The sequence below is a fragment of the Metabacillus malikii genome, assembly GCF_030813355.1.
Classification (GTDB): Bacteria; Bacillota; Bacilli; order Bacillales; family Bacillaceae; genus Metabacillus; species Metabacillus malikii.
This window is the reverse complement of record NZ_JAUSUD010000017.1, coordinates 1-57,671: the sequence shown is the minus strand read 5'-3', so window position 1 is coordinate 57,671 and position 57,671 is coordinate 1. Positions and strand designations below refer to the sequence as shown.

The following is a 57,671-nucleotide window of genomic DNA, read 5'->3' as shown; positions in this document are numbered from 1 at the left end:
TACTTACAACTGTTACGACATCTGCTACCATGAATGCAGCATAAAAACCTACACCGAACTGACCGATAATGTCATGGCCATCTTTAATTTCATTTTCATTTTTAAACGAAAGTGAACCACTTTTAGCGATCGTACCTAGATTTGTTTCAAGCTCTTCCTTTGTCATCCCAATTCCAGTGTCAGTGATCGTCAAAGTTCGATTGTCTTTGTTAGGTGTTACTTTTATGTAGTAACTATCTTGGTCAAATGTTAACGAATCGTCAGTCAATGCTTTGTAATAGATTTTATCAATCGCATCGCTTGCATTCGAAATTAACTCTCTTAAAAACACTTCTCTTTGTGAGTAGATTGAGTTAATCATCATTTCTAATAATCGTTTCGATTCAGCTTTAAATTGCTTTTTCGCCATGATAACCTCTCCTTTTATGTAGTTGATGATGATTTTACATAATCATTTTAGCACTCAATACACTCGAGTGCTAATCTATTACTTTTAATATCATAAATGATAGTAGTTGTCAATTTAAGGGGAAATAAAAAAAGAGCCTTATCGCTCTTTTTTAGTGTACTTTACATTTTCGTTCTTCTTTAATGCAAATCTGTACTTTTCCCCTTTTTCAATTTGGGTAATTTGCGAATCGTGAACGGTAATTTGTAATGTTCCATACTCCATATTTTCCAAAAGATGAATAATTTTATCGATTACCTCTTTATCAATCTTATTTTTTGAAGACATTTTAAACTCTCCCCTTATAAAGGTTCCCCCATTAGACTTCATTACCATTTATTATTCCAAGTAATTTTATATGATTAGTTGTTTTATATTTTATTATGGAACTTGCTTGAAATCAACTACTAGCTAAATATAATTATCTTTTATTTTTCTATCTCTTTGTTGTGACTTGAAGATTGTCGTTTTTTCTTAAGATTGATAACAGTATAGACAATCGCTACACCCCAAATAAGTAATGTTATCGCATATGCGTACGGCAGAATAGTCGCAGACTCAAACCAAGCATCTAAAAGAGTTCGCATATTGATTAAAATAATAAACCCTCCGACTAGTACACCCATTAATTGTTCATGAAGCTTTTGTACTAACCAAGCAGCAATTGGTGCAGCAACAATTCCACCTATCATGAGTGCGACAACCCATAACCAATTGACTTCTTCCCATCCTAAGGAAATAAGAAATCCTAATGAAGCTGAAACAGCAATTGCAAATTCACTTGTATCAACTGTACCAACTACTTTACGTGGACTCATCCCTTTTCTAGAAAGTAAGACTGGTGTCGCAATCGGTCCCCATCCACCACCGCCTGTCGCATCTGCAAAGCCTGCAACTAAGCCTAATGGGATCGCTTGTTTACGGCTGAGTGACATATCCTTCTTTGTTTTTAATGGCTGAAATTTAAAAAGGAATTTTGTGAAGACATATACACCTAACACAAGTAAGAATAATGAAATATACGGTTTTGCGAGGTCCCCTGGCAAATTGCTTAAAAATGTTGCTCCAACAAAAGCTCCAATTGAGCCTGGAATAATTAAACGATAGACTGTCTGCTTATCGACGTTACCAAACTTAATATGGGAAACACCTGAAGCAGCTGTTGTTACTACTTCAGCCAAATGGACAGATGCTGAGGCAACTGCAGGGACAATCCCAAACGCTAATAACAATGATGTTGATGTTACTCCATATGCCATCCCTAATGCACCATCAATCAATTGAGCTAGAAATCCAATGAATGCAAATACAATTAATTTTCTCATTATATCCTCCTAATTATCGGTTTTTAGAAATTAAGAAAGCCCACTTCTAAAAACTGTTGCTGTTTATATATATGGTTTTGACTGGTGCGAAAGTGCGAGACTTATTCAGAATGGACTCGCCGTGGATACACAAAAATTAACAGTGTACCCTTTTGATTGGAGAATCCATGATGACTTAAGCGAAGATTCGCACCCCGAAGTATTTACTCTGATAGAAACACTAACCAACTCCACCGCTACACACGAGTACTGAATCAGAAATCACCCCTAATCAAAGCCATAAAAAAAGACATAATCCTACTAAAATAGGATTATGCCTTCGGTTGACCGATCGGCTTCTATTTAATTTTCTAATGCTTTTCTCACTAAGACGTTGTCGTTTTTGATCTAATGATGAATAAGAACAATTTTGTTAACTTACTACATCGTATCATTAAGATGATTATAATTCCGACAATTCCTACCTGTCAACTATATTTTTGAATGTTCTTATCATTAACTATGAGGAATTTCTCAAGATTCCTCATGCACTAACGCAATAGGAGCAAGTGATATGTAGACGATAATACTTCATTTTCATTCATTCTGTCGGTTGTAGTCTTACTTTCTTCTCCAAAAAAGGTTTCATCCTACACAAAGGAGGGTATAAAGATACGGGTTTGAAATTTAAGGGGGATATGTAATATGGAATTCAACTTTCAGAATTCATATGAATTAAGAGATTTCATAGTAGTAAACAAGGAATTATTCAAAAAATCATTGTTAACAGAGGCTGTTAATGTAAAGGATAGTATCGATGAGATTTTGCGCATTGGTAATATTGACCTAATCAGTAATGCGCAAAAATTAGTCATTGATATCATTGAAGGGAATGAAAAAGAGCTTCAGTCATTTGCTAAGCATGAGGGGATAGCCTGGGCAACACATTCAATTGAGATAACCTTTAAATTGGAGTGGATCCAAGCGATTCGCAGAACGATATGGAAATTTATTGAGAAGTACAATGAGCTAGCAAATGATAGTTATAGCTTAGAAGAATTGTTCATTCTTGAAAAACAAATTAATAACTTTGTGGACCAATTTTTAAATACATTTTTCATAAGCTATTCTACATATAAAGACAAACTAATACTTGCACAAAAACAATTGGTCGAAAATCTTTCTGTACCAATTATTCCTATTAGTCCTTCAGTTTGTATTTTACCCCTAATTGGATCAATTGATTCTTTTCGGACGATGATTTTAGAAGAAAAGATTTTATCAGAGATTGGGCAGTTGAGAATTGAAACATTAATTTTGGACTTATCTGGAATCGGAGATATTGACGCAGATGTAATTAGTCGTCTATCACATATTATTGATGGGACCGCCTTGATGGGGTGTGAAACTGTTATAACCGGTTTGAGAGCTGAAGTTGTTCGTAAAATGATTAGCATCGGGGTGACATTTTTCAATAAAACGCGGACATTAGGGACTTTGCAGCATGCGTTAAATGAGTATTTTGTTCGTTAAGATTAAGAGCATACAAAGAGGGCAACATATATGGATTTAGACCATTATGTTACCCTCTTTGTATATTACTACAATTTAAAAGTACGGACTACTTCGTTTAAAGATTCAGCAAGTTTTGCTAACTCTTCTGAACTTCTTGCAACCTCGTCCATTGAACTGCTTGTTTGTTGTGTTGACGCAGCGGTTTGTTCAACACCTGCAGCGGCTTCTTCAGAAACAGAAGCTATTTCTTGAATCGAAGTAACCATGTCTCTGCTATCAGCTGACATCTCTGATAAATTTCCCGTTATTTTATTTACATGTTGTACCATCTCATTTATCGCTTGTTTAATTTCTGAGAACATCGTACCTGTTGATTTAATTTGGTTCGTACCTTTTTCAACCTCTTTGTACCCACCTTGAAGTGATTCAGCTACATCTGTTGATTCCGCTTGAATACTCGTTACGATATTCGTAATGTCGCCGATAGAAGCTGTGACTTGTTCTGCAAGCTTGCGAACTTCATCTGCAACGACTGCGAAGCCTCTACCATGTTCACCTGCACGTGCCGCTTCAATTGCTGCATTTAATGCTAAGAGATTTGTTTGTTCTGCAATGTCTTTAATAACTTGAACTAAGTTTGAGATTTCTTGTGACTTTTGGTCCAATCCTCTCACCTTTTGAACTGCATCTTGTACAATTTGATCGATTGCTCCCATCTGCTTAACAGACGTTTCCATTAGCTCTCCACCTTCATTCGTCATATCGACAACTCCAGTAGACGATTGGGCGATCATTTCCCCAAAGGAATTTGCTTCATCCATCTTAACAGAAAACGCATCCATTGTAGACGAAAGCTTTGTTGCTTGACTTGCTTGTGATTCTGAACCTGACGCTAATTCCTGCATTGTACTTGCTACTTGCTGTGTTCCCTCTTTTACTTCGTTTGATGATTGTGTTAATTCTTCGCTATGACTCGTTAATGTACCGGATATCCCTGACACTTGCTGAATAATAGTGCGAAGGTTTCCGCTCATCGTATTCACTGCTCCAACTAGTTGGCCAATTTCATCCTTGCCATTATAAGAAATTTTTTCTACTGCAAGATTACCATCTGCAACTTGATTAGCAACTTTCACAACTTTATTTAAGCCTTTTGAAACGTTCCGGCTAACCAAGAGCGTTAGGATAGCACCAATTATTATCGATAGTACCATTGAGATGAATAGAACTACTCCTACTAATACTTGGCTTTCCTTTGCTTCTGATACTGCTAAATCACGTTCTTCATTTACCGTTGCTCGTAATTCATCTAAATAGGCAACTGTTTCTAGCTGAATATCATTTAATTGGCTAATTATGTTTGCCACTTTAAGTTCATCTACATTATTCTTTGCAGCTACTAAATCTTTTGTAAATATTTCGCTCATTTCTTTATCATTATCAATAATCTTTTCATACAGGCTCTTTTGTGCGTCTGTATCCATTTTCCCAATAAGTTCAGCCTCAAGCTCATCATAGATGGCACGTTGCTCTTCAAATTGATTTAAAAAATCGAGCCCGGGTTTTTGATTATATTGTAAAATCCGTATATACTTTGCCCTTGTGACAGAACCCATTTCTGTTACGTTAACAGCACGTTCTGAGCGTCTTTCTAGTTCATCAATGTTACCGCCTACATCACTGACTAATTTTAAAACAAATGCTGTTGATGCACCAAATAAAATGAATAAAATAGCTAATATAATGCCATATTTCCAACCGATTTTTAGATTACGAAAATTAAATGCTTTCATCCAGTTCCACTCCTTCACTCGTTATATCGACAATATTTTTATATTTTTTAGGTCTTTTGTTGTATAAATTTCATTGTCGACTTCAGTTTCATACCCCATTATTAATTCTTTTTATCCATTCTTGTGCAAATATGTCATATGACTACGATTAGAATAATGGTTTAGGAATTAGGACTGTTAAAAACGGATAAAAACTAATCTTCTACATTGCTCAGTTATGACGCATCACCAGTACTAATACAGTACTTCTATTAATAGAATAAAGGGATTTCTATTCAGAAAGGATGAATCAAGCATGCAATATCAACATACACCGTATCGTAATCCACAACGCAAGCAGCCGCACACAAACGTAGTAACCGTAGGTGGCGAAGGAATTGTCATCGTTAACCCAGATGAAGCATTATTGAGAGTAGGTGTCACGACCGAACGGCCTAACTTGCAAGTTGCCCAACAAGAAAATGCTGACGTGTCTAATCGAATTGTTTTTGCCCTTCACCAGCTTGGCATTCCGCCTCAGAATATCCAAACTTCACAGTATGTCGTGCGTCCGCAATATAATTATGTTGATGGAATTCAAACATTGCGAGGGTATAGTGTCGAGCACTTTTTCCAGGTGCTTGTTAATGACCTAACGATTATTGGAGATTTGTACCGAGTGGCAATTGAAAGTGGAGCAAACTATACAGAGGATTTGCAATTCCGAATCTCAAACCCTGAACAGTTCGAAAAGCAAGCATTAAAGAAAGCCATTCTACATGCAAAGGGGAAAGCAATCGAAATTGCGCAAACAATCGGTGTGACGTTAAATCCAATTCCTATTATCGTAACTGAAGAATTGAAACAACAGATTCAGCCATTCCAAGGTTCATACCAAAGCTTTTCAGCAGCTGTCCCTCCGATCCAATCTGGTCAAATCATACTTCATTCGTTTGTAACAGCAACATTCGAATATTTTTAGTGGTTTATTGACTGGGGCATTTCATTTGTTTTCGGTGATAAATGTAAGTCAAGATTTGCATTTAATGATGCATAGAAAATCTCATCCACCTTCAACCCTTGTTTTTTGAGCCGCTCAAATAGCCAGGTTTCTTCAACTTTAAAATAGTGTAATGTGCTTTTATCAACCTTTCCTTCGATAATGACAGGATATGACACTTGATTTGCACCAGTCTGAAGCTTGAAATCCTGACGAGTTACCGAAGTATATTCATCCTTCTTAAAGATGGAGAGGTTTCCATTTGGTTCGATAATTCCTAACTGAACAGTTGATACATCAAATATTTCCTTCTCTCTAAGCATAGATAAAAGATTATCTAATGAATATTGGATTTTCTTTAAATTTTTATTAATAAATGTTCCGTTAACGATGACAATTGTCGGTTCAAATGTTAGTAGTCTACCTACTTTTCGATAACGTATGATCAGTTTTGATATCATCTTTTGGAAAGCAGCTAACACTATCACTGTGACAGCAGTCGGCAAATGCTCAATTTCCGGGTCGGCAATATCAGCACCGACTACAGCACCAAGTGTAATAATCACTAAAAAATCAAATACTGGCAGTTCTCCAATCGAGCGCTTTCCCATAAATAATGTTGCTACTAATAATAAAGGTAATATAGTAAAGATTCTCCCTATTACTAGTAATATATCCTTCATATCAACCATTTCACACAGCTCCTGAAGTTAATCGTTACTCTATTAACTTTGTATGAAATCGATTAAATTATACAGCGCTTCCACTTTTACCTATATACGTAATTTTTAGATAAATGTGGTAAAATAGGAGTGAGGTGGTTAATTTGAAAAAATATATTGTATTTCTTGCTAGCTTCATGTTGTTATATGTTGCTTATCAATACATATCTGGGTTTATCCTAACATTAATGTATACCCCCGATTTTTCAGCCTTTAATATGGATGAAATTGAAAACTTAACTCAAGAAGTAACTTTTGGACAGCAATTTCCATTTTCAAGTGACTTGATACCATTTATTATTTGTGGTTCACTTGCATTCATCTTGTCAGAAAAATTATGGTTAGGAAAGAACGAAAAATTTCCTATATGACTTTTTTGGCGGAATGATAAACGGTAATGAACTGGATCTAGGTCTTTGACAGGGGTTTATACCCTTTAAATTAATTTAAAGGGTATATTAAAAATGCGGATTATCTGTTAGAGGTGCGCCACTAATTCTTTTGCAGTGTTCCTGTTTTTATTGTGGGTGACTCAAAAAAATTCCATACATTTTAAGTCACCCTCGGGTAGTGCATTATTTTAATTCTTTAACAGAAATCGCTGGTGAAATAACGTCTTGAACACACCCTGCTAAATCATTCTCCTTTAACAAGCCTAATTCTAATGCGGATTTTATTTTCGCTTCATCAGGTCTTTTTTGGATGAGCTCATCCATATGTAGTGACTCTAACTTTGCAACCGTTGCCTCTTGTTCGAACTTTTCTGTTTTTCTAATTTGTCTTTGCAGCTTATAATCGCCTATCACGACTTCACCTTTCATTTGTTTTCCAACCATCTGATCGAAATAATCATGGAACTCTTTTTTAAGGTTATTCAATTCTGACTCAATTTCCTTTTTCTTACGATTTAGTTGAACATAATAGGCTAATTTTTCTCTAGTAACAATTGTATTTTCAAGCTTCACTGGTTTCCCCCGCTTTCTGCTAAGTTAGTTCATCATATTGAGGGAACCTTGCAATTATTCCAGAGAAAATAAGAAAAGCACATGCACCTTGAACAAACCCAAAAAGTATAAGACACTAAACGAAATTTTATAACTACTTAACCAACATTAAAAACACATGCCGCTCACAAAGCGGCATGTGTTCTAGTACTTATGAAACTTTAAATCTTCCAACAATTGCTTCCAAATCAGTTGCTAGTTCTGATAATGTACTCGTTGTTTTCGCAACTTCTTCAATAGATGCTAACTGTTCTTCCGTAGCAGCTGCTACATTTTCAGTGCTTGCTAATGTTTCCCTAGAACCCTTTGACATTTCCTCCATTGCTTTATCAGTCGCTTCAAAATCAGAGGTGATCTGCTGAGTCATCGCTGCAACTTCCTGAACTTGTGATGTGACCTGTTCAATCGCAGTCATTATCGCTTGGAATTCACGAACAGTCAACTCTGAAAATTCAAGACTCGATGAAACATTTTCTTTTACGAACCCTATTGTTTGTACTGTTTCTGATGAATCCTGCTGTATCGTCGCAACGAGGTTCTCAATTTTACTCGCAGATACATTCGTTTCATCTGCTAATTTGCGAATTTCCTCTGCAACAACCGCAAAGCCTTTCCCTTGTTCTCCTGCCCGGGAAGCTTCTATAGCGGCATTTAATGCTAATAGATTGGTTTGCGAAGAAATATCGGTAATTAATTTTGACATGTCCTTGATTTCCGCTGCACTTGTCACAAATGATTGCACACCTTGTATCGCTAATTCGACTGATTGATGGACCGTTTCGATATGGTCAACCAATTTCTTCACAAGATTTGTCCCATTTTCAGCCTTTTTATTCATCGTATTGGAGATGTCTGCTACATGATTTGAATTATTTGCTACATCCGCTAAGTTTTGAAGTGAAGCTTGAACAGCGTTACGACTGCTTTCCGTTAAACTATGATGCACTTCACTGCTAGCAGCAATTGCTTGCATTGTTGAAGAAACTTGTCTTGTACTCTCTTCTGATTGAATTGTACTTGCAGAAAGCTGTTCAGCTGAACTCGCTACATGTGTAGAAGAAACACCGATTTGAACAATCATTGCTCTCAATGAATCGACAAAACGATTAAACGAATTTGCTAGTTGTCCAAATTCATTTTTCCCTTTGAACTCAACGCGTTTCGTTAAATCTGCCTCCCCATTCGCGATATCATCCATTTGCTTATTCAACATGTGTAACGGTCCTAAAATAGACTTCAATAATAGGATACTTAACATTACGCCAACTACGGATGAAATGATTGTGGTCAGTAGTAATATAAGATTATTCGTTTTTGCATTCGCTTCATTTTCCGTAATCAAGTGCTGAACAGACTGGTCAATATCTGAAACAACCGCATTTACAGCAGGGTCTAATACTTCCTTCCTTAACGTTCTTTCTTCATTAAAATGTAGACTTTTTGCGGCATCTGGATCTGCTTCATACGTGCTAATTACGTTTTGATTCATCTCCCAAAACAACTCGAAATCTTGGGATAATGTTGCAACTGCTTCGATTAATTTAGGACTTTCTACAATTTTTTGAATGTCTTCTATTGTTTTCTCAATATCTTTTGCCTTTTCTTCCATCCCTGTTGTGTATTCATCATCACCCGTAATGATAAATGCACGTTCATCATTCGAAAGTCCAGCAATCCGATATTGGACATGTTTGACTAGCTTTTGAGTTTCCATTTGATTTTTCAACAGTTCATTTTGTTTATTTGTTGATTCTATAACCGCCCCTGAAAAAATACCTAATCCGATTATTGTGAGAATTAAGATGGTAACGATTATTAGTAGTTTTGTTTTTATTTTCAAGTAATAAATCTCCTTCCAAAAACATCATGACCCCTTAGAGGAAATAGTCCCCTTTCTTATATCGGTCGAATTTACTACTTGTTTACAGAAAAGTAAAATATATCGTTCTGACTGAAATATTATGGAGAGAGCGATCCACGCATTGTAGCATCACTTTCTGAGGGATAGATGGGGATAGAATAGGGCCCTTGTAATTTGTAAGGAGCCCCACTAAATAGAGTATTTTTTACTATTATTCTAATGTAAACGGTCAAAATCTTTACTTAAAGATGCTCGTTTTAATCGCTTTGTTCTTTTTAAATGTGCTAAATCGTCTTGATTATCGTACATTAGCTGGTAATAGTAATAATTGATATACTCAAGAATCGCAAAAAGGTAAATGAAGCCTACTAGAAGGAAACCATTAAAAGGTAACCTATCCGAAAAGCGGAGATAGTCAACAATGAATGTGAATGGTGTGATGATTATGAACAGAACATTCCATTTCATAAAGCCTTTCATTCTTTTTACAACTTCAATCGGTGTAATCGATGTATTCTCATGCTTAAGCCGTTTCCATTTCGTATACCAATAGAACGTACCTTGAATAAGCAGAAATTCTAAGAAAAAGAATGAAACACAAAAGCTGATTAAATGGTATAAGTGCAACGAAGGATAAGTAAAATGCACAAGAATACTTAAGAAAATGAAGGCGATTGTAGCTGTTAATTCCCCTGTATATAGATAGGACAGCCTTTTAGCTAGTTTTGTTTTCATTGGATTACCTCAAATCTGTAAACTTTTGCAAATAATTTGTCAACTTTTTTAAAAAATCACTCAACTTCTAGAAAAAATCTCCCAACTTTCACAAAAAATCTGTCATTCGACAAAATCCTCCTCTCACCTAAGCAATAATTGTTGTTGATTCCTCAATAAAATCTCACCAACTTGTTCCACAGTATTAGCGATATATGTAGGATTACAAGCTTGCAACTCTTCAATGTCGCCATAACCATATGTTACGCCCATTGCGTCAATGCCTACCTGATTCGCACCAATTAAATCATGCTTCCTGTCACCAATCATAATAAAATCGTTCAAATCATACTCGCCGTATTCGGCAATGATGTATTGAATGATTTCAGCCTTTGCGGATCGAGTTCCATCTAAATTACTTCCGACGATATGTTCAAAGTATTGTCCAATTTGAAAGTAGTCTACGATTGTTTTGGCAAATACAGTCGGTTTTGAAGTAGCAACTGCTAGTCGATAGCCTTGTTGCTGTAATTCAGCTAACAGCTTTTGAATACCATCATATGGCACATTTTCATACATGCCCTTCTCTTTAAATCTCTCGCGGTACAAAGCGGTCGCCTTACTAATCTCGGCTTCACTAAACCCATAATATTCTGCAAATGAGACATGTAATGGCGGTCCGATAAAACATTCAAGGTTATCTAAATTCGGCTCATCAATCCCCATCCGTTTCAGAGCATATTCAACAGATTTTGTTATTCCTTCTTTTGGGTCTGTTAGTGTTCCATCTAAGTCGAATAAAATTACTTTATAGTTTTTCATCTCGGTCTCCTCTTCTATTAAACTAGTCTTTTTCAATAGATTCGCTAAAGAGAGAGGGAACTCCTTTAATATAAAAAGCTAGTTATGTTTTCGGACATAACTAGCTTTCTTTATCCTAATACAGTGATTTTACATAACCAGCATTAATCTAATGCTGAGGTTGATACGGCACTATTAATCATGATGATCTATATCTTGAATCTTTGCTTATCGCACTTGTATCATGAGAGAAGAGATGGGTGTCCCCCACAATTAAAATTAAATCGCGAAATCAGACCCATTTTTTTCATATTTCCCTAATGACAAACCAGCGCAACGACCTGTCCCATCAATTCAGTAGCTGTCATAATTTTCTCACCGCCACCTTGTGCTAGTGCTTTGTTGCCTCCACCCTTACCATTAATGAGAGGAAGGAGTTGTTTGATTAATTGATTCATATCGTTCTCGATGTCGTCAGTTTTAGCTAATACCATTTGTAGCTTGTCTTCCTGTTCGTTAATAAAGAGCATAATTGTGTTATCCGCCATTGCTTGAATCGTTCGTGCCATTTGCTGTAGTTCTGAGATTGTACCATTCTTAATAATAGCTTTAATGACCTTTTTATTATTAAGTGCTTCAGCATTGAGCATATATTTTTCTGCTTTGTATTCGATAAGTTCTGTTCTTAAATCTTCAACAGTTTTTTCGAGACTTTTTGTATGCTGCAATACGCGGTTTGCTGCTTCTGCAAGTTGCTGTTGTGGAGCATTTAATTTCGTTGTTAAGCTTTGAATGACCTGATGCTTTTCATCAAGTTGCTTAAGGACTCGGTTACCACACACGAATTGTAGGCGGATATGTCCTTTTTGTTTTTCAAAGCCAAGAATTTTTATCATTGCTACTTGCCCGGTAGAGCTTGGATGTGTTCCGCCACAGCCATTGTAATCAACATTTTCGATGATGACGAGGCGAATGTTTTCAGATACAGATAATTTTTTTCGTAATCGATAGTTCGCAAGGTCCTCGTTAGATACCCACTTTGCCTCAATAGGGAGATTCTTTGCAATGATATCGTTTGCCAGTTGCTCAACTGTATGTATTTCATCTTCAGTGAGCTTATCTACATGTAAGTCTATCGTACATAGCTCTTTCCCTAAATGAAAACTAATTGTTTGATAGCCAAAGTTGTCCTCAAAAACCGCTGATAAAATATGCTGACCAGCGTGCTGCTGCATATGATCAAAGCGGCGGCTCCACTCAATTTCTCCATCGCATTCAGCCCCGACCTCAATTGGAGATTTTACAAAGTGCCGGATTTCTTTATCCACCTCTTCAACATCGTAAACGATTACCCCATTTAATGTGCCAATATCATGTGGTTGCCCGCCCCCGGTTGGGTAAAAGGCCGTTTCAGCTAACGTTACATAGTTCCTCCCTTGCTCATCCTTATCCTGCTTTAGAACCTCTGTCGTAAAAGCCCTAACATATTGGTCTTCATAAAATAGTTTTCTTGTTTCCAAATTCATCACAAACCTTTATCAATTTTGGTTATAGTATAACGTATTGATTGGTAACTTACACTTTGCATAGGTTATGATAATGAAAAGGAGTTGAATGAAATGAAAATAGCAGTCGTCCAAATGCATGTTGGAGAAGACAAGCTTAAAAATATTGCACATGCGAAATCCTTTATTGAAAGAGCAGCAGCAAAAGCCGTTGATTTAGTAGTCCTTCCTGAGATGTTTTGCTGTCCTTACGAAACAAAAAACTTCCCAATTTATGCCGAACGAGATGGTGGAGAAAGTTTCACACAGTTAGCTTCTATTGCAAAGGAGTATGCTATTTATCTTGTTGCTGGTTCTATGCCGGAAAAGGATGACGAGGAGAACGTGTACAATACTTCATACGTTTTTAACCGTCACGGTGAGAACATTGCGAAACACCGAAAAATGCATTTATTTGATATTGATGTTGATGGTGGGCAGACGTTTAAAGAATCTGAAACACTAACACCAGGAAATAATGTGACTGTATTCAATACAGAATTCGGAAAAATCGGTCTTTGCATTTGCTATGATTTACGATTCCCAGAATTAGCAAGACTAATGGTTGATGAAGGAGCAGAGATAATTGTCGTCCCGGCTGCCTTTAATATGACGACAGGACCGGCACATTGGGAGATTTTATTCAGAAACAGGGCTTTAGACAATCAAGTTTTCATGATTGGTGCAGCACCAGCAAGAGATAAACAGGCTAGTTATATATCATACGGACACTCACTCGTTGTCTCACCATGGGGAGACATCGTCGAGAAATTAGACGAAAAAGAGAACCTATTAATTGCCAACCTTGACAGGAGCTTGGTTAAAAAGGTAAGAAAAGAACTCCCCCTGTTGGCACATCGGCGAAATGATATTTATACCATATCTAAACAATAAAGCTGTCTAGTACCGGGCAGCTTTTTTACTATACTTTCCTACCGATAATAAAGTAACTTTGACAAAATCAGATATAGTAGAATAGGGAAATATCCACAATTTGTATAGAATGGTAGATTTATAGATTTAACATATATATAATAAAGATAAGTTAATTAAATTTATGAGGTGGAATAATGGCATTAAACTTGAAAGTTCCAAAAATATTATCAATTATCTCTAGTGTATTACTTTTGCTAGGTTTACTACTCGGACTAGTAGTATTTTCTCAAGCAGACAGCCCAGAGGTTAAAGATTTGATTTCCGAATTTTATAGTACAGATCCAACCATTCAAGCAAATTTAGAAGCGGAAGATTTGACCTTTGAGGAATTTCAAACAGGGTTTATATCAACTATGAAAGGGTTTATAAGTATAAGTCTTATCGCAACGGGTATTGCTCTTTTATTAAATGTCATCGGCGTTTTCATCATGAAAAAAGCCCCTCGTGCAGCAGCTGTCATGTTTATTATCATTGGTGTTCTATCAATTTTAACAGTTGTTATACCGGCATTATTAATTACAGCTGGAATCATGATATTCGTCAAACGTTCTAAGCATCTAAACAACGAAAACACGATACAAGCTTAATTTTGAATAGTAGACAATGAGTAACATCATACTGGTCAGACTCTTGTTAAAGGGTCTGGCCCTTTTGTATTTCGTTAGTTCAAAATTGGATTGGATAAGCGAGTACCGTACTTAGAATAAACCACCATGACAACTTAGCAGAGCAAACTCATTTATATGAAACTACTAGCCAAATGTCTAATCTCAAGTATCACTTTCATTTTTCCTCCTAAAAATCTTAACATAAAAAAACGAAGCTATTTTGCAACTGCAATTAGCCTCGCATCTCATAAACGCGGTCAGTTTTCTCTAATTCTTTCACAAATACAAGTTTGCCTTGTTTCACTAGATCTTCTAATATAATACAAACCTGTCCATACGCTTTTGGTTTATTTGTAGAAAATCTCTCTTTAGATAGATACCCTTCTTCTATTAATTGCTCACATATTTCAAGCGCACTATTTTCTCCAACTTTTAAAATGGAGCTAACTTTTGTATGCAATGGAGATTCATTTTTCGGTTTCTTCTCCTCAATTGTGTCTTCCATTAATAAATCATCAAAGGAAATTTGGTCCATGCGTTCACTTCCTGTGTATTTTGCTTTTCACAATTATAACAAACATATATTCGATAGGTAAGGGGGAAATTATTTCATTGTTTTATTCATGCTGGTGATTATGGGCTTATGTTTTCGGTTTTATTGAGGGATGAAGAAGGGTTTTGATGGGAGCGTTTGGATTTTCGTTTCACCATGACGGAAAGTCTAATTTTTATTGGACACGATTAATAGATGCTGTTTCATTATGAAGACTAATTCATCTTTTCTATTGACTCATTTTAGTCCTCATTAACTTCATGAAGACCATTTCTAATTTCTTACTACAGTATTTTGGGCTTCATCACCTTTATGAAGACCATTTCTAATTTCCTACCGCAGTATTTTGGGCTTCATCACCTCTATGAAGACCATTTCTAATTTCCTACCACAGCATTTTGGGCTTCATCACCTTTATGAAGACCATTTCTAATTTCCTACCGCAGTATTTTGGGCTTCATCACCTCTATGAAGAACATTTCTAATTCCCTACCGCAGTATTTTGGGCTTCATCACTTATATGAAGACCATTTCTACTGGTCTATCACCTGCATTTTGGTCCTCATCACCTTTATGAAGACCATTTCTACTGGTCTATCACCTGCATTTTGGTCCTCATCACCTTTATGAAGACCATTTCTAATTTCCTACCGCAGTATTTTGGGCTTCATCACCTCTATGAAGACCATTTCTAATTTCCTACCGCAGTATTTTGGGCTTCATCACCTCTATGAAGACCATTTCTACTGGTCTATCACCTGTATTTTGGTCCTCATCACCTTTATGAAGACCATTTCTACTTGTCTATCACCAGCAACTCGACCTTCATCACCCTCATAAAAACCATCTACTCTCCCACTCCACATCAATGAAACTCCAAAACCATATATACATAATCAAGCACTAAAAAACCACCCAAAGAAAAACCTCTCTTTGGATGGTACTATGCCTCTTAAACAACTAATTTACTTTTAACTCCTCATTTATAAGGTACTGACATATATCAAGTTCTAATTCTAGTATTCCATCGATAACAAGTTCTGCGATGATTTTTGCGCCGTGTTCACCGAAATGGGTGTTGTCGGGTGGTGTGTCGTTATGTTGTTGTTCATACCAGATAAAGAGTTGCTTTGTATTTTCTTCCCCTAAAATTTCATATAAGGTTCTTGATTTTTCGAATAAGTCGATGAGTGGGACGTGTAAGTTAGCTGCAAGTTCCCGCATTGCTTTAGGGTAATCGCCGAGTGAATTGATGAGTTTGCCATTTTCAAAGCTGCGACGATTTACAGGTGTGACGAGAATGGGTGTTGCACCTTTTTCACGTGCTGCTTCAATAAATAGAGTTAGGTACATTTGGTAGGTGCTCCATGGTTCCGTTCCTCTTGATGGGTCTTCTAGCTTTTGGTCGTTGTGTCCAAATTGGATGAATAAGTAATCATTTTTTTGGATCGATTCAATGATGTCGAGGAGGCGACCTTCATTGATAAAGCTTTTTGTGCTGCGTCCGCCCATTGCTTTGTTGATAATTTTGATGTCTTCTTTAAAAAATGTAGGAAGCTGCTGTCCCCAGCCTTGTTGTGTTGTCTGTCTATCCGTGCTAATATTTTCTACCGTTGAATCACCTGCTAAATAAATTGTAGGAATATCATTTTTTCTAATCGTAGGCCAATTTTCATGACCGAAAATGACATCAATCTCATAAGCTGTTGCTTCTTCATCTGTGAGCTGTTTCGCCCAATTGACACGATACCTACTATCTCCGCCTGGGCCCTTACTTTTAAATTCTCCATATAAGGTTGTTTGCTCTGCTCGTTGTTTATCCCAATTGTGCCAGCCTTCTTTTTTTATATGAGGTCCCATCCAGCAGTTGATAAAAATTGTTTTGGCATGATCACGCCAAGGTCTTCCTAAATAGACTGTTTCGGCAGGAGCATTACTAGTTAGACGGCAATCTCTAAATACAAAGCCATAGTTCTCGCCTGCTGGAGTTGAAGCTGCGGTAATATATCCATTTATTTCTTGATTACGGTTGAGGCTGAAAATTTCACAAGCTTCAAAAACAGCTTTTCCGGAACCAAAAATAAAATCGATGTCGCCTTCGATGTAACAACGATGGAAATAGCTTTCTCCAACGATTCGTTCCATGCCGTCACGTGGACCGCCGAATTTATTTCCTTCGATTGGTTTAGGTGGCAATGGTCCTATAAAAAGTGTATCCTGATGCCCGAGGAGTGCACAGTTATCAAATTGTACCTTGTCTGCATCAACGTAAACAGCAACTGCTTGACCAACAATATGACCACTGCCTGCAGCATTTTCAAAGGTGATGTTTTTCGCAGTGAAATGCTCACCTGTTATAAGTACTGTGAATGAGCCAAATGTTCCAAGCTTTTCACCTGATTGGTCTAGTTTTAATGCATAATCGTCATAGGTAACTTTCACCTTTTCTCTTGCAATGCCTTCTAAAGTTACAAATGGTTTATCGATGAGAAGCTTTTCCTTATAAACTCCTTCTTTCACTTGAATTGTGATTTGCTGTTGGTTATCGTTTGGTATTCGGTTTAATGCTTCTTGAATTGTTGTGAAATCGCCACTTCCGTCACTCGCTACAATCATGATTCATCACCCTAAATAGTTTTGTAAAAATGAGCAAACGTCTTTACGCATGCTTGTTGTTTCAATATGGCCACAACCGTAACGTACCATTTGCCAATGTTCTCGGTAACCAAGTTCCTCATAATATGATGTTAAAGCATGGTCGATTTTGTTTAAGCCTTCATAAGGTGTGAGTCGGTCATGATTACCGACAACACTTAAATGAGGGCGTGGAGCAATACATTGTTGAATTTCAGCTGTTTGAAAATATTTAACGAGCTTCGGTACATAGGAATAAAAGCCATGGTGGTCAAGTCCACGAGCACGAATCAATGTTTCTGCATCAACTTGGCCACAGATGTCAATGCAGACTTGAACTCGGTCATCGAGAGCTGCTAGCCACCAGGCCATTAAGCCTCCCATTGACATCCCGACTGTGGCTATTTTTGTCGGTTCAACATCTTCTCTTGTAAGGAGATAGTCGACTGCACGCATGCTGTCATAGACCATCATTCCCCACATAACCTGACCTTTCCAGAGCATTTCTTTAAACATTTCGCTTTCGGCTTTCCCTCGTCGTTCACCAAACCCCCATGCATCGATGCATAAAACGCCATAGCCCATATCGGTTAATTGCTTTGCATAGGATGGCTGCTGAAGGTAATGACTGCTTTTTAAAAGCTCTGTTTTGCCAACATCATATTGACCTCCGTGCGAATGGTTGAAAAGTACAACTGGTCTCTTTCCTTCCCCTTCAATTGGCCGTGCAAAGTAGGCAGGCACTTGCTCGAGACCGTTTAAGTCTAGTAGCAATGTTTCGAGTATAAAAGAATCAATTTGTTGTTCAGCCATTTTTGTAACTGAAATTGGTCTGTTGGCATCTGGTAAGTCACCGAGTAGCTCAAATAGTTTTTCACGACGTTTATTCATAGCGCTCATCTGTTACTCACCCTTTGATACCGTTACATTTTTTAGCTCAATCAGCATATCATCTGTTTTCGCCTGCTTTGCCTTACATTGATGAAATTCGATGTCACGGCCATTTTCGACATAGAAAGCTGGCCCTTGATGATTACTAACGGTAACTTGGCGAAATTCAATGTTTGCAACATTACCACAATAAAAGCCACGCTGCTGCATCGGTTCAAGCTCAGACATCATCGCAGGCATTCCTGGTTTTGCATCTTCTGCCATCGCAACTGAAACTTGACTAAATGTTACATCCTCGACATACTTTTCTGCTAATCCATACAGGAAGCCAGCTGCGGCATGGACTTCTCTTGCTGTTATATTAGAAAAATGGATCCGTCTAAACGATGGTGTTTCTTCTGTAATTGGATAAGGATTTTTATCCCAGACATATTTTTCTTTCCCACGTGGTCCACAAAAATAATATAAGTTTGCGATAAATGGGCAGATGACATTTTTCATGACGATATTATTGACGCGGATATCTTCGACAACACCACCGCGACCACGTCTCGATTTTAAGCGGATGCCCCGGTCTGTTCCTTCAAAGACACAGTTTGAAACCGTGACATTTCGAATATCTCCACTCATTTCACTTCCTAGCACAACACCACCATGGCCATGAATCATCGTACAATTCGTGATCGTAATATTTTCACAAGCGATACGTTCTGCTGTATCCTCTGTTCCAGCTTTTATCGCAATACAATCATCGCCGACATCGATATGACAATCTGAAATCCTTACATTGCGGCATGATTCAGGGTCGATGCCATCTGTATTTGGTGAATCACTTGGGTTGACGATCGTTATATTATGGACGGTTATATCTTCACAGCAAATGGGATTAACCGTCCAGCTTGGTGAGTCTACCATTTTCACACCTGAAATTGTAATATGCTTACACGTATCAAAGCTTACTAGTTTTGGTCTAGGATACTTGTTTTCTTTATTTCTAAATAACTCCCACCAAAACCTGCCTTGCCCATCCAATGTGCCGTAGCCAGTAACTGCGATATTTTCTGCATGCTCAGCATAAATACAAGAAGCATAGACTTCACGTTTGACACCTTCCCAGCGTGACCTGACAACTGGATATTCATTCACATCGTGACAGAAAGCGAGTGTCGCACCCGCTTCTAAATGTAAATGAACATTTGACTGAAGAATAATTGCACCTGTTACGAATCTTCCTGCCGGCACATAAACGGTGCCACCACCATTTGAAACACATGCTTCAATTGCCCGGGTAATTGCCTTTGTATTTATCGTTGCACCATCACCAATTGCGCCGTATTGTTTTATATCATAGTAATAAGAAGTTATTGTAGAAACCATTCTCAAATCCCCTTCCGACTGGCTAATATAGTTCCATCTCTGCTGCGGCTTTAATAAACGCGCCAACACCTTTTAAATCATTTGTAATAATCGGTTCGCTAATGTAATATTCAAACGTTCCATCACGATTATCCGGTCCGCCAAGACCCGCTACTTGGCAAACTTTATTCAAATTAACATAGCCTTCCTTCGTGACTGTAATAAATTCAGTAAGAATGCCTTCGTAAATTCGGTTTGCGACATCCTGCCAATCGTTCGTTAGAAAGCCGAGTCTGACTCCTTTTGCAATCGCATACAAAATCATGCAGGAGGAAGATGCTTCCAAATAATTTCCTTTCTTGTCACCTTTGTCTAATACTTGATACCAGACACCTGTTTCTTTATCTTGAACAGTCATTAACGCTTGCAACGTTTCAAGTAGGTAGGTTTGCAACGTTTGTCTGCCTTCGTGGTTTTCAGGTAAAAGTGGCAACGTATCTACTAATGCCATCGCAAACCAGCCCATTGACCGGCCCCAAAAATTCTCTGATAGTCCTGTGTTCGGATCACACCAAGGCTGAACCTTTTTCTCATCAAAGGCGTGGTATAATAAACCTGTTTGTGGGTCCTTTGTATTTTTTACACAGAGCTTGAATTGCTTAACAATGTCATCAAATTCTTGCTCATCTCCAAATTCCTTCACATATTCAGCATAAAAAGGAGAACCCATATACAATCCATCAAGCCAGATTTGGTAAGGGTATACTTTTTTATGCCAAAACGCCCCCTCACTTGTTCGTGGATGTCTACGCAGCTGTTCGCGTAAAAGGTCCACAGCCTTTTTATATTTTTGCTCACCTGTTTCTTTGTAAAGCGTAAGTAATACTTTCCCGTTATTAATATGGTCAATATTAAATGCTTCCATATGGTATTCGCGAATCAATCCATCTTCCCCTACGAAAGCATCCATATTTTTCTTTATGTAATCAAAGTACTTCTTTTCACCTGTTTGTCGCCAAACATATTCTGTTCCTTTTAATACAACTCCGTAATCGTACGACCATTTATCATTGTACACACCTGTTGATAGCAGCGGTCTCTTTTCAATAACTGAATCGATCATTCGTTGTGCCCAGTTTTGTACTTTTGTTTGCATGTCATGTCCACCTTCCATTTTTTTCACTCCTTTACTGCTTCGGAGAATACATAAAATAATCAAAATCAGCATGTCGCTTTGTCCCTTGTAAATCTTGGACACATATACCGACGAAGTTTCCGGTAAAGCCGTTTCCTTCATCCGATAAATGAGCGATACTAATAGGTTCTGGCAATGTGATAAAATTCCCTTCATCACTAGCATATGAAAAACTAACATTATCTTCGTGTATATCTACTTTTAATTTACAAATCTTTGTTTCAGATAACGATATTCCTAGATTGACATACTCAAACTCTCCCCAAACGCATTTCATCATACTGAGGCATTTCCCTTTTTCCTCATCAAATGTGAGATACATATATACATAGTTATCTGTGTTGTAATATAGAACTAAGCCTGCCATTTGCATAAATGAGTCTGGCTCAAATTCTATCTTCGTTTCAACCTCGCAATTGAAGTGTTGTTGTCGTCTTGCAAATAAATGTTGGTCTGTTAACGAATGAAGGGACTGTCCTCCACGGATTCTTAAGTATCCTGGACGTTCAGACAAGGAATACCACGACTTATTCGCAGGTATACGTAATGTATTCCACGATTTATGCAAGGTTGTTTCATTAAAGTCATCGTATTCATTTTCATCTTCTGGGAATGGTTGTACTGGGAGTTGTGGTGCCTTTACCGTTAACTGTGGTTCATTCCCAGAGACTTCTAAGCGAAGCCACCCATCATCTGTCCATTTTACTCGTTGGAGTGCTGTTTCACGACCTAAGATAGAATATTTTCCTTTAATTGGACGACTGCACAAATGGGCAATAAACCATTCATTTGTCTGTGTACAAACTAGGCTTGCATGACCAGCCTTTTGGAGTATAAGATTTTCATTATGTGCTGATGTTAGCATTGGGTTTTGCGGGTCTACTTCGTATGGCCCTGTAATTGATTTGGAGCGTGCCACAGTCACTGCATGTGTTTTCCCCGTACCTCCCTCTGCTGTGATGAGGTAGTAATAACCATTTTGTTTATAAATATGAGGTGCTTCTGTTTTTCTTAATTCAGTACCATCAAAGATTTTATAGATGGGACCTATTAATCGATTTTCCTGAACTGAATATTCCTGCATGATAATTCCATTTGATTTATTTCTTCCTTCGATACGATAGTCCCAACAAACAGATAATAGCCATTTCCTCCCATCATCATCATGAAAGAGTGAAGGGTCAAAGCTTCCACTGTTTAAGAAGATTGGTTCTGACCATGGACCGGTAATTTGTTTCGCTGTGATGACATATTGGTTTGCATCTTTAAATGGATATTTGCCTCTTTTCATATCTGTGTAGACGAGATAAAACATTCCGTCGTAATAACTGAGGGCTGGTGCCCAGACACTGCATGAATCCGGGTTGCCTGCAAAATTTGTATTGTCTATTAAAATATGCGTGAGAAGTCGCCAATGTTGTAAATCCTTAGAGTGATAGACCGGAACGCCTGGATACCATTCGAAGGTTGATGTGACAATATAATAATCATCCTCAACACGGATGATGCAAGGATCTGGATTAAAGCCCGTTAGGATCGGATTTTGGATCATGTTTTTCATAGACACACTCCTTCACTTTTATAATGTTGTTTGGTAACGTTTACACTTATCTTGATTTTTGACAAACGTTTACAAAACATTTGCGTTGTGCAGATGGTGAGCAAACATGCTAGATATATATTGCTCACCATGAACACACTAAATAAATTTGTTCATTGTCCCTGAACATAATGACTTTCATCAATAAAGATACATTACCTAATACGATTTCATCTACAATCATTATGTTAGGTTCCTTCATTACTTTGTGTCGGTACTGTATTTTCAAAAAAACCGATGAAATGATTATTCCGTTTATCTACTTCAATTCACTATAAGTGATATATTTGAGAAGGTTGCTGTATTATAATGGCTAAGCTTACTTGAATTTTTTGCACCATCTACTGCAAAACCAACATAAATATCTCCTTTCATCTTCAACTCAATCTGCCCCACCTCAGTCCATGTCATCCCATCTACTGATGCATATCCTGAAACGATATCACCTTGTCTAGCGATTTTTAACCAATAAGGAAGGGTAGTTCCTTTAATAGATGGAACCCCGATATCTTCTGGTCGGTCATTTTCACCTGGTGCAACAATTGGTTCTCCACTATGCTTTCGAGTTGAAAAATGTACCGAGTAAGGTGTATCTTGTTTATCTGCCTTAACGACAGAAGTACTAACCATAGCCGTAGGAGCATTTTGTTTCAAGCTTTCTCTGATCATTAAACCTGAAATAGCATTGTTATCCACCTTTGTTATTGAGTCAATTCGTGCGATAAGTTCAACATCACCATCAAATTTTTGATACGCAAAGTGAAAAGAGTCTGCGTTTTTATCAATTCTTCCAGAGCCTTTCACAGCTAGGCCTTCAGTTGTCTTAGAAGTATTTCCTTTTATCGGAGTATTCCCAATATCCTTTGTTTTCCAATCGCCCAATTTGTTTTTCGTATTAACATGTATCGGCATTGACGTTGTTTGTGTTTCATTACCATCTTTATCAATTGCCTTTGCTGTTATATACCATGTCCCATCGGTTGGGTTTTTCCATTCATAGTCAAAATTCCCATTAGAAACTTCACCAATTTTCATATCGTTTCGGTAGTATTCTACTTTGGCAATATTTCGTTTATCGTTCAGTTTGACCTTTAATTTTATCTTAGATCCAGCTTTATATATGTCGTTATACTTTGGTGAATCAAGTATTACTCCGGGATTTTCTGCCCTTTTATTTGAATCAACTAACGAGTTTAAATATAACTCTAAATTCGAGTAGCCTGAAGCAGTGATTTTTTTTCCATCTTCTTTGTCAATTGGATTTAATCCATTCGCTAGCTCCCATTCATTAGGGATACCATCATGGTCACTATCTTTTGGTGCTGGAATTGAGGCTAAATTAGGGTATCCTCCTACTTCCCATTCATTATTAATGAAGCGACCTGTACCATTTTTTACATCGTTTACAATCCGAGCATCAACAGCGTCCCGACGTGGTAGTATAGCTCCTGACTTTTCCAGGACTTCTTGATAAGCTTGTTCAGCAGATTTAATCGTTAATGTATCATGTCCAAGCACGTCATAAGGTGTTTTAGAAAAAACCGTCCCTTCTTTAATGTCCTCTATTCCAAGCGTGTTGTCGTCTGAAATCGCTTGATGTCCATACATATAGTTTCCTTCGATATAAAACCAGCTTGAGCGTCCATTTTGGCCAGGGCTTATCAGTCGGTTCATTACATTTATATGTGTTGCTGGACCAGGCTTATAGTAATTATTGATGACGTTATTTTCTTGGTCATTGCCACCATAGGTAGAATTAAAGCCCCAATTGTAAATAACATTGTTTACCATGTCGGTACTAGACACCGGGTTTAGCTTATTTCCTGTATTACCCAGCGCTGGTAGACGACTTGTGTGGCTGGCAATTAAGTTATTAGCAAATGTTGCATTTTCACCGCCCCAAATCCCTCCATAGCCATGCCGTCCTTTCACATGTCCCGAAATATATAGACTTTCACTTATGATACTCCATTGTAATGTTGTGTTTTCATTACGGTAAAAGGATAGTGTTTCATCGACAGACCAGCTTGTTGAGATATGGTCGATGATTGCATTTTTTATATCACGTCCACCAAATGCATCCGGCTCTGCTTCAATGTTTGTACTTCCTGGACGAAATCTCATGTAACGTATAATGATATTTTCAGAACCGGAGATATCTGTTCCATAACCTGCAACAGCTATCCCGTCTCCCGGAGCTGTTTGACCAGCAATGGTCAGATTTTTTTGCTTTATTTTTAAAGGCTGTCTTAGTTGAATGGTCCCTGACACACGGAAAACAATGGTTCGATTACTTTCGCTAACAGCATCTCTAAATGAACCCTTAATCGGAGTGTCTTCTTTGTCGTAGTCTTCTAATGTTGTAACTTCATATACATCATACCCACGACCGCCACTTGCGTACATTCCACCGCCTTCTGCACCTGGAAAGGCAATGATTCCCTCTTCACCATTTTTCGCTGCAGCTTCATATGGTTGGAAAGTGAGTTCAATAATACCAACTAACAATAAAACGACAATGAATATGTTAGAAAATCGTTTCCACTTCAACATTTTAACCTCCTCATTATTTGCATTAATATAATGAAGAAGGTGACTCAAATATAAACACCAAATTCTATTTGAGTCACCATCCCTAATAACTATTTATTTCTAATAGGTTTCAATGTAATATTGGAATCTTTAACTATTTGTAGCTGTTTAATATTTTCGTTGTTTGTATGATTAATCACTAACCTTCCACACGATACAGACTACCGGCCTCTAATGTTGCCCCTACAGCATTTTTCGATTCTTCGCCAACAACCTTAACAAAGATGCGATTTTCATAGTAGCCTGTCGTTTTTGCAACATCCAGTAATTTCTGTGGCCATTCACCTGCCCAACGATAGCCATCTCTTCTTTCCTGTTCGATTTCAAGGATATTGTGCTTGATAATCCCGTCTCTTCCAGAGAAAATTGGCTTATTTGTCCCGATTTCATAAAAGCGGTACCATGTGTTGCTTGAGTCATCTTGATGGAAGTAGATACCTGCAGGGTCGGCGGAAACATATTTCATTCCTTCAACCTTTGCATCTTCAAACCAAGTTAATGCACCATTTATCGCCGCTTCGACCTCTGCTGTTTGATTTGGTAAGGCCATTAAATATTGGACGATTCCGACAGATTCTGAACCAGAAATTGACGGGTGCTCATAGGAACGTGCTTCCTTCGGTTCGTAAGTAGTCGGGTCATGTTGTGCACACCAAGCCGTTAACTCTCCATCAACTTTTATTTGAGATTTAAGAATATAATCTAATCCCGAATCTAATGATTTGCTGATGTCGCTAATAAGTTCATCAGTTGCGATATCTGTATTAAAAGGATATCTCTTCTCAGAAATCATTGTTAATACGTTCATAACACGAACCATGGCATTATCGTTGTACGTTACGTAGTCTGAGTAATTTCCTCTAGCAGGGTAAACTTGTGGCCAGCCACCCGTCTCATATTGCGCCTCAAGAAGGTAATCGACTCCTTTTATGACTGATTCTTTATAGCGGTTATCACCTGTTTCCTTATACATTAGCGCTAAGAATAACAGTTCATTTGTTGTTGCATTATTATCAATTACCCCTAACTCACCGTGATCCGGCGTATACATCTCAGATTTAGGCTCTTTTCCATCCCATGGACGAGTATATTTATCCTCCATGTTTTTATACCAACCACCATGCTCCATTTGCCAAGAAAGAAGTGCATCAGCTTGTTTAATGTCGGCTTCCTTATTTCCTGTGTAGTATGGTGCATTTAAGTATGGAATGTTATGCGGGTCTTCTTTGTTTTCCTTTGTAATCGTCCCATCCTCATTCAGCTTTTCCTTCGTTTTTATAACCGCAACGGTTTGTCTATCTTTATTCACCCGCGTGGTGACTCTCTCAATCGTCAAGTTAGCCTTTAATCCTGGGTTGAGTGTAGCCCAATCATTTGTAGCAGTTTGCAATTCTAAATCAGAGGACTTAAAATTTACTAGCTGACTATTAAACGTCACCTCAATCGTATTTGCATTCGTTACTTTACTAGACAAAATTTGCACAGGTCCATCAATAACAGCATTTCCTCTTGGGACAGCCTTAAAGGTTACCGACTTCGCTTTATTCCCCGCGCGGTCGACTGCTTCAATTTTTACCGTATTCATACCAGGTTTAAGGCTAACATCCGTTTTAAACGTTAAATCCTTGGCAACTGAAATTTCCTTACCATTTACAAGTACTTTTCCTGATTCATTTAACTTCCCAGTTATAGGTAACGGATTAAACCTCGTGTTATAATGATTACCTCTTTTGTCACCCTTCACTTCTTCTAATGTGACAACTGGTGCTTTCGAATCAAGAGTAATGTTTAAAACCTTTATGCCGATAAGTCCGTTTTTATCGGTTGCTTTAATCGTAAATACATTCGCTCCTTCCTCTAAGTTAAGCTTTTTCGTAAAGCTTTTATCCTTTTGAAGGGTCACACTTTTTTCATTAATCGTTATTGTCGCATCCGTGTTCACTTTTCCGGAAATCGTGAAGGTAGATTTGTTTACGAGCGTATCCGTCTGATCGATCGTTACAATCGGTGCGGATGTATTTGTTTCAGGAATGATTGGTGTTCTCGTTGGATCCCAACCGTCATTCCCCTTTAATACATTTTGTACGGTGTAAAGGTTTGCTTCATCTGGTGTTAATTGTACAGACCATGGGTCACGGGCTTTTGGATTTGCTCCGGATCCTGAACTATTGTATTCAGAATATCTAGCTGTTTTTTCATTTGACTCATTACCCCAATTATCCCAGCCGTCAGGTGCAATTGATGAATCCATCTCTGTATTAATAAAGCTTACAGCGGAATAAGGGCGCCACGGTCTGCCGAAGCGGACTCCTTCTGTCCCATCATCAGATGTAATTTTTGAGTTTAAGAAGACATAGCCGAATTCACTATCCTGTGGCGTGCTTGCAGCGGTAAGCATGCTATTGTCTCGTTTACTATGAATTTGACAATCTTCAAAAACAGCTGTAGCAGGGCCAAAGATAAAGTCGACATCTCCTTCAATATAGCAGCCTTTATAATATTGACGTGATTGATGTGTATACAATGTATCTTGATAGCCTAAAAATCTTACATTCTCAAAATATGCTCTGTCACCTTGAACATAAGCTGCAACAGCTTGCCCTGTTCCTTGACCTGAGTCATTTTGAATCGTTATATTTTTAGCAATAAAGTCATTTCCGTAAATAAACATGCTTGAACTTTTTGATGTTCCTAATGGATTACCGTCTGGTCCAGGTGTATTGGCATTATCCTGGTAAACAAGAATCGTCCCTTCCTTACTTTCCCCAACAATACTTACATTTTTTTTCTCCTTTGGTACAGTGAGTTTTTCACGATATTCTCCGTTTTTAACGAAAATCACATGGCGTTTCGTACTATTGTCAGGTATAGCATTTATCGCGTCTTGAACCGTTTTATAGTCTCCACCTTCTTTTGCCACAACGATAACCTTTGCTGGTGTTACGGCTACCGGTTCTGAATGGACACTTTCACCGTTTTCATTTATAGCTGTAATGATATAATCATATGTTTCACCATTTACAAGACCGACATCTTGATAGCTAGTTAGTGAGTGGTTTTCTGCAATCACCTGGTATTCATTACTCTTATATAGAGCACGTTTAATATTGTATGATTTTGCTCCACCTACAGCTGACCAGGTCAAGGTTGCTTGAGAGTCTCCTGCTTTCGCTTCAATGTTCGTTGGTAATTCAGGTACATCTGTATTGTTTGATGCGATAGCTCTTACTGGATTTGAATGTGCACTTTTCGTTTTGTCGTTTTTAGCACTAATAACGTAATAGTATTCTTGACCATTTGTCACACTTGTATCGGTAAATATAGTATCCTTTAGGTCACTTTTAATTGTTTCATAGGAAATTCCCTTTTTCGTGCTACGTTTAATTTCATAAGATGTAGCATCATTAACTGCATTCCACGTAATCGTAATTTTATTGCTATGACTTTCTTTTAAGCTGCTAGTTGGCGAAGGTAGAGGTGCTGATGGAGTTATTGCAACTTCCTTAGAATTGTTACTTTCCCCACCGATGTTAACTGCTGATATGACATAGTAGTAGTTTTGATTGTTATCTAAGCCTGTATCACGATACTGAGTATCCTCAATTTGTGAGGCAATTAATTCATAAGGTCCTCCTTTAGTTGAAGCTCTCTTTATGTTATAGGTTACTTTTGATGTAGTGTTTTCCTTCTCTAAACCGAGCGCCCATTTGACTGATTCATCGATTAGTTTCCATCCCTCTGCAGTAACAAAGTCTTCTTGGCCCGCAAATAAAAATGTTGAGACTTGACGCGCAGGTACAGGGTCACCATTTACATTTTTAGAACCTTTTTCATAGGCGAAAATTGTTGCCTTTTCCTCATCACCAGCAGCTGTCGCAATAATGATTGCTTCTTCAGATGGCTTTCCAAAGTTCACACTGCCTGGTTTTGTATAAACTGTAATTTTTCCATTTAAGCCTGCCGCAAGTGGATGGCTACTTGTTTTAATATTTATTGCAGTCTGGTTTTCATAGCTTCCAAATGTACCGGAATTAGCAGAACTAAGCTGTACATCATCTAAAGCAAACGGCTCAGCATAGACGACCGGTACTTGTGAGTTCATGAACTTTTTCCCGATGTAGCCGGAGCCTGAAGATTCACCGACAAATACTAAGTCATAGCCATTGACATCATCTGATTTCACATCATTATCTTTTATAAATGTTACTGTGAATCCTTGCGCTTCTAAATGTTTGATTGTTTTTTCATCTGCTGGAATTCCCGTGCCGACAAATAAAATTTTCTTACTTTCACCGAATTTGTCCCATTTTAAATCAACTTGGCTGTTTCTAGCACTTGCTGTTAAACCGGTTGGGGTACTAGGTGGATTCGGTATTTCTGTTGGTGTAACAGCAATTTGGTTAGAAGGCTGACTTTCGCCAACAGCGTTTACTGCTGTTACAACATAATAATACGTTGTGTCGTTTTGTAGTTGTTTATCAACATAGCGAGTTTCTGTGATGTTTGAAGCTATCGTTTCATAAGGTCCGCCATCACTTGAACTTCGTTTAACTGTATACGATGCTGCACCTTTGGCAGCTTTCCAATTTAGTTCAACGGTTTGATTACCAAACGTGGCTGTTAAAGCTTTAGGTGAATCGGTCGGTTCTACGTATACTTGGACATTGTCCCAGTATATATCACCAACTGAAGTTCCAGCCGTTTGTGCTTCGAGACTATCGATTTGGTCCACGTTTTCATAGAATGGTATGTTTCCAATATAATTTTCATTAACATATACTTCTGCTGAATCACCTAGTGTATCGACTAATAGTTTTATATGTGTCCATACATTTCCTTCGAGTGGTACACCTTGTTCATTGAACGATTTAAATGTTCCATCACTGCCTCGATAGCCTAAATTGCGGCCAGATACTTCAAGGATGACGGCTGTTTTGCCATTTTGTTTATCTTCAATTCGCAGTGGGTATGAATTCCCAACTACCTTTGGCTCCATGATGTCGAGTTCTACGACAACACTACCCTCTTGGCGGTCAAATGATTTTGTTACGATGGTGCGGGCCCTTTTTGAGGAAGCGCTATCATTATCGAAGATGCGAAGTCCGTTTTTAGAGCTGTTGCCCTCGGAATCGTTTGGAATTTCACTCACATATACTGCGCTCGTTTCCTCTGTTACTCCTTCTTCAGAGGCACTATGTGTATATCCATCAGGTAACTCTCCTATTTTTTCGTTTTCGAAATCATCGTTAACCAAATAGTTGACCGCTACTTGTTGTTCAGGTTGGGCTACACCGGCAACTGCTTGTAGTGCTGGAAATAATAGAATAAGACATAAAAAGGCATTAACTAATTTTTTCATTTCATTCCTCCTCGAGCGATTGTGTTCAAATCTTAAATTTTGGGGAACAATGATGTCTATTAGCTTGTCTCTTGTTTATAAAAAATTTGGAAGCAGAAGAACCGTCCCCCTGCTTCCTTGCTTCCTATTTGGCTGCTTTGTAGGCTTCTTCGTATTCTTTTGCCATGTCGTCGCCGCCGGATTTTTTCCATTTGTCGACTTCTTTTTGGAAGCCGGCTTCATCGATTTCACCCATGATAAATTTAAAGGTAGCGTCGATGATGATTTTTTCGAGTTCAGTACCTCTTTCATTTGCTGTTTGTGAGTCTAGTGGTACTGTCGGGTCTAATACTGCAAACTTATCATTCTCACGGATTAATTCATTTGCAAGCTGCTTTTTCGGGTCAGCATCAACAAGTTCATGAGTTACTTCACTTGGTCTAGAGCTTGATAACGGTTGAACATCCTTTTGCCATTGCGCATCGTCAAGGATATTAAATTCGCCATTTTCACCTAATTCATAGTGTGTCCCTTCAATACCACCAGTCATCAGCATATAGACTTCTTTATCAATTAAATTGTCGATAAATTGAAGGATTCTTTTTAGCTCTGCTTCATCTTTTACTTCTGATTTCGGGAAAGCTAATAATCCTCCAACACCACTATTTTCAGACCAAATGCGATGTTCACCGTCAGGTCCGGCAATTTTGTTTATTGGAATGAGTTCCATTTGATCCTGAACACCTTCAGCCATTACCTTTAAGTTTTTAATGTCTACCATACCTGTATAAATACCTGCTTTACCTTGAGCAAATTTCTCTTGTTGGTCAGATTTTGCTGTTACTGCAAAGTCTTTCGCTAAATAGCCATTTTCATATAATTTTCGAGAATACTTCATTGTCTCGAGGTATGCTTCTGTTTCAAACTCAGGAGTGAATTTACCATTTTCATCTACTGCCCAGCCATTCGGTGCACCATGATAAGAACTTAACGTTTTAAAACTTCCGTATCTTAGTTCGCTTCTGTCAATAAATCCTGTTGTATCATCTTTACCATTTCCATCAGGGTCATCTTCTGTAAATGCTCTTGCAACCTCATATAGCTCTTCCAAATTTGTAGGTGGCTCTAAGCCTAAGTTGTCAAGCCAATCTTTACGTAAAATAAGTCCAGAACGTCCTAAGTTCTTTTGGAACGGTACACCATATAAACTTCCATCAATTGATGCAGCTGTACGAACCTCTTCAGGTATTTGCTTTAAATTTTCATATTCATCTAAGTACTTACTAACATCCCAAAACATGCCGGATTTTAACGATTGTCGGACAGATGAATTTCTCAGCATTGTTAAAGAGACAATATCAGATAGTTCACCGGACGCTAATGCCGCTGTTATTCTCTCCTCTTTAGAAGCATCAGGCACCCAGTTAAACTTAATTGTTGTATTTGTCGCTTCCTCAATTTTATCTAGTACTACATCTGTTGGTGGAGAAGGCGTGTGTAGCATTGCAGTCCAGCTCACTTCAAGATGTGAGTTTGGGTCATATGTTCCAGAAGATGATTCATTTGATGAATTATTACTTTTCTCCGAACATGCAGCTAGTAATAGCTGTGAAGAAACAAGTAAGGACACAGCAATAACCTTTGGAAATTTACTTTTCTTTTTCAATACTTCCATCCCCTTTTAATATCATAATTTATCATTAAAAACATACCCCTATAAAAAACTCACCTCCTTTAAGTGTAACTCTTCTCTTCTATTCTAGCTTTCTTTTAACTGTGCCTGCATTTCAATTCTCATGAAAACCTGATGGGTTAACCACATAATTGTATAACTAGCTAGACTTATCCCAAAGAACATGAGAGATCCAGGATACATAAGTAAAACAATATAAATAGCTGCAACTGCTAGTAGTAATACTAAGGTGTATTGAAGATAGCTCAAGGCAAACAAAACAGAACACTTTAACTTTAACGTTGTACGTTCCCATTCATAGTGGACCATGATTGGGAATATAAAACAAAGTGAAATCACATAAAGAAAACTAATGATAAATAACAATACTCTTAATCCAAATGACTGGACATAAAGTAAATCAGTATAGAGGATTATCCCAACAACTAGATAGAATACACCGATTAATGATGACTCAATAATATTGGTGCGATACGCCTGCCAAAATGTTGAAAAAATAGGAATTTCCATATTTCCTCTAACCCATTGTCTTTGTACTGTATACATCGCATACGTTGCTGGACCGACTCCAAAGAATATCAGCCCAAGCATTGTAAAAACACACCATAACAAATGAAGATATACTAACTGTAAAATCCTTACACATAGGTCATTCAGTCGTTCTGCCACTCTCTCCACGATAATCACTTACCTTCCGTTGTTAACGTGAACATATTTTCTAGTTGTTCTATTCGTTTAATATAATCCATCTTCTCCAAATTTCTTAGCTAGCTTATTGGCACCGATAACAAGAATTAAACCAACAGCTCCTTTAAATAAACCAACAGCTGTACTGTAACTCAACTGACCATTTCTCAAACCTGCTGTATACACATACGTATCAAATATTTCCATCGCTTCACGATTTAATGAGTTTAATAATAAGTAAACATGTTCAAATCCCAAATCTAATGTTTGACCAATCTTTAAGATTAATAAAATAATAATAACTGGTCGAATTGCAGGTAAGGTTACATGCCAAATTTGACGAAGACGGTTCGCACCATCCATTTTGGCAGCTTCATATAATTGCGGGTCAACAGCTGTTACAGCCGCTAAATAGATGATTGTTGACCATCCCATTTCCTTCCAAATGATTTGGAGAATGTATATCGCCCTTGTCCATGCTCCATCTGTTAAGAAATCAACCTTTTCTCCACCCAGCTTGGCAACTAACTCATTAATTACCCCACCGTCTACTGTTAAAAAGACATAACTAATTGAAACAATAATAACCCAAGACATAAAGTGAGGAATGTAAATCATTGTTTGAACTGTCTTTTTAAATAACTTTCCTCTTACTTCGTTAAGCATCAAAGCAAGAATTATTGGTATCGGGAAGAAAATAAAAATATTTAATGCAAATAAAAATAATGTGTTCGAAAGTAACATAAAAAAGGTTGGCTCTGTAAATAGACGAATAAAATGTTTGAATGCTACCCACTCACTACCGAGCACCCCTAAAAACGGCTGATAATCTTGGAATGCAATTACCAAGCCTCCCATTGGGACATACTTAAATAAAATAAAGTAGAGGAGACCTGGAAGAATCATAAAATATAAATATTTATTTCTACCAATACTCGCAATATTTTTTCTCCTTAACTCCCTTTTTATTTCCTTCTTGTCTAATATCGTTGGTACGTTTTGCTGATTCACTGGAGTAATTGTTTCTTTCAAATTGTAAAACCTCCTTTTGTGATACCTAGTTAGAAAATGATTTTGTTCCATGCATGTTCAAGAGGATAACCCCTTCTTCCCATTTTCGCTTGTTCATTTATTGCTTACTAATTACATTTCAAATGTAAGCGATTATCTTATATAACGTCTACAATCATCTATTCAGACACAGCTTAAAATAGCTCCAGAAAGCGTTTACACAACTAAATCTAAGTTAATGATTACGCTTACAGCAAAATGATTATATCGTGTTTAGTGCTCTCCTTTTCTAGCGTGCCCACTTATCATTATCCCTTTCTGCGGACGAGACTGTTCATGATGAAATGATTATAGACGTACCATTTTCCCCATTGTTATAGTTGAGGAAACATAGCAAATATCTTTATAAAAGGTTCTGTTAACGAAGTTTGCAAATGAATAGAACCTAAATAGAATAGTCATGGAGGGATTACAAACTATGCAGGACAAATCGTTAGGTAGTCGTATTTTTAACATTGTAAATTGCACGATTCTACTCATTATTGCTTTAATTTGTTTGTTACCATTTGTAAATGTCATTGCCAGTTCATTTGCTTCAACTAAAGAGGTTGTAGAAAAACCATTCATTCTTTTTCCAACAACGTTTACATTAAACGCGTATGAATACATTTTTTCAACACCGACTCTATTCAAAAGCTTTTTTGTTTCAATCGGTGTGACAGGAGTAGGAACACTTATTAGTATGGTGTTAACATCCTTTATGGCATATAGCTTATCGCGTAAATATTTATATGGAAGAAGAGCGATAAATTTTGTTGTCGTCTTTACAATGCTCTTTAGTGGTGGTATGATTCCTACCTATTTAGTAGTAAGAAATTTAGGACTTATTGATACTTACTGGGCATTAATGCTTCCTGTTGCGGTTAATGCATTTAACCTTATTATTATGAGGAACTTCTTCCAAGCGATTCCTGATAGTTTAGAGGAATCTGCAAAAATGGATGGATATAATGATATGATGATATTTTTCAAAATTATTTTACCATTATCATTGCCATCGATTGCAACGATATCATTGTTCTACGCTGTTGCATATTGGAATGAATACATGAATGCAATTCTCTACTTGAACAGCTCAGAAAAATGGCCAATTCAAGTATTGCTGCGGCAAATTGTTATCGTGTCTAGTGGTATGCAAGCTGATACTACAGCAGTTGATATACAGCCACCAGCACAAACAATTAAAATGGCCGTTATAACAGTAGCAACACTACCGATGTTAATTCTTTACCCGTTCCTACAAAAGTACTTTGTCAAAGGGGCCTTTGTCGGGTCTGTAAAAGCGTAATTATTAATTATGTTGTTGTTTTAGTGTTTTAAGCTGACGAGACATTATTCGATCCATTCAACATATAAAAGCGAAATAAACATATAATAAAAAGCTGTTTCAAAGTCCTAGGTACTGTGTACCAAGTCTTTGAGACAGCTTTTTTGTATATTTTAATCCTTCTATTACTTGTTAAAAAGAAAGTGAATCATCACGGTGTAAGTCACGATATTTCCCAGGTGTTATTCCTTCAATTTTTCGGAAGGAACGAATAAAGTTTTGTGAATTACGATACTGGAGCTTTTCTGATATTTCACGAACAGACATATTCGTTTCTTTTAACCATTTCTTCGCCTTGTCATACCGATACAATGTTAAATATTCACTAAACGTTTGCTGGAATTCCTTTTTAAAAATGCTGCTCAAATAATTTTTATTATAATGAAGTCGTGTTGCAATTGACTCTAATGATAAGTCTGAATCGTACTCATTCTCGATAATATGTAGAATTTGATTTGAAATCGTTTTATATTGTGTATCTGTTCGTTCAGTTATCGCCTCAATCATTGGATAAATCATATTCTTCTTAACATACATTTCAATTTCTTCTGACGTCTTCATGTCTGAAATCGCATGATAGATTGTCTTATAGTCATCCATGATTAACGTATCCATTCCCATCACATGCATCAAGTGGATAATATCGTTAATAAAGCGCATAATGTTCACTTCAAGCTCATGTGGATTATGGTTATTTTTATAAAGATCTGCAAATAATTGGTGTAAAGACGTTAGTGCCTTTTCACTGTCACCTAGTTTTATCGCATCAAACAATTGATTTTCTAGTATTTTTGGAAAATATGTTTTAATCTGGTTACTACTGTAAATCGGTGCCACAGTCTCATAAAAGATTATCGATTCCTTCCCTACCTTAAGTCTGTATCGCAACGATTCAATTCCTTGTTCCAACGCTTGTTTGCAGTCCGACAATTGCTCGAACGGTCTACTAATTCCGATACTAATTGTTACATCAAATATTTCGTTTACACGCTTTTGAATTTCTTCACTATATTGATTTATATTTTGTACATGCATGTTAAAGTTATCAGTTTGACTTATAAAGATTGTTGCTTGTGTATGAGAATCGACAACCGTAGGGGGCAACAGCTCATTTTCTGAAACAACCTCTGAAACAATTTGATTGATTGAGAATAGGAGGACATCCTTATCTTTTCTCGTAAACTCACTTTTTTTCAAACTATCAAATTGAATCGCCATTACATATAGATACTTCCACTTTGAAGGAAATCTAAAGCCCTTTAACTGCTCTACAATTTCAGCTTCGGTCAATCTTCCGCGAAAAAGGTTTAGCATAAATAATGTTTTTAGTTGTTCATGTTGGTTTACTATTGTATGCTCAAGCACTTCGTTTCTTGAGACAACCTCACGAATTGAATGACCAATTTGTTCAAATTCATCTTTATATTTACTTTTTGGTTGTTTCGGGATATACGTTTGCAGTTCACGAATCGGCTTCGAAAAATAATCAGAGCTAATATATCCGATAACGATTGTAACTAGCAGCATAAATAGACTCATGAGCACTAAAGCAATAATCGTCGGCTTTACGGCTGCAGATAACTCTTTATCGTTAATTCTCGTCACATAAATCCAACCGTTGTATTCCGATTTTGTATAGGCAATTTTGTTTGTCTCTTGTTTATTGACGATTTCGTCTAGAACATCTGTTGTATGTATTTCTTCATTTAGAATTTGCTCGATATACTTCTTATGGAGTCCCTCTTCTTCTAATGCATTGCTTTGGTAAATAAATTTCCCTTCTTGGTTATAAATGAAAATAGGATTCGAGTCAGACTGCTTATAAATCAAATTAGAAAATGAGTTCAAAGGTATGTGCACAATTAAGATTCCATTGCTTTCTTTCAAATTAAACGGAGTTTTTTTCACTAATAAAATCTCTTTTTTATTATCCTCTTCTACAACCCATGTTGACGTATTCGCAAGTTCGATATATTTAGATTTTACTTCCTCTTTCTGCTTATGAGTAAGTTGCTTTAACCCTTCTTTATTTATGACCCAGTTGCCCTTTAAACTGACTAATTCAATCGATGTTTGACTTGGGCCAAAAGCTGAAATGTAGTTTAGGCGTTTAATAATTTCTCGATATGTATCAAAGTTAGAGGCGGTTAATGGCAGTTCCATATACTGTTTAAAGGGGTTGTCATAAATGTAGGAATTAAGAGCATAATCTAGCGTTTGAATTTTTTGTTCTAACGTATTTTTCGTTTGTACGACGTTCTCTAATTTTTCTAATGAGATTTTTTCATCCAATTTATCCTTTGTCAAAATATAAGCAACCCCGTTAAATGCAATCATCACAAGGGTCCCAATCAGGACAAACGGCAGAAACAATCGATAGAAATATTTTGGCTTATGCTTCATCTAGTCAAACACTTCCTATCTCATGAATTAAAGCGCTTACACTAACTTATATTATATACATTTGGTAAAATTTGTGTCAATATGCTGATTGACCCCAAATCAATCTTTTCAAATTGTTTCTTCGCATTCGATTGTTCATCATTTGCCACTAGGAAGCGTGAGCATTTCAAATATAAAAGACTTGGTACTACTGTTAACTGTTCTATTACCACCGGGAATATTGGATTTCATAGTATTAATCTAAATTGAAAACGGGGTAGTTTAGTTAGTTTAAGAAGGATTCTCTTAATAAGGTAAAGAAATAGTAATCAGAGTTAATACGATAGGGGGAAAACATTTGAGTTTTGATTACTTCATATTTAATTCAGTACCGGACGATAATGTTATAGATAGAAGAATTGTTGTTTTAGTTCTTAACTATGTTGCATTATATAAAAAGTTGAAAAATAAGCGTAATACTTTGCACAATGTAAAATAATTCATTAAATGGAAGCGTTAGTTTATCTATCAAATATTTAAATTTTAACAGAGCCCAAACTTAAATTATCAGGTACGATTTGTGAATTAATCTACTTAACATACAGGTGTTAAAAACGGAGGTTTTGAACAAAAGTTATGAAATATATAAAAGGTTTGTACATTGTTATGGCAGTAATGGTTTTTGTTAATTTGACAAGTGAATATATTTATAAAGGCGAATATTCAGCTATCGCAAGCTGGGTTATAGTGCTATTATTTCTCTTCGGTACTGTATTTTTTATTAATGCAAGACATTATCTATCCAAGAAATAATTTGCTTGATTTTCATGAACCTCGTTCTTCACTATACTGGTAGCATTACGTCAAGTAGTGGGAATGAATTTTCTTATTGTACGGTGCAGGTTAGTGTCATAAAGAATATTACTATAAAATAATATTTAACTAATATGGTATAATAAGGATGATGAATAGGTACGTTAAATTCATATTGACGTTTCGCTTTTAATTCGAACTGCAATTGCCAGCTCTTTTTTATTAAATAAACCAAACGTTGTATCATCATTATGATAAAAGTTCATAAAGAAGGTAATATCCTCCATCGTTTAGTGTCTGAAGAAAGGATTAATCTCTTTTTTTTACCTCTAATGAGTAAAATTTTTTAAATTTGGAGGGGGAGCATTTGCGAAAAAAAACTAACAAACAACATAATAAATATCCCTTTATAGCTGGATTAGGAGCTGGTTTGATAGGTGTATCAGCAACAATGGACAATACAACTCTATATGATTGTCTTCTTGTAGTAGGTCTTGGGACCATATTGACAAGTGTTCTTCTGTCAAACTGGGAAAAGAAGAAAAGAGTATAAGAACGAGTATTAAAGAACTATCATTGATGGTCTTTTATACTTTTGCAGCATAAAAAATAGATACAAATAGTTACAATTGAAACCTTATTGTTATCTCTTATTTGATAATATTAAATTTGTGAAGAAACTCAATTAAACTATATGGTGCGATACTTCAATAAAGAGGTATCGCATTTTTAAGAGGTAGTTTAGTGGAATAAGATTATCAAAACTTTTATGCAGAATTGACAAATACTGCGCAGTAAAGAACTTCATCTTTAGAGGACTTTGCGAAATTATATACTTTAAGTAACGGGTTAGGTTACTTGAAGAAGCTTTGAATAAACAATGAGGGAATATATGAAAGTCACCCAATAACAAGGAGTTTATGAAAATGAGTATGGCAACCTATATTGGTTTAAATTTTGCATTAAAACTTAATAAATATTATACAGAGGATGAAGTTGAAATTGGTTATGTTTTTTCAGATGAAGAAAATAGTAATTTAGTTAAGCAGAAGCATTTTACTACGCCCTATATTTATGAAGTTTCTGAAAATGGTCATCCTATTTGGCAAATGAATGAATTTCAAAAGATTCATTCACCACATAACTACGAAAAATCCAAAAAGACTTTCCTCTATTTATGTAACCTTCTAAAAGAGTTACTTCCACAAGGTGATCATTGTGAAATCTATATTTGTTGGTTGGGTGAAGAAGATGAAGAGCGTGAGGATGAGTTGTAAATTGATTTAAATAATCTACAAATTGAAGCAATAGATATTTATGAAAAATGCTTTATCCGAATAGAAAACTAAAGGCTCATCTCATTCGGCTTAAATGAAGAAATAAATTTATTATTTTAGAAGTATTGATTACGGAAAAGAAGGAGTTTCCATATTATGTTGTAGAAGACTTTCATTTTGACTTGGAAGAAAATGAAGAAGTGGAAGTAGTCTGTCCTTTTTGCAATGGTACCATGCGACAAGCGAGAAAAAAGACCCAGTGAATAATGAACACTTGGGTCGTGGTTAAGTCGAGTTAGCGATTTTGTTCCTAAAAACATGTTAATCAACTGATCCAGTTCGCTTAATTTCCACCTTTATATTTGGTTTTATCTTTAGTGCTGAATATTTTTGTCTTAAATCTCCCTCAGTTAAATGGGAATATTTTCTAACGCTTCTTATTTTTCTTCCGATGCCAATGGGATCCGTATTTAAATTTTTTAATTCCTCAAGTATATATCCAAATTCTTTGTTTAGGGCTTCACCAATTAGTTGCTCCATTTTGTTTAGTGAATCTTTATTTTTCACAGAAATAGATGGTTGAAATTCTAATGTTGAAACGGAAATCGTTGCATTTAAATGAACCAATTCTTCGTTCTTTATTTCAATGTTTCCTTTGTACTTTATTGGATGAAGTGTAATCTTATAAATATCACTTTTAGGAAGGTTGAGTTCTGCCATCCCTCTTTTCTCTAGTTCTTCAGCAGCAATCTCTACAGTTATTTCACCTAAAAATGCCTTATTATTTGTGAATAATTTTATGTAAAGGGTGTTTATCAACGAAATAGACCCAACAATTTTATCTTCTTTGAATAATGCAACACTATCTATAAAAGGTGCTACGCCATTTGCATTTTTTATAATGGGTAGGGTAGGATCAATACCAATTTCATATTGTGTGGTTATAAAATCATGTAAGTTGGAGTTGACTAACATTTCTTTCTTTTCGTGTTTATCCAATAGTTGATAAATATAGGATCCCATTTCGGGATATTCTTCATAGTTTGTATTGTTAATCGTCTCCTCAGCATTATCAGTAATGGCCAAAAAGATTAAAGAACTGATAATGCTATCTCGTTGCATTGTATCCAGAAAAGAAGAAATTCCTGTTTCTGCCATGTTTTTATTAAACAGTATGGTCCTTAATTGACCAGACGTAATGTCATGGCTTGTCTGTTCCTCTAGTTTTTGTCTGATTTGTTTACTAGTCGTTCCGTCAGCAGAAAGGGTTACACTCGTCTTTTCTTCTTTTCGGTCAAATTGTAACAAACTGATAGTGCCTTTGTATGTATTGTCATCAAGCAAGTCAAAACCAATAATCGTTGAAATCCCTTGCATTTCTATTATTTTTTCAGGGGCCATACATGCAGTACAAAGAAGAGAACACAGCAGAATAACAATTTTTTTCATTCTTTCAACTCCGTCTGGAACGAGTATTGATTTTTGATTTTATAATGGTTATTCCATACAAGAAAATCGGATAGATAAACCACAGGAAAAATCCTATTTTGCCAATTTGATCAAAAAAATAATTATTATCTACTCTTTTAGTAATTAAAAAACTGCAGATAAAAAGGATAATGGAGATGAGCCATATTCCATATTTCTGTTTTATATAAAAAATCTGTTTAATACCCTTGGAAGAAATATATAGAGTGATACATAGGTTTGGAAAAATAACTAAAATCCAAAATGGAACCGCAACAAATTCAAAGCGCTCAATAAATGGAAAATGGACCGTGCTAATCATGCTGACAACAGGCCATACATTCTTCTCTAATTCTTTCGCGCTAAAAAATAAAATAGAAACAACAGTTGTTATTAAAACAAGAATGGTCGTAAACCAGACAGCTATTTGACTAAACAGCTGTAGTTTATTTTTCTCCTTTATAAATGGAAAAATAAAAAGTAAAGTCTCGAAACCTAACATTGTATAACTGCTCTTGAAAACTCCTTTCATAATTTCTGAAGGAGTTGTCGTCATAATAGGTAAAATCCTAGTTAGATTTATGGTTTGAAGTGGTTGGTACACAACAAATAGCAGCCATATAGTCAATAAAAAGGATAAGAAACAAACACCGGTCACTACTCTAAATCCGCCGGATACAGCATAAATGGATAATATTAATAAAGCCAATACTCCGACCCATTCATAGACACCTTCATATCCCCATGTTAGTGACAACTCGACATAACTAATGGTGATCGAATAATTTACGGCAATAAAGTAAATGACAATAAAGAAGTTGAAAATACTACCAATCAAGCGTCCGAATATATGTTCATGAATTTCAAAAAGAGTATCACCTTCATTTTTTTTTAGGATAGAAATCATTAACCATGTAATCAAGCTAACGAATAAACCAGATAGTAAAATGGATATCCAAGCATCTTTTTTTGATTCTAGATACATAATTCTTGGAACTCCAAGAATTCCCATACCAATTTGCGAAGTGTGTATGATATAAAACGCCATAAAGGCGTTAACAAAACGTATATTTGATTTCATTTTGCACCTCAAAATTCATCTAAATCTGTTATATTTCTTAATCGCTCCTTTAGGCGAATGGAGTCTTTTGGTCGATTTACTAACGGCCGCCTCATATAAAAATGGTGGGGGAGACGCATTAAAAAATATTGCAAATCTTTCATTCTTAGCGGATATAGAGGTGCAAGATAAGGTTTATTTAAAGAAGTTAATTTTAACAAGTGAACCATTAGAATACATATACCGAAAATGATTCCATTTAACCCCCAAACACCTGCTAAAATAATGATTGGAAATCTAGCAATTCTGACTGCAGTGCCCATTTCATAAATAGGAGCCGAAAATGCCCCTAATGCACTAAATGCAACAATGATAATTAAAATATTGCTAGTTAACCCTGCCTCAACCGTTGCTTGGCCAATGACAATACCTCCTACAATACCCATTGTTTGTCCTACCTTTGAAGGAAGGCGGGCTCCAGCTTCTCTAAGTAACTCAATTAACCCTTCTAGTAAGAGTGCTTCTAACAAGGGAGGAAAAGGAACTTGTGAACGTGATTGTCCAATGATAATTAACAATTTAGATGGTATGAGTTCAAAATGATAAGTCATGGCAGCCACATAAATGGCTGTTAAAAAAAGAGAACCTACCATAGCAAATAATCGGATAAAACGAATAAATGTACTTAAAGACCATCTCAAATAGATATCTTCTGTTGATTCGAAAAATGAGAAAAAATTAGCAGGACCTATAATCCCTACTGGGCTACCATCTATAAAAACACCAATTCGCCCGTTTAAAATCGAGTAGATGAATCGATCGGGCAGCTCTGTTAATATAAATTGTGGAAATAAAGAGTAATGATTATCTTCTAGGCATTGAGCCAAAATGGAACTGTCAATTATATTATCCGTACTTAATTGTTTAATCCTGTCCTTAAGTGTCTGAAGAGTGTCATCGTTCGCAATATCTTTTATATATACAATTCTTATTTGCTTTTGAACGCGTTCCCCAATCTTTATTTCATCCGTGCACAAATTATAATCATTTAGATTTTGTCTGATTATCTTAACGTTAGAAGTTAATGATTCAGTGAACGAAATTTTAGGTCCATATACTAACGATTCTGTTTCTGCTTTCTCAATAGAGCGTTCAATGGGGTTTGCGCAGTTCACAATGAATGCCTTTTTCTCATCTAAAAAATAAATATAAGCAAATCCATTTAATAAGGAAGAGATTACCTCTTGTTCCTCTAAATTTACCTTTATTTCTTCTATAGGTATGTTTTTCATTAAATAGGTGTAATGTAAGTATTCTATAGAAAGTTCTTCAATATATTTAATGACATATTCATTTAGAATCTCTGGCTTAATTAAATTCTTCATGAAAATAATATGAATCCCCTCTTGTCCAACTTCAAGCTTTCGACAAATCAAATCGGGTGATTCATTAAGAATGGTTTTAATTTTTTCATAACCTGGGAAGTTATCATTATTATGACGCTCAGTCATTCGTAACATATCCTTTAACCGTTTTTAATAGTGTCTGTAAAAACAATTAATTTATACAGAATATGGACAGAGGGACAGTGAATCATTACATCATCTTGGACAGCGTTAAACATTATCGTGTCTAGATTAAGTTGATTTTACTTATATAGTAATGCTTCATCCTTATTAAACGGGAGCGATTGTTCAATAGAGAAGTCGCTTCTTTCGCTAACTAGTTAGTGGAATAAGGGATTATCATTTCGGAAGAATAGTCCAGAAGTGGTAATAGTTCATGAAAAGAATAGTAATAGTATTTGTTGGATTACTCTTAGTAGGATGGCCACGGATGCGAATGTTCAACACGGATATTTAGCTATTGATGAGGATTGGTCAGTATTACGTTTCAAATCCGTTAATAAAAATAAGAAGATGACTAGAAAAGTGCGGTAACTGAAAAAGGCAAACAGCGAATTGGAAAGTAGTTAGTTAATGCCAAGTAAATTAGATGTACTCCTGTAAGACAAAGTTATTTGCTGCGCAGTACGAATAAATTGCGTTCTAAAAAGTCCTCTTTAACGAAGGAGCAGGATAGTTAAAATTCCATGTTAAACTATTTTTAACCAACTATTAAATTAGGGGGAGTTAAATTGAAAAATTACAATATTCTTTCAGCCATCTGTTTAGGAATATTTATTATTTTGTTTTCTATGATGATAAACGGCTTTTCTTTTGGTTCATTAGGTAAAATGGCAATAATCTCGATGATCTTATTCCCATTACTTGGAGCCATTTTAGGGATAAAAGGTAAAAAGGGTGTTAATAAGTGGTTATTAACAATAATTAATTTTATTGCCCTTATCACAATAGGATATATTCTTTTACTTAGTGGAATGGGTGAAGCATAAAGAAAAGTTGCTGAACTAACTGAGGCGATACTTCAATAAAGAGGTATCGCATTTTTCTTATTGCACAAATGAGGCAGAATAGAATAAGGTAATTAATCTTTCAGGGAGAGTAGAGGTTGAATATGAAACAATTATAGTTGTCATTAAAAAAAGCAGGTTTAATGTTTAACGGGCATATAGACAGGGAGAGGTCGATTTCATTCTTCTTGAAACCTATGAGAATGGAACAACAAAATCAGTTGTATAGATACATTCGAAACGCTTTTCGGAAATGTGGAAGGGAATCCTACCTATGAAGCCTTGTCGGGTTCTCATACATTTAAATTGGAAGATAAGCAATACAATATGACAGCCGAGGAAATGGGTTATCAAAAATATCTCGACCACTGGAAAGAGCAAGGATTATTGAACAAACGATACAGTTCAATAAGAGAATAGGAGTTTTATTCCGCAATTGACAAATATGTGTAGATATAGCAAACCAAATTAACGGACCTTAGCATAGGCTAAAGTCCATTTATATTAACGCATATTTCCAATAATTGCTGCACGACTTGCCTGCATTTTCTTTACATAGTTTGTTGTTAGCTCTAATGGTAATTTGTGCTTATCGCTATAAGATTGAAGGCGTCGCTTATCCATTTGTTGTGAATCGCCAATTGTAAAAATTTGTTGCCTTATACTTGTTATTTGAGTCTCTATTTCAGTTATATCATTTATAGAGTTGCTTGCTCTAGCTACATTTAGCTGTTCATTTAAGATTTCTAGCTGTTCATTTAAGATGGCTACCTGTTCATTTCTCTTTTGAACTTCTGCTATTTGGCTTTGTAATTGAGCATCTAATAGCTTTGTTCTTTCTGATTGAACCATCATTAATACAGTTTCAATATCCATTGAACTTATATTGTGGATACTTATTTCTGTGAATTGCGATGTAGCAGCTAATGATTGATTTGCTCCAGCAAATAATAAACTTGCTGCTAATGCACTTCCGATTAACACTTTTTTCATAATACTACCTCCTTGGCTTTGTTTTGACTTTATTTAATGTTTATAAATTCTTTAAGTAACTTACTCTGCCCTCCATAAAAAGATTATATATCAATTTTAAGGAATTAAATACCAGTTATTTTATAACGAGAGCATATTGAACCCCTGACCACAAGTAGCGAGGAACTACTATTATGGAAATCTAGCTTTAAGTGAGTATGAAATTGAACAAATAAGATTCGTAAATGCCTTCTATCTTTAATGTAAGCACAAATACAAACAAGAACCGAAGAAATAGAGATAGAAGAGGAATAGTTCGTAGATTATGTATAATAAAAAAGGTAGTTCTTCAGCTAACGGGTGCGATACTTAAACAAAGGGGTATCGCATTTCTTATTGAACTAAAGGTGCAGGCTAGTTGGAAAAATTTCTCGTTTATATCACAAGAAGGATATATTCTTGGCAGGTTGTTATGCGTAAATATAAGAGCCGATTTCTTTTTTAAGAAGTCGGCTCTTATATTTTAATGTAACATTTATATTGCATTTTAATGATATGTAATGTAAGATAAATCTAACATATTGTTAAATATATATTTCTTTATGTAGGTGAGCATATGGTAAGTAAAATGAAACTAGCAAGAATAGAAAAAGGTTTGACTCAAGAACAGCTTGCAAAACGAGTAAATGCTACAAGACAAACGATCGGATTGATTGAAAAAGGAGAATACAATCCAAGTTTGAACTTGTGTATCGCTATTGCCAAAGAATTAAGTAAAACATTAGATGATTTATTCTGGGAGGTCGAGTTGTAATGAAATCTTGGATATCTTTTTTATTACCGAATGATGAATATAAGGAAAAAAGGATATTGTATTTTTTCTCAGAAGGGGCAATAGTCCTTTTGCTTACCCTTATAGGTATGATTATCTTGAACAATTATTTCAACTTAGATGCTGAGACTTCTCTATTACTATCTATTGCTATTTTCCTCTTTTATGTCTCAGGAAGATATACAATGTCTGGTATAGAATATACAGATATTGCAACAGAAAGGGCTTATAGAAAAGAGTTAAAGCACATTATTGTTAGAACAAGTAGTTTTGTAGTTATTTACATACTGTTATATATAGTATTTACAGGTGTACCCAGCAACCAAAAAGAATGGATTGATATAATCGCAATATTAGTAGGTGTTTGTTTACTTTGGTTTTTCACTAGCTACATTTCTTTAAAACGTTCCTATAAGAAAAATAAGGATTTGCTATAATCAAAGTTTGTGAATAAATGTACTTAAAGTAAAGGGTGCTTTAGTACAGCAACAATACAATTTATTGTTTTAATAAATGAGGACATTTATTATACAAAAAAAGGATAGATAAAGCAGACTTTATTCTGCTCATCTATCCATTGTTATTTAACTTTAGAATGTCTGACATTAAATTTCAAACCAATATTATTAAGGTTTCAAAATATATATTGACTATTTATAAAAATAAGCTCCAAGCCTTTTATTTATTAAGCATGTATGAAAATCCATCCTTCCTCACAAAATAACGTAGAAAGGATGATGAACATGATTCAAAGTTTTATTGGTCATTTACTTGCATCAAGTCTCGTGATGAAACACAATTTAGATTGGCATCGTAAATTGCTGTACATTGCGATACCTTCATTTATTGTTTTCATGTTTTTCCAGGTAGAATACATCAACTACCGCTTAAAGAGAAGATAAAGTGAACTTGTTCGTTTTATACTAACGCACCAATTCTTTCATTTACCTCTTCTTCTGTTAACTCATGTTCGACAATATATCGGTTTCTTGGGTGCTCACGGCATTCATCACTGCATGAACGTAAATATTTGTGCTCATTTTCTTCTGAACATAACATTTGCTTGTTACATTCAGGGTTGGCACAATTAACATAACGTTCACACGGCTCACCTGTAAAGTAATCTTTTCCAACAACGACAGGATTGACGCGGTTTACTGGTACAGCTATTCTCTCGTCGAAAACATAGCATTGTCCATCCCAAAGCTCACCTTTCACTTCAGGGTCTTTCCCATAAGTGACAATTCCACCATGTAATTGTGCAACATCCTCAAAGCCCTCTTTACGTAACCAGCCTGAGAATTTTTCACAACGTACTCCACCTGTACAATAAGTGAGAATTTTTTTATTTTCAAATTGCTCTTTATTTTCACGAATCCACTCAGGTAATTCTTTAAACGTTTGAATATCCGGTTTAATCGCATTTTTGAAATGACCTAAATCATACTCATAATCATTTCGTGCATCAATTACAACCGTATTTTCGTCCTGCATTGCTTCATAGAATTCTTTAGGGCTGTAATATTTTCCTGTGAGCTCTAATGGATTTACATCATCCTCTAATCGTAACGTCACAAGCTCCGGACGATGGCGGACATGCATCTTTTTAAAAGCATGACCATCCTCTTCATCTATTTTATATACCATATCCTTAAAACGCGGGTCAGATTTCATATGCTCCATATATTGATTTGTTTGTTCAACAGTACCAGAAACCGTACCGTTAATACCTTCGTGTGCAATTAATACACGCCCTTTTAAACCAATACTTTTACAAAATTCTAAATGTTCCTGCGTATACTCCTCAGGATTCTCAATTGTTACATAGTGATAGTAAAGTAATACACGATATTCTTTTGACATCTTTCATCCACCTCTATTTATATTTGCAAGATATAAAATGTGGTATAGCGAAATTTCCCAATTCTCTAAAGTCAGTTTAATACGAAAGAATATGACTGACAGTTCCATTGGTTATATGATAATTTCATTCTTGCATGTTACCTTTAAGAAAAAGGCAGTATTATATGATTAAAACAAAGTTTTTATGTAAAAGCAAGAAAATGTAGTTGGTAATCCTGTAAAGCTTAGCAATTCTATCGTTCATAAGTGAAGGGCACCTTAATCACCCACATAAGCATAGCGGATATGACTTGAAGCTAGATTTCGAGCGACTTTCCACAGGTTCTAAAACTATAAGATATCTCTAAAAATGAAAAAACCAACCTCAAAAGAAGCTGGTTTAGATATCATTATTTAAAGAATTTCACACGATCTTCAAGAGGTAAGAACTCTTTCTCTCCTGCAGGTGCAGTTGGATTACCAAATGGCATTTGCGCGATTAATTTCCAGTTAGCAGGAATATTCCATTCTTGTTTCACTTCATCATCAATTAATGGATTATAATGTTGTAGAGATGCCCCTAAGCCTTCAGCTTCTAGTGCTGTCCAAATGACGAATTGGTGCATAGCATTTGTTTGGTTAGACCAAATCGGGAAGTTATCCGCATATAATGCAAATTGTTCTTGAAGTGATTTAACGACTTCTTCATCCTCGAAAAATAACACGGAACCGTAACCTGCTTTGAATGAATCCATTTTTTGTTGAGTTCCAGAGAAGTCTCCATCTCCAACAACTTTCTTCAATGTCGCAGTTGTAATATCCCATAACTTATCATGAGCTTCTCCTGTTAACACAACTACACGAGTTGATTGAGAATTAAAAGAAGACGGAGTATGTTTAACAGCAAACTCAACAATTTCCTTAATTCTTTCATCAGTGACAGTTACATCTTTGTTGATTGAATAGTGAGAACGTCTCTCTTTAATCGCAGTATAAAAATCTTTAGACACAATAAAACCTCCAAATTTTATATTTAATTAATATATCTTGAATTCACAACAATTTTAACCAGTCGCTTCTTTTTAGTCAAACAATCTGCTTTGTCACTTTTTGACCAAGAATGTTACCAACGTGCAGCTCAATACCTTATTCTCCGCACCTTTATTATATTTACCTATCAATAAAATCCTATTCTTTGTATACTTCAACATCAAAGTGAAATTACGACACAACTTGGCTCTAACATTGAAAATACCACTAGAAAAGTCGGGTATTTGCTGTTCATTTTCCTTATGTAATAACATAAAAATTATTTCATGTACCAGTATGAATTTTATTTTCACCAAATAACAATGACCTGCAATCACTAGATTACAGCTCATTGTTATTATTTTTTATCGTTTTGCCTTCCACTCGTTAATTCTTCCCGGTCGATCGTTAATGGAATTTGTTCAAGCCATTTATGCTTGACCATTATTTTAAAACCATCCTTCATATAATCTGCAAGTTCAATTGTAAATCTTGAGTAATGGGTACTTAAATCATAGCGTTGACATGTTGCAATCGCTGAGCCAAACAATCCAATCGTTGCTGAACCTACTAATAGTTTATGATACATCATCAGGCGGTCAGAAAATGGTGGTGTTGTGGAATCTGTGATCTCTGCTTCCTCTGATTTTGGCTGTGGAAGATGCTCTTTTGCAAGAATCGAAGCCTGAACTTCGACCATTTTAGAAGATATTTCGACTCCTCGCCATATAAACTTCTTGGCATCCTCTGTTTTTGCAACTTGTGCAAAGGCCATACATAATGCTTTATCTAACTGTAACTTTTTTAAATCCCAGTGGATATTACTAATTTCAACACAATTTAATAATCGTTCGCCACCAAGAACTCCTTTTAAAAAATGATTTGATTCTATAAATTCATAACTTTTTGGTGGAACAATATGTGGTGGTCTTGAGAATACACCCTTTTCTAAAAGTAAGTCTAGCGACTGATTAAATAGCTCCATCGTTTCATCCTGACATTGAACAAAATAGTTACGAATATCCCGTCTAACATTTGTCGTTAAAGCTGCAGCATAACCAGCTAGGCCGTAAACACTCATTATATATGTATATGTTAAGCAAAATTCATCTGAAAATAAGCGTGGTGCTGTAACATTTACGTCGTCCTCTGTAAATCCATGCGGAATCGGATAGTTTTCTGCTACGAAGTATCCTTTTACTGTTTCAATATGACCTTCTGCTATTTGAAGAGCGAATGAAATAATGTTATGAATAGCCTTATCTTCAATGATTTCCTTCATATATTTATAAATGCAAATTGCCATCGTATCGTTTTGATACTGAGTCCATATATTCGCAATTTCTGGTGCAGTTAACCTAACTTCATGGTCAATCTGTTTTGTCTCTTCATCCATCATCAGGTACCTCCTAATATTTGTTAATCAGTTCTAGTATTTGTAAAAGGACAACAAACATACCAACTTCAATATTTTTACAAAAAAATTCAATACTAGTAAATGTTTGAATGAACACAAAAATCGCTTCGATACTATCGAAACGCTAAGAGAAGAAATAATTAGTTGTTTGTTGATATCCTCTTGCTGCTGATGAGTCTAACTAAATATAAACTAAAGAAGAGGTATTTTTAAGAAGCCTCGCACCTATCTTTGAGATTTATATTAGTAACCATACTTGTTTTTGAGGTAAAAAAAGCAGTGGGCAACTCAAAACTTACTGTTTCGAGTTACCCTCATTTCACTTTTTAATATGGATCCGCTTCGTGGCTTTTCTTTACTGCATCTTTAGTAGCAGCATTTGCTTCTAGTGTACCTTGACCAAACTTCGTATGACCTGATTCACGTCCTGGAATAAGGTCTTCCTTATTCATATTCTCTAATTCCTTCATTTTCATTTCGATGCCTTCCTTCACACGGCGTCCGTAATCTTCATCAGCTTTTGTGAAGTGTTCAATCATTGCATCTTGTATTTTCTTGTCACAAACAGCAAGAGCTTCTGATAAATTATTAATTAATTCATCGCGCTCCCAATCCTCAAAGCTACGGTATGTATGCCCCGCTTGACCATAGTTGTTCGGACGGTCAATTGGTGCAGTCATTGCAGCAGCATTGTATGTTGGCTGGTGTGGCGTGCGACCTTCTCGTTTTGCTTCTTCAAAACCGCCGAGCATCGATGGCTCATAGTTAATATGTGGGTTTTCCTTCGCCTCATCTGCACCACGATAATCCATTTGACCACGGCGTTGGTTAGTCCGAACTTCAGTTTTTGGTGCGTTCACAGGCAATTGTAAATAGTTTGCCCCAACACGGTAACGTTGTGTATCAGAATAGGAGAACGTACGACCTTGCAGCATTTTATCGTCTGAAAAGTCCATTCCATCGACTAGAACGCCTGTACCAAAGGCAGCTTGTTCAATTTCAGCATGGAAGTCTTTCGGATTGCGATCTAACACCATACGCCCAACTGGCAACCATGGAAACTTATCCTCTGGCCATAGCTTTGTATCATCGAGTGGATCAAAATCAAGCTCAGGATGATAACCATCTTCCATAATTTGCACGAACAATTCCCATTCAGGATAGTCTCCACGTTCAATCGCTTCATATAAATCCTGTGTTGCATGCCCTACATTTTTTGCTTGAATTGCATCTGCTTCTTCTTGGGTTAGATTACGAATTCCTTGCTTTGGCTCCCAGTGATATTTCACTAAGACGGCCTCACCTTTTTCATTTACCCATTTATACGTGTTAACACCTGATCCTTGCATGTGACGGTATGTAGCAGGAATTCCCCATGGTGAAAAAAGAAATGTAATCATATGAGTTGCTTCAGGTGTACGCGATACAAAGTCAAACATCCGTTGCGGATTTGGGACATTTGAAGCAGGGTCTGCTTTAAATGCATGAATCATATCTGGAAATTTCATCGCATCACGAATAAAGAAGATTTTAAGGTTGTTCCCAACTAAATCCCAGTTCCCATCCTCTGTGTACATTTTTACCGCAAAGCCACGTGGGTCTCTCGCCGTTTCAGGTGAATCCTTTGAACCTGCAACAGTAGAAAAACGAACCATTAATGGTGTACGCTTCCCAGCACCCGAAAATACTTTTGCTCGTGTATATTTCTCTACAGGTTCATCTCCAACTTTTCCATACGTTTCAAAATAACCAAACGCTCCCGACCCTCTGGCATGCACAACTCGCTCTGGCACCTCTTCCCGGTCAAAGTGAGAAATTTTTTCAATGAAATGATAATTCTCAAGTGTTGCCGGGCCACGATCCCCGATCGTACGGATATTCTGATTATCCGTCACAGGATGGCCTTGACGCGTCGTTAATGGTTCACGCTCTACCTGTTTATCATTAGAAGTATTATTTTCTTTATTATCCGCCAAGATAATAGCCTCCTTAAAAATAGTCAAGCTTATATTACCCAGAATTTAAAAATACATCCAAAATTAGGATGTATTTTAAATATTTCTACGTTATACTCGCTTACTTATTATGAAGGCTCTTCATTATAATTTAGTTATTGAACTTTATAATGCGCTTATGAAAAACGGGAGTGGCTTGCCAAGTGAGAGCTGCAAATACTCAAAAAAATAAGTATGTAGAAAGTAATAACTTTAACCTTTAATAGAATTCCTCCTAATAAAATAGAGATTCACCGCAAGAAAGTAGACAATCCCTGTACTTACTATAAATATGATATATTCCTTCATCTTCTTCGGCTCCATCAGTCTTTCTTCACTTTGGTAAAAACCCAACGATGCCTCAAATGAGAATGTCGTCGTATAGATTGATAAAAGCAAGCCTAATACGAGGACGATTCCATATATATTTAAAGCGAAACGGGTCGTTATGTTCCTTTTTGTTACGACTGTTACTTCAGTCGTTTGTGGCTGCAGTTTCATTTAGATACCTCCCATTTGTTTTTATCAGAAGTCCATTTTTATCGAGTCTTTCATATGGATAAGGAATGTTACTTATCTTTTCATAGGCTTCATTCCAAATCGTTGTGACAAATAGATGTGTTTTCATTAAAAGATGTTTTGCGGTTAGCAGTTCGTAACTGTAGCATTCATTCGGGGTTGTGTCATCACTACTAAAAAATTCGAGAACATTTTCTTCGTAAGCAATACACCCTATTTTGAATTCAAAGTGTCCATATAAGTCGATAAGCAAGTCGTTAAACTCTACTAGTTCATTTTCTTTTATACCAATTTGGTCCCATTCAGGTGCATCTTCGGATGAACCATAGAAATAAGTGTTAACCATAAGTGCATTTGAAGCAATTTGATCAATGCTAACAACTGCCCTTCTACTTCTCCGAAATCCAACATTTGCTCGTAATGATAACGTGTGAATTGCCGGTGAGTGATGGGCACTCTCATCAAAAGGATAACCTGCCACAAAAGCACTAATATGTTGCTCTAAATTTTTTTCTACGATTTCAATTTTTGTTTTTTCTAGTTTTTTTACGATTTCCCAGACTACCGTATTTCTATTTGTTTGCAACTCTAATAAAAAACTCAACTCAAGAAAAGGTCCTCCACGGAGCCATTCGGATGACATATCGCTTCTCCCCCCCAACTCACATGCCTTCATTCCTAGAAATTTCAATTTGACCACTTGTCAATGAAATTGTCTGCTTCATAATTGTAGCTCGTATTCTCCTTAATTCTTACAATATCATAAAAACCAACCAATTTTATTACTAGTTTCACAATTTTTTTCTAAAAGAAGGGTTTTATTGTAAAAGATGGAATTAAATACAGATACAAAACAATTCAATAAATTGGAGGGATTTTTATGGGATTAACGATACAAAACAATGATTTACAGCAAGTAGATATTACCGGCTCTGCTTGGAAAGAAGTAAACGCTGAAAAGCTAAATATTGACAATGTTAGCTTAGCTGGAACAACAGTGACAAATGCCAATATGCAAGAAGTCACTCTAAACGATGTCAATTTGCAAGGAAGTCACGTGACAAATGCGAACCTAACAAATGTAACCGTTCAACATGCTAATTTTAGTCACGCAAAAATTGACCATGTCCACTTATTTGGTACAGAGTTTCACAATGTTGTCTTCCCTGTTGAAGGAGACGGAAACTTTAAAGCTGATGGACAATACGAGCCGGTACGCTTTAACAATTGTGACCTCACGAATAGCAAACTCACAAACTGTAATTTATCAAATTTAGAGATAACAGACTGTGATATTACAGGACTGAAAATAAACGGCGTGTTAATTAAAGATTTACTTGAGCAAGTAAAGTAGGAAAGAGCTTAATTCAATGGTACAGGCAACATTTTCTGGTAGCGGGAATGTTGCTTTTCATCATTTATGTTTATAAATTGGAGGGCTTTTAATGGGATTATCAATGCAAAAAAATGATTTAGAGAAGGCAGACATTTCGGGCTCATCTTGGCAAGAAGTGAAGGCTGAGAAGCTAACCTTGGAAAACATAAGCTTAGCTGGGACTTCACTAAAAAATGCAAATATGCAGGGAGTAGCTATGAACGACATTAATTTCTCAAATGTCAGTATGATAGATGCTAACTTAAGCTATGCAAAAATTGACCATGTTCATTTATTCGGTACAGAATTTCAAAACATAGTCCTCCCAGTCGAAGGGGATTCTAACTACAATGCAGATGGACAATACGAGCCAATCCGTTTTACCAATTGTGACCTTACAAATAGCAAACTCACAAACTGCAATCTATCAAATATTGAGATTACAGATTGTGAGATAACTGGTTTGAAAATAAATGGTGTGCTTATTAGTGAATTGTTAGAAAAGGTGAAGTAAGTCATATTTTTCTAATCAGTTACATTACTAATAGATGGATTCAGCTGTAACTTATGAAGAAGAGGTTGGTCAAACATTCTTATCAAAAGAAACTCTGAACTTATTTTAGTGGGGAAGTAAACTACTTGCAGCTGTGAGAGCACCCTACTGTAGGGTTCATCCTGACCATTCGGTGTGTGATCCTCCACTAAGTAAGCTCAAAAAGCCCCTTTTATATAAACATGTGCCAACCTTCTCCATATTATTTTAAGAGATTAGCCTACCTTCATTTCTGTTAAATTTCCAAATCGGTACTAACTCAGTGATAATCTCTTGTCTCCATATTTGTTTTTGCTCAAGTTTCTTTTGTTTTGCTACATGTAACTGATTTACATTAGCAAAATAAATAAACGATTGACCTTTTATTTTTTGTCCAGTTTTATCTGTTGGGTCATGTAGGTCAAAAAATAGCTCTAGTAACTCATCATAGGACACTTTCCACGGATTAAACCAAATCTCAATTAACTCAACATTTGTCTCTGTTAAGTTTTTAGTTTGAATATATTCGACACCTCTTACACTTAATGCCTCTTTACTAAAAAATTCACTTGCTCCAAATACTGCTCTTTCCATATCCTATCGGCTCCTTTTATGAGCGATAAGCCTTCTTTTCCAAATAAAAAACCTCTCTTCGATAAAAGAGAGGTCTGTATCGTACAATACACTGATCTCATCTTTCAAAGAATACATCTTTGCAGGAATTAGCACCGTTCAAGTCTAGCATTGACTTGATGGTTGCCGGGTTTCATAGGGCCTGTCCCTCTACCACTCTGGATAAGAAGTTTATCGCTATTTAATTTATTTATTGTTACTAACAATACCATCGTTTTCCAATCGAAGCAATAGTTATTTTCATAATTTTATGTAAAATTTAAAATCATTAGTTGTTTTACTTAAAGAACTTTCAAAAATATACTTATTTCTCCATAAAGGAATAGAGGCCCGTACTTGAAACTATCAGTAATTGTGGAAAAATCAGATTGAAGTGGTTCTAGAGAGGCTTCGAGATTAGCGGATTTATGAAGAAGGTTTATATATGGGGCTAGCGCGTTTTTCGGTCTCATCAGGCTTATGAAGAAGATTTCCATAAGATTTTATCGGAATTTTCGGTTTCATCACGTTTATGAAGAAGGCTTTTACATGAGGCTATCTCGATTTTCGGTTTCATCGGGCTCATGAAGAAGATTTCCATAAGATTTTATCGGATTTTTCGGTTTCATCACGTTTATGAAGAAGGTTTTTACATGGGGCTATCGCGTTTTTCGGTTTCATTGGGACTATGAAGTAGAATTCTATAAGCTTCTATCGTAATTTTCGGTTTCATCAAGATTATGAAGAAGGTTTCTGCAAAGTTCTATTGGAATTTTCATTTTCACCAGGCCAATGAAGAAGGTTTCTACATGGGGCTCCACCAGGATTCACCGAAATTTCTAGCTTCATTACCGATATATGAATTTTTATTTAAACGAAATTGTTGATCCTTTCATGCTGATTCTGAAATTTTTTCCGAATATAGATTTACCAAAAATAAAAAGACCTCAAAATGGCCTTTTTATTTTGTTTACAATAACTGAATTGTCGTAATACAAGTTCCGTCTTCTTTAAAGGTAGAAAATTCTGCTTCAGCTGTTTTACCATTTTGTTCGATTTTTGTTCGATATGTTTTATCCCGAGGCAACCATATGTCAATAAAGCCATTTTCAAGTGTTTTCATCGATTTGTCTACGATAACATTTCCATCAGTATCTTCTATATATATATCAAACTCTTGATTGACAAGTTCACCTTGACAGCCTGTTAAGCTATGGTTTGTACATGGATGTGTGTCATTTACGTATGGAGCAATGGATACAAAGAATTCGTTCTCTGGTAAATCATATACAGACTCTCTACCATCTTTTTCTTTCACGATCAACTGTTCTGAAGTGATTGACGCAGATTCGGCATCTTTAGTGCGCTCACTATATTGTTGGACTAATTGTTTTATTTCTTCAGAGCTTTTTTCTTGGCCGGCATTACTATTACACGCTGTAAGAAATAATGCTAGTAAACATGCTATTGTAAGGATTTTCCCTTTCATTATGCATACACTCCTTTGGTTTTTCATTATGATTTTATCCTATCTTCGAAGTCTATGTATATGAAAAAAGCGCTAATTCCCCGTAGACTTTGTTGAACGTTCAAGAATTAGTCAAACTCTATTAGAATGTTCGAAACTATCTTACCTTAGTTTCCTATTACTTGCTTCTACGGGGTAATAGAACATTCCTTTTTTACCGTTGCTTCCTTTTTCTTGCTTCTACGGGGCAATAGAACATTCCTTTTTTACCGTCGCTTCCTTTTTCTTGCTTCTACGGGGCAATAGAACATTCCTTTTTTACCGTTGCTTCCTTTTTCTTGCTTCTACGGTGAAATAGAACATTTCTTTTTTACCGTTGCTTCCTTTTTCTTGCTTCTACGGGGCTATAGAACATTCCTTTTTTACCGTTGCTTCCTTTTTCTTGCTTCTACGGTGAAATAGAACATTTCTTTTTTACCGTTGCTTCCTTTTTCTTGCTTC

The 57,671-nt window shown here is 36.1% G+C and carries 49 protein-coding genes, 1 pseudogene and 1 riboswitch (1 of these 51 running past the window's edge); of the genes and pseudogenes, 14 read left to right on the top strand and 36 right to left on the bottom strand.

The features are described from left to right. From htpG to J2S19_RS15550, 3 genes are all read right to left on the bottom strand, one after another. A protein-coding gene (gene htpG, locus J2S19_RS15560; protein WP_307344007.1) for a molecular chaperone HtpG crosses the window boundary here: on the bottom strand, positions 1-409 show its start. 1,475 nt of this gene lie to the left of the window's left edge; 409 of the gene's 1,884 nt are visible here — the first part of the coding sequence; it begins with the start codon at positions 407-409; the stop codon falls past the left edge of the window. A 138-nt stretch (positions 410-547) separates the two neighbouring features. Beyond that, positions 548-736: a YezD family protein gene (locus tag J2S19_RS15555; RefSeq protein WP_307344005.1), complete on the bottom strand. Its 189-nt coding sequence runs from the start codon at positions 734-736 to the stop codon at positions 548-550. A gap of 140 nt (positions 737-876) precedes the next feature. Beyond that, positions 877-1,773, bottom strand: coding sequence for a sulfite exporter TauE/SafE family protein (locus J2S19_RS15550; RefSeq protein WP_307344002.1), 897 nt, complete (start codon positions 1,771-1,773; stop codon positions 877-879). A 684-nt stretch (positions 1,774-2,457) separates the two neighbouring features. On the opposite strand from J2S19_RS15550, the gene J2S19_RS15545 reads away from it, so the two are divergent. Then, positions 2,458-3,285 carry an STAS domain-containing protein gene (locus tag J2S19_RS15545; protein WP_307343998.1) on the top strand — a complete coding sequence of 276 codons (828 nt, stop codon included), beginning with the start codon at positions 2,458-2,460 and terminating at the stop codon, positions 3,283-3,285. Between the two features lie 68 nt (positions 3,286-3,353). Here the strand turns inward: J2S19_RS15545 and J2S19_RS15540 are convergent, their stop codons facing one another. Beyond that, a complete protein-coding gene (locus J2S19_RS15540; RefSeq protein ID WP_307343995.1) occupies positions 3,354-5,060 on the bottom strand; it encodes a methyl-accepting chemotaxis protein in 1,707 nt (568 codons plus the stop codon). Between the two features lie 295 nt (positions 5,061-5,355). On the opposite strand from J2S19_RS15540, the gene J2S19_RS15535 reads away from it, so the two are divergent. Beyond that, on the top strand, positions 5,356-6,021 hold the full coding sequence (locus J2S19_RS15535; RefSeq protein WP_307343992.1) for an SIMPL domain-containing protein: 666 nt from the start codon (positions 5,356-5,358) through the stop codon (positions 6,019-6,021). Here J2S19_RS15535 and J2S19_RS15530 read toward each other — a convergent pair. Beyond that, positions 6,018-6,731: a DUF421 domain-containing protein gene (locus tag J2S19_RS15530; RefSeq protein ID WP_307343989.1), complete on the bottom strand. Its 714-nt coding sequence runs from the start codon at positions 6,729-6,731 to the stop codon at positions 6,018-6,020. The genes J2S19_RS15535 and J2S19_RS15530 overlap by 4 nt on opposite strands. A gap of 134 nt (positions 6,732-6,865) precedes the next feature. On the opposite strand from J2S19_RS15530, the gene J2S19_RS15525 reads away from it, so the two are divergent. Continuing rightward, positions 6,866-7,132: a hypothetical protein gene (locus tag J2S19_RS15525; protein ID WP_307343986.1), complete on the top strand. Its 267-nt coding sequence runs from the start codon at positions 6,866-6,868 to the stop codon at positions 7,130-7,132. Between the two features lie 204 nt (positions 7,133-7,336). On the opposite strand, the gene J2S19_RS15520 is transcribed toward J2S19_RS15525, so the two are convergent. From J2S19_RS15520 to J2S19_RS15500, 5 genes are all read right to left on the bottom strand, one after another. Then, positions 7,337-7,726, bottom strand: coding sequence for a hypothetical protein (locus tag J2S19_RS15520; RefSeq protein ID WP_307343983.1), 390 nt, complete (start codon positions 7,724-7,726; stop codon positions 7,337-7,339). 190 nt (positions 7,727-7,916) lie between these two features. Then, positions 7,917-9,605, bottom strand: coding sequence for a methyl-accepting chemotaxis protein (locus J2S19_RS15515; RefSeq protein ID WP_307343980.1), 1,689 nt, complete (start codon positions 9,603-9,605; stop codon positions 7,917-7,919). A 237-nt stretch (positions 9,606-9,842) separates the two neighbouring features. Beyond that, a complete protein-coding gene (locus J2S19_RS15510) occupies positions 9,843-10,361 on the bottom strand; it encodes a general stress protein (protein WP_307343977.1) in 519 nt (172 codons plus the stop codon). Positions 10,362-10,484: 123 nt separating this feature from the next. After that, positions 10,485-11,162, bottom strand: coding sequence for an HAD family hydrolase (locus tag J2S19_RS15505; RefSeq protein WP_307343974.1), 678 nt, complete (start codon positions 11,160-11,162; stop codon positions 10,485-10,487). A 296-nt stretch (positions 11,163-11,458) separates the two neighbouring features. Then, a complete protein-coding gene (locus tag J2S19_RS15500) occupies positions 11,459-12,667 on the bottom strand; it encodes an alanyl-tRNA editing protein (RefSeq protein WP_307343971.1) in 1,209 nt (402 codons plus the stop codon). A gap of 93 nt (positions 12,668-12,760) precedes the next feature. Here J2S19_RS15500 and J2S19_RS15495 point away from each other — a divergent pair, with 93 nt between their 5' ends. Together J2S19_RS15495 and J2S19_RS15490 are read left to right on the top strand one after the other, a co-directional pair. Beyond that, a complete protein-coding gene (locus J2S19_RS15495) occupies positions 12,761-13,579 on the top strand; it encodes a carbon-nitrogen hydrolase family protein (RefSeq protein WP_307343968.1) in 819 nt (272 codons plus the stop codon). A 176-nt stretch (positions 13,580-13,755) separates the two neighbouring features. Beyond that, positions 13,756-14,208, top strand: coding sequence for a DUF4064 domain-containing protein (locus tag J2S19_RS15490; protein WP_307343965.1), 453 nt, complete (start codon positions 13,756-13,758; stop codon positions 14,206-14,208). 253 nt (positions 14,209-14,461) lie between these two features. Here J2S19_RS15490 and J2S19_RS15485 read toward each other — a convergent pair whose 3' ends face one another. From J2S19_RS15485 to J2S19_RS15430, 13 genes and pseudogenes are all read right to left on the bottom strand, one after another. After that, positions 14,462-14,764 carry a DUF3895 domain-containing protein gene (locus J2S19_RS15485; RefSeq protein ID WP_307343962.1) on the bottom strand — a complete coding sequence of 101 codons (303 nt, stop codon included), beginning with the start codon at positions 14,762-14,764 and terminating at the stop codon, positions 14,462-14,464. A gap of 761 nt (positions 14,765-15,525) precedes the next feature. After that, complete coding sequence (locus J2S19_RS15480; protein WP_307343959.1) at positions 15,526-15,648, bottom strand: hypothetical protein; 123 nt, start codon at positions 15,646-15,648, stop codon at positions 15,526-15,528. 94 nt (positions 15,649-15,742) lie between these two features. Further along, a complete protein-coding gene (locus J2S19_RS23735; protein ID WP_370875159.1) occupies positions 15,743-16,426 on the bottom strand; it encodes a rhamnogalacturonan acetylesterase in 684 nt (227 codons plus the stop codon). A 63-nt stretch (positions 16,427-16,489) separates the two neighbouring features. Further along, a pseudogene (locus J2S19_RS23730) lies at positions 16,490-17,398 on the bottom strand (pectinesterase family protein); the annotation flags it as partial. Positions 17,399-17,404: 6 nt separating this feature from the next. Further along, positions 17,405-18,307 carry a dienelactone hydrolase family protein gene (locus J2S19_RS15470; protein WP_370875158.1) on the bottom strand — a complete coding sequence of 301 codons (903 nt, stop codon included), beginning with the start codon at positions 18,305-18,307 and terminating at the stop codon, positions 17,405-17,407. Between the two features lie 12 nt (positions 18,308-18,319). After that, positions 18,320-19,684, bottom strand: a complete 1,365-nt coding sequence (locus J2S19_RS15465; protein WP_307343952.1) for a glycoside hydrolase family 28 protein — start codon at positions 19,682-19,684, stop codon at positions 18,320-18,322. Positions 19,685-19,706: 22 nt separating this feature from the next. After that, the gene (locus J2S19_RS15460; protein ID WP_307343949.1) at positions 19,707-20,837 is read right to left on the bottom strand and encodes a glycoside hydrolase family 88/105 protein; all 1,131 of its coding nucleotides are present in this window, start codon (positions 20,835-20,837) and stop codon (positions 19,707-19,709) included. 13 nt (positions 20,838-20,850) lie between these two features. Beyond that, complete coding sequence (locus J2S19_RS15455; protein WP_307343945.1) at positions 20,851-22,419, bottom strand: glycoside hydrolase family 43 protein; 1,569 nt, start codon at positions 22,417-22,419, stop codon at positions 20,851-20,853. A 303-nt stretch (positions 22,420-22,722) separates the two neighbouring features. Next, a complete protein-coding gene (locus tag J2S19_RS15450) occupies positions 22,723-25,011 on the bottom strand; it encodes an Ig-like domain-containing protein (protein ID WP_307343941.1) in 2,289 nt (762 codons plus the stop codon). A gap of 178 nt (positions 25,012-25,189) precedes the next feature. Next, on the bottom strand, positions 25,190-30,409 hold the full coding sequence (pelA, locus tag J2S19_RS15445) for a pectate lyase (RefSeq protein WP_307343938.1): 5,220 nt from the start codon (positions 30,407-30,409) through the stop codon (positions 25,190-25,192). A gap of 124 nt (positions 30,410-30,533) precedes the next feature. Continuing rightward, complete coding sequence (locus tag J2S19_RS15440) at positions 30,534-32,018, bottom strand: extracellular solute-binding protein (protein ID WP_370875157.1); 1,485 nt, start codon at positions 32,016-32,018, stop codon at positions 30,534-30,536. A 129-nt stretch (positions 32,019-32,147) separates the two neighbouring features. After that, positions 32,148-32,750 (bottom strand): YesL family protein, encoded by a 603-nt coding sequence (locus J2S19_RS15435; protein WP_307343933.1) that lies wholly within the window; start codon positions 32,748-32,750, stop codon positions 32,148-32,150. A 66-nt stretch (positions 32,751-32,816) separates the two neighbouring features. Further along, positions 32,817-33,800 carry an ABC transporter permease gene (locus tag J2S19_RS15430; protein WP_307343930.1) on the bottom strand — a complete coding sequence of 328 codons (984 nt, stop codon included), beginning with the start codon at positions 33,798-33,800 and terminating at the stop codon, positions 32,817-32,819. 457 nt (positions 33,801-34,257) lie between these two features. On the opposite strand from J2S19_RS15430, the gene J2S19_RS15425 reads away from it, so the two are divergent. Continuing rightward, entirely contained in the window at positions 34,258-35,127 is an 870-nt protein-coding gene (locus J2S19_RS15425; protein ID WP_307343927.1) for a carbohydrate ABC transporter permease, read from the top strand. Positions 35,128-35,298: 171 nt separating this feature from the next. Here the strand turns inward: J2S19_RS15425 and J2S19_RS15420 are convergent, their stop codons facing one another. Beyond that, complete coding sequence (locus tag J2S19_RS15420) at positions 35,299-37,569, bottom strand: helix-turn-helix domain-containing protein (protein WP_307343924.1); 2,271 nt, start codon at positions 37,567-37,569, stop codon at positions 35,299-35,301. A 1,159-nt stretch (positions 37,570-38,728) separates the two neighbouring features. Here J2S19_RS15420 and J2S19_RS15415 point away from each other — a divergent pair. Beyond that, on the top strand, positions 38,729-38,914 hold the full coding sequence (locus J2S19_RS15415; protein WP_307343922.1) for a hypothetical protein: 186 nt from the start codon (positions 38,729-38,731) through the stop codon (positions 38,912-38,914). 373 nt (positions 38,915-39,287) lie between these two features. After that, complete coding sequence (locus J2S19_RS15410) at positions 39,288-39,638, top strand: hypothetical protein (RefSeq protein WP_307343920.1); 351 nt, start codon at positions 39,288-39,290, stop codon at positions 39,636-39,638. 321 nt (positions 39,639-39,959) lie between these two features. Here the strand turns inward: J2S19_RS15410 and J2S19_RS15405 are convergent, their stop codons facing one another. Genes J2S19_RS15405 through J2S19_RS15395 form a run of 3 tightly spaced genes read right to left on the bottom strand, consistent with a single transcriptional unit; the run spans position 39,960 to position 43,676 of the window. Further along, positions 39,960-41,087, bottom strand: coding sequence for a Ger(x)C family spore germination protein (locus tag J2S19_RS15405; RefSeq protein ID WP_307343917.1), 1,128 nt, complete (start codon positions 41,085-41,087; stop codon positions 39,960-39,962). 4 nt (positions 41,088-41,091) lie between these two features. Beyond that, positions 41,092-42,186 (bottom strand): GerAB/ArcD/ProY family transporter, encoded by a 1,095-nt coding sequence (locus J2S19_RS15400; RefSeq protein ID WP_307343914.1) that lies wholly within the window; start codon positions 42,184-42,186, stop codon positions 41,092-41,094. A gap of 8 nt (positions 42,187-42,194) precedes the next feature. Continuing rightward, positions 42,195-43,676, bottom strand: coding sequence for a spore germination protein (locus J2S19_RS15395; protein WP_307343911.1), 1,482 nt, complete (start codon positions 43,674-43,676; stop codon positions 42,195-42,197). A gap of 626 nt (positions 43,677-44,302) precedes the next feature. Here J2S19_RS15395 and J2S19_RS15390 point away from each other — a divergent pair. Next, on the top strand, positions 44,303-44,560 hold the full coding sequence (locus tag J2S19_RS15390) for a hypothetical protein (RefSeq protein WP_307343909.1): 258 nt from the start codon (positions 44,303-44,305) through the stop codon (positions 44,558-44,560). A 522-nt stretch (positions 44,561-45,082) separates the two neighbouring features. Here J2S19_RS15390 and J2S19_RS15385 read toward each other — a convergent pair. Next, a complete protein-coding gene (locus J2S19_RS15385; RefSeq protein ID WP_307343906.1) occupies positions 45,083-45,571 on the bottom strand; it encodes a hypothetical protein in 489 nt (162 codons plus the stop codon). Between the two features lie 595 nt (positions 45,572-46,166). Between J2S19_RS15385 and J2S19_RS15380 the strand changes: the two genes are divergently transcribed. The 3 genes from J2S19_RS15380 to J2S19_RS15370 all read left to right on the top strand — a co-directional run bounded on the left by J2S19_RS15380 (position 46,167) and on the right by J2S19_RS15370 (position 47,284). Beyond that, entirely contained in the window at positions 46,167-46,364 is a 198-nt protein-coding gene (locus tag J2S19_RS15380) for a helix-turn-helix transcriptional regulator (RefSeq protein ID WP_307343903.1), read from the top strand. After that, a complete protein-coding gene (locus tag J2S19_RS15375) occupies positions 46,364-46,819 on the top strand; it encodes a DUF3278 domain-containing protein (RefSeq protein WP_307343900.1) in 456 nt (151 codons plus the stop codon). The genes J2S19_RS15380 and J2S19_RS15375 overlap by 1 nt, the downstream gene beginning before the upstream one ends. Positions 46,820-47,125: 306 nt before the next feature. Then, complete coding sequence (locus tag J2S19_RS15370) at positions 47,126-47,284, top strand: hypothetical protein (RefSeq protein WP_307343897.1); 159 nt, start codon at positions 47,126-47,128, stop codon at positions 47,282-47,284. A 16-nt stretch (positions 47,285-47,300) separates the two neighbouring features. On the opposite strand, the gene trhO is transcribed toward J2S19_RS15370, so the two are convergent. The 6 genes from trhO to J2S19_RS15340 all read right to left on the bottom strand — a co-directional run bounded on the left by trhO (position 47,301) and on the right by J2S19_RS15340 (position 53,826). Next, positions 47,301-48,245 carry an oxygen-dependent tRNA uridine(34) hydroxylase TrhO gene (trhO, locus tag J2S19_RS15365; RefSeq protein ID WP_307343894.1) on the bottom strand — a complete coding sequence of 315 codons (945 nt, stop codon included), beginning with the start codon at positions 48,243-48,245 and terminating at the stop codon, positions 47,301-47,303. A gap of 389 nt (positions 48,246-48,634) precedes the next feature. Beyond that, a complete protein-coding gene (locus tag J2S19_RS15360) occupies positions 48,635-49,234 on the bottom strand; it encodes a nitroreductase family protein (RefSeq protein WP_307343891.1) in 600 nt (199 codons plus the stop codon). 377 nt (positions 49,235-49,611) lie between these two features. Then, on the bottom strand, positions 49,612-50,649 hold the full coding sequence (locus J2S19_RS15355; protein ID WP_307343888.1) for a DUF3231 family protein: 1,038 nt from the start codon (positions 50,647-50,649) through the stop codon (positions 49,612-49,614). Between the two features lie 347 nt (positions 50,650-50,996). Then, positions 50,997-52,646 (bottom strand): catalase, encoded by a 1,650-nt coding sequence (locus J2S19_RS15350; RefSeq protein ID WP_307343885.1) that lies wholly within the window; start codon positions 52,644-52,646, stop codon positions 50,997-50,999. 231 nt (positions 52,647-52,877) lie between these two features. Beyond that, positions 52,878-53,165, bottom strand: coding sequence for a hypothetical protein (locus J2S19_RS15345; protein ID WP_307343882.1), 288 nt, complete (start codon positions 53,163-53,165; stop codon positions 52,878-52,880). Then, a complete protein-coding gene (locus J2S19_RS15340) occupies positions 53,140-53,826 on the bottom strand; it encodes a hypothetical protein (RefSeq protein ID WP_307343879.1) in 687 nt (228 codons plus the stop codon). The genes J2S19_RS15345 and J2S19_RS15340 overlap by 26 nt, the downstream gene beginning before the upstream one ends. 237 nt (positions 53,827-54,063) lie before the next feature. On the opposite strand from J2S19_RS15340, the gene J2S19_RS15335 reads away from it, so the two are divergent. Next, complete coding sequence (locus tag J2S19_RS15335) at positions 54,064-54,537, top strand: pentapeptide repeat-containing protein (RefSeq protein WP_307343875.1); 474 nt, start codon at positions 54,064-54,066, stop codon at positions 54,535-54,537. Between the two features lie 91 nt (positions 54,538-54,628). Continuing rightward, positions 54,629-55,072, top strand: coding sequence for a pentapeptide repeat-containing protein (locus tag J2S19_RS15330; protein WP_307343872.1), 444 nt, complete (start codon positions 54,629-54,631; stop codon positions 55,070-55,072). 246 nt (positions 55,073-55,318) lie between these two features. Here J2S19_RS15330 and J2S19_RS15325 read toward each other — a convergent pair whose 3' ends face one another. Then, complete coding sequence (locus J2S19_RS15325; RefSeq protein WP_307343869.1) at positions 55,319-55,684, bottom strand: peptide-methionine (S)-S-oxide reductase; 366 nt, start codon at positions 55,682-55,684, stop codon at positions 55,319-55,321. A 94-nt stretch (positions 55,685-55,778) separates the two neighbouring features. Next, positions 55,779-55,892: riboswitch (SAM riboswitch) on the bottom strand. A 780-nt stretch (positions 55,893-56,672) separates the two neighbouring features. Then, entirely contained in the window at positions 56,673-57,191 is a 519-nt protein-coding gene (locus J2S19_RS15320) for a CueP family metal-binding protein (protein ID WP_307343866.1), read from the bottom strand. Positions 57,192-57,671 lie beyond the last annotated feature (480 nt).

What these genes read in the sequence shown, in the direction of transcription:
- J2S19_RS15480 (WP_307343959.1), bottom strand. Translation starts at nt 15,648, where the DNA reads ATGTGGAGTGGGAGAGTAGATGGTTTTTATGAGGGTGATGAAGGTCGA.
- J2S19_RS15340 (WP_307343879.1), bottom strand. Translation starts at nt 53,826, where the DNA reads ATGTCATCCGAATGGCTCCGTGGAGGACCTTTTCTTGAGTTGAGTTTT.
- J2S19_RS15490 (WP_307343965.1), top strand. Translation starts at nt 13,756, where the DNA reads ATGGCATTAAACTTGAAAGTTCCAAAAATATTATCAATTATCTCTAGT.
- J2S19_RS15535 (WP_307343992.1), top strand. Translation starts at nt 5,356, where the DNA reads ATGCAATATCAACATACACCGTATCGTAATCCACAACGCAAGCAGCCG.
- J2S19_RS15345 (WP_307343882.1), bottom strand. Translation starts at nt 53,165, where the DNA reads ATGAAACTGCAGCCACAAACGACTGAAGTAACAGTCGTAACAAAAAGG.
- J2S19_RS15375 (WP_307343900.1), top strand. Translation starts at nt 46,364, where the DNA reads ATGAAATCTTGGATATCTTTTTTATTACCGAATGATGAATATAAGGAA.
- J2S19_RS15320 (WP_307343866.1), bottom strand. Translation starts at nt 57,191, where the DNA reads ATGAAAGGGAAAATCCTTACAATAGCATGTTTACTAGCATTATTTCTT.
- J2S19_RS15405 (WP_307343917.1), bottom strand. Translation starts at nt 41,087, where the DNA reads ATGAAAAAAATTGTTATTCTGCTGTGTTCTCTTCTTTGTACTGCATGT.
- J2S19_RS15550 (WP_307344002.1), bottom strand. Translation starts at nt 1,773, where the DNA reads ATGAGAAAATTAATTGTATTTGCATTCATTGGATTTCTAGCTCAATTG.
- J2S19_RS15460 (WP_307343949.1), bottom strand. Translation starts at nt 20,837, where the DNA reads ATGGAAGGTGGACATGACATGCAAACAAAAGTACAAAACTGGGCACAA.
- J2S19_RS15380 (WP_307343903.1), top strand. Translation starts at nt 46,167, where the DNA reads ATGGTAAGTAAAATGAAACTAGCAAGAATAGAAAAAGGTTTGACTCAA.
- J2S19_RS15425 (WP_307343927.1), top strand. Translation starts at nt 34,258, where the DNA reads ATGCAGGACAAATCGTTAGGTAGTCGTATTTTTAACATTGTAAATTGC.
- J2S19_RS15335 (WP_307343875.1), top strand. Translation starts at nt 54,064, where the DNA reads ATGGGATTAACGATACAAAACAATGATTTACAGCAAGTAGATATTACC.
- J2S19_RS15510 (WP_307343977.1), bottom strand. Translation starts at nt 10,361, where the DNA reads ATGAAAACAAAACTAGCTAAAAGGCTGTCCTATCTATATACAGGGGAA.
- J2S19_RS15450 (WP_307343941.1), bottom strand. Translation starts at nt 25,011, where the DNA reads ATGTTGAAGTGGAAACGATTTTCTAACATATTCATTGTCGTTTTATTG.
- J2S19_RS15545 (WP_307343998.1), top strand. Translation starts at nt 2,458, where the DNA reads ATGGAATTCAACTTTCAGAATTCATATGAATTAAGAGATTTCATAGTA.
- J2S19_RS15410 (WP_307343920.1), top strand. Translation starts at nt 39,288, where the DNA reads ATGAGTATGGCAACCTATATTGGTTTAAATTTTGCATTAAAACTTAAT.
- J2S19_RS15370 (WP_307343897.1), top strand. Translation starts at nt 47,126, where the DNA reads ATGATTCAAAGTTTTATTGGTCATTTACTTGCATCAAGTCTCGTGATG.
- J2S19_RS15395 (WP_307343911.1), bottom strand. Translation starts at nt 43,676, where the DNA reads ATGACTGAGCGTCATAATAATGATAACTTCCCAGGTTATGAAAAAATT.
- J2S19_RS15470 (WP_370875158.1), bottom strand. Translation starts at nt 18,307, where the DNA reads ATGAATAAACGTCGTGAAAAACTATTTGAGCTACTCGGTGACTTACCA.
- J2S19_RS15530 (WP_307343989.1), bottom strand. Translation starts at nt 6,731, where the DNA reads ATGGTTGATATGAAGGATATATTACTAGTAATAGGGAGAATCTTTACT.
- J2S19_RS15555 (WP_307344005.1), bottom strand. Translation starts at nt 736, where the DNA reads ATGTCTTCAAAAAATAAGATTGATAAAGAGGTAATCGATAAAATTATT.
- J2S19_RS15455 (WP_307343945.1), bottom strand. Translation starts at nt 22,419, where the DNA reads ATGAAAAACATGATCCAAAATCCGATCCTAACGGGCTTTAATCCAGAT.
- trhO (WP_307343894.1), bottom strand. Translation starts at nt 48,245, where the DNA reads ATGTCAAAAGAATATCGTGTATTACTTTACTATCACTATGTAACAATT.
- J2S19_RS15540 (WP_307343995.1), bottom strand. Translation starts at nt 5,060, where the DNA reads ATGAAAGCATTTAATTTTCGTAATCTAAAAATCGGTTGGAAATATGGC.
- J2S19_RS15330 (WP_307343872.1), top strand. Translation starts at nt 54,629, where the DNA reads ATGGGATTATCAATGCAAAAAAATGATTTAGAGAAGGCAGACATTTCG.
- J2S19_RS15400 (WP_307343914.1), bottom strand. Translation starts at nt 42,186, where the DNA reads ATGAAATCAAATATACGTTTTGTTAACGCCTTTATGGCGTTTTATATC.
- J2S19_RS15465 (WP_307343952.1), bottom strand. Translation starts at nt 19,684, where the DNA reads ATGGTTTCTACAATAACTTCTTATTACTATGATATAAAACAATACGGC.
- pelA (WP_307343938.1), bottom strand. Translation starts at nt 30,409, where the DNA reads ATGAAAAAATTAGTTAATGCCTTTTTATGTCTTATTCTATTATTTCCA.
- J2S19_RS15485 (WP_307343962.1), bottom strand. Translation starts at nt 14,764, where the DNA reads ATGGACCAAATTTCCTTTGATGATTTATTAATGGAAGACACAATTGAG.
- J2S19_RS15500 (WP_307343971.1), bottom strand. Translation starts at nt 12,667, where the DNA reads ATGAATTTGGAAACAAGAAAACTATTTTATGAAGACCAATATGTTAGG.
- J2S19_RS15505 (WP_307343974.1), bottom strand. Translation starts at nt 11,162, where the DNA reads ATGAAAAACTATAAAGTAATTTTATTCGACTTAGATGGAACACTAACA.
- J2S19_RS15495 (WP_307343968.1), top strand. Translation starts at nt 12,761, where the DNA reads ATGAAAATAGCAGTCGTCCAAATGCATGTTGGAGAAGACAAGCTTAAA.
- J2S19_RS15385 (WP_307343906.1), bottom strand. Translation starts at nt 45,571, where the DNA reads ATGAAAAAAGTGTTAATCGGAAGTGCATTAGCAGCAAGTTTATTATTT.
- J2S19_RS15420 (WP_307343924.1), bottom strand. Translation starts at nt 37,569, where the DNA reads ATGAAGCATAAGCCAAAATATTTCTATCGATTGTTTCTGCCGTTTGTC.
- J2S19_RS15355 (WP_307343888.1), bottom strand. Translation starts at nt 50,649, where the DNA reads ATGGATGAAGAGACAAAACAGATTGACCATGAAGTTAGGTTAACTGCA.
- J2S19_RS15325 (WP_307343869.1), bottom strand. Translation starts at nt 55,684, where the DNA reads ATGGAAAGAGCAGTATTTGGAGCAAGTGAATTTTTTAGTAAAGAGGCA.